Raw genomic sequence first — 57,671 nt, 5'->3', positions numbered from 1 at the left:
GCGTGGCACACAGTCCCTGGGGACGACCGCCCACTGACCTGGCCGTTTTTTGCGTCAGGACGACATCCCTGGCAGAGGGCGCCGACAATGCGTCAGGACGACATCCCTGGCAGAGGGCGCCGACAACCGGACACGGCGGCAAACCGGCCGGTCACGCGCAGCATGCCGCGGATCCATGATCCGACCCGACGGCAGAGGCGGACCGGGGCCGACACGGATCAGCCAATCGGACATCTACGACGGAGCAAGTCGGCCTCAACTCGCCAGAAGGGTCTCGCCAGGAAGCAGGGAGCACACGCAGGGAAACGAAGGCTTTTAACCCGGCCTTTAACATAGAAACGAAGAACCCCCACTCAATAATGAGTGGGGGTTTCAACGTGGCCAGAGTCGGGATCGAACCGACGACCTTCCGCTTTTCAGGCGGACGCTCGTACCAACTGAGCTACCTGGCCAGAGAAGTGTCGGCACGACAACCGAACCTCAAGCGACCCTGACGGGACTCGAACCCGCGACCTCCGCCGTGACAGGGCGGCGCGCTAACCAACTGCGCCACAGGGCCATATTCTGTTGTGCGTTTCGACCTTAGCCGATCCGCTCCGTTACACCGAATCAGGTGGTTTGGAGCTTCTCGACATCAGTCGATCTGCGTACCCCCTACGGGATTCGAACCCGCGCTACCGCCTTGAAAGGGCGGCGTCCTAGGCCGCTAGACGAAGGGGGCCGGTGCTTGTTCCCGCTGGGAGCGAAGACAACTTTATGGCACACGCTTCCGAAAACACAAATCGCCAGTTCAGAGCATGTTTTCGCAACTTCTCCCAGAAACGACCGCAGGCCACGGCACCGGGGTGCCGCGGCCTGCGTCTCACTGTGCCCCCAGCAGGGCTCGAACCTGCGACCTGCGGATTAAAAGTCCGTAGCTCTACCAACTGAGCTATAGGGGCATGCCGCTCAAATGCAGCGGTTCCACTCTACATACCCAGCATCGGCCGACGACAGCGCCCACGCCCGCGAACGGCCCCGTGACGAGCGACACAATAGACCATTCGTTCTATGTGACCTACGGTTCCATTAAGCCTGGCGCAGCCCGCCGCCCGAAGCACAGGAGATCCGATGGCACACGGCCCCAGCCGCACGTTCACGCGTGTCGGCACGTTCACCCACCGCCACGCGTGGCTCGTCGTCGGCTTCTGGATCGTCGTCGCCGCAGTGCTGAACGTGTCGGTCCCGCAGCTGGAGACCACGGTCTCACAGACGTCGGCCGACTTCCTCCCACAGTCTCTGCCGGCGAACCAGTACCTCGAGGAGATGTCGCGCGACTTCGACGCGCCCGTGTCGAACGCCGTCAGCAGCGTCGTCCTGATCAACGACGACGGGATCGGAGCCGACGATGAGGCGTACTACACACGGCTCGTCACCCGGCTCCTCGACAGCGAGGACGTCGCCTACGTGCTCGACTTCGCTGGGCACCCGATCACGCGCGAGGCTGCGGCGAGCCCCGACGGCAAGGCGCTGACCCTGCTGGTCGCGGCCGAAGGATCCGTCGGTTCCACGCGGGCGCACCATGCGACACAGGGCATTCGAGCCGAGATCGATGAGGCGGGCAAGCCAGCCGACCTGCAGACCTACTACACGGGCCCCACCGCGACACTCGCCGATCTGTTCACCGCGATCGACGTGTCGCTGCTGATCATCACGCTGGTCTCGATCGGGTTGATCACGCTGATCCTGTTCGCCGTCTACCGACGGTTCTCGACCGCAGCCGTCCCACTCATCAGCTTGGGTATCGGACTCGCCGTGGCCCGCCCGGTGATCTCGTTCCTCGGCGGCCACGAATGGCTGCCCGTCTCGAACTTCACGATCGCGATCATGACGGCTCTGGTCCTCGGTGCGGTGACCGACTATGCGATCTTCACGCTGTCGTCCTACCAAGAGGCCAGACGTCAGGGCCTGCCCGTCGGCGACGCGGTCGCGTCTGCGAGCGGCCGCACCGCCCCGATTCTGGTGGCGTCGGCGCTGACGATCGCGGCGGCCTGCACGTCGATGGCCTTCACCTCGATCGGCATGTTCCGGACCGCCGGCCCGCCGACCGCGATCGCTGTGCTCATCGCACTGGCCGTCGCATTGACCCTGCCGCCGGCTCTGCTGTCGCTCGCGGGACGACGTGGCCTCGCCGAACCCGGTCCGTCGTCGGAGAAGCGGTGGCGTCGACGTGGCGCACGCATCATCCGCCACGCGGGCGCGTACGCCGCCGTATCGCTGCTCCTGCTGCTCTCGTGCGCAGCCATCCTGTTCACCCATCAACGGAACTGGGACGAATCGTCGATGTTCGTGCACGCGAACGAGTCAACCCTCGGCTATGACGCCGTGTACAAGCATTTCGGGGCCAACGCGATCGCACCCGAGTACCTGCTCATCCGATCCGATCACGACCTCCGTAACACGGCCGACCTCGCGGCGCTCGAACTGGCGGCCGACGCAGTCTCCCGGGTCGACGGCGTCCGCACCGTCCGATCGATCACTCGACCGGACGGGAAGCCGCTCACCGAGTCGGCCGCGGGCTACGTACCGGGCCAGGTCGGCGACCAGCTCGGCGACGCGTCGAAGCAGCTCGGCGACGCACGCCCGGACCTGCAGCGTCTCGCGTCGGGCGTCGGCGAACTGACCGACGGAGCCGATGAGGCGACCGCGCGCATGCCGGAACTGGTCGACGGCACCGATCAGGTGGTGTCGATGGCGACCGGGGTCCTCGACTCGATGGAGTCGGCGGAACGTTTCGTCGACGCCGCGACGGGAGGGAAGTCCGATCTCGCGGGTGCAGCCGACGAGCTGCGGACCGGACTCGACCGGGTCGCACCCGTCGTCCGTGACCTGCGCAAGGCCGCCGATGCGGCGCAGCCCGCCCTCGACGGCTTCGACGAACTCTTCGGCCCGCTGCTGCAGTCACGCAGCCCCGCATCGTGTTCGGCCGACCCGGCATGTGCCACCGCGCGCGCCGCGTTCGACCAGTTGAACAAGGCGACCGGAGGCAAGGCCCGCCGCACGCTCAACGGTCTCCGCGACGCGGCGGGCGTGCCTGCGCAGGCGTCGCGGCGAGTGGAGGCCTCCATGGCTCCGCTGAGGGAACTGCTCGGATCACTGCAGAGCCTGCTCGGACAGCTCGACGGGCGCTCCCCCGACGAGATCCGCTCCGACCTCGCACGGTTGAAGGCAGGCGTCGGCGAGCTGTCGACCGGAATGACGCGACTGTCCGACGGCCTCCATCAGGTACAGGACGGCACCGAGCAGCTGACGACGCTGACGGACAAACTGCACGACGGCCTGCGCCTGGCGACCGACTATCTCTCGGACATGAGCGCGGCGACGTCGTCGGGCGCCGGGCGCGGCTTCTACCTTCCGCCCGAGGCGATGGAGAACCCGCGATTCGTCGAAGGCGCCCGACTGCTGATCTCGCCGGACGGCACGACCGCGCGGATGATGGTGACGTGGGGTGTCAACCCGTACGGGCCCGAGGCACTCGACCGGGTTCGCGACCTCGCGCCCGCCGCGAAGGCCGCGCTCGCCGAGACGGGATTGAAAGATGCCGAGGTCACGAACACCGGTCTCGCGTCGTTGTCCGCCGACATGGACGACCAACTGGTCCGGGACCTGCTCGTCTTCGGCCTCGTCGCGATCGCCGCGGTGACGGTGGTTCTCGCGGTCCTGCTGCGGAGCATCGTCGCACCGCTCGTGCTGGTCGTGACCGTGATCCTCTCGTTCGCCGCGGTCCTCGGGCTGAGCACCCTCGTGTGGCAGCACATCATCGGGATTCCGCTCGACTGGTCGGTGGCGCCGGTGTCGTTCATGGCGTTGATCGCTGTGGGCGCCGACTACAGCATGCTGTTCGCGTCCCGGATCCGGGAGGAGTCGACCGGGCGCGGGATGATGTCCGGGATGATCCGCGGCTTCGGCAGCACGGGCAGCGTCATCACGACCGCAGGCGTCGTCTTCGCGATCACCATGTTCGCGCTGATGAGCGGAACGACCCTGAACCTCGTCCAGATCGGTTTCACGATCGGGCTCGGTCTCCTGCTGGACATCCTGGTGGTCCGATCGTTCCTCGTGCCTGCGACGATGGTTCTGCTCGGCGACGCGATGTGGTGGCCGAACCGAAAGCCTCGCCACGCGTCAGTGGACTGATTCGGCTCCGACCGCTGACTCGACGGCCTCGACGAGGGGCGGGATGAAGTCTTCCGCGCCGAGCACACAGCAGGCGTGGCCGCCGTCGACCTCGAACCGTCGCGCGCCGGGGATGCCGTCGACGAGCAGCTGTTGGCGTTCGGGTTGGACGATCTTGTCGCGGGTGGACACCACGACCGACGTCGGCACGTCGATCTCACCGAGCCACGGACGTGAATCGAATCGGGCCATCCCTGCTGCGAACACGCCTTGATCGCCGAGCTTGGTGGACGACATCTGCGCGATCCCCCACCGGATGTGATTGCCCCGCCAGTTGTCGAGCCGTTCGTCGGTCGGCGTCGGCAGGATTCTGTCGGCGTACCTGAGCATCCGCCCGATCCGCTCCTCCGCCGCGAGTTTGACGGGGTCGATGCTCGAGAAGTACGGGCCCGTCGAACAGAGGACGAGGCCGCCGACACGGTCGGGATGCCTCCGCCACGCGAGCTGCCCGATGCCGCCGCCCATCGAGAAGCCTGCGACGGTGAATCGGTCGATGCCGAGCTGGTCGGCGACCGCGACGACATCGTCGGCGCAGTCGTCCAGAGAGAACTCGGCGGAGCGGATGCCGCGGCCGTGCCATCGGTGGTCGATGGTGACGACATGGAAGTCTTTGTTGAGCGCGGGAATCGACGGATACCAGCAGAGGATCCCCGACGTGCTGACTCCGTGGAGCAGGAACACGGTCGGCGCGTCGGCGGGCCCGGATTCGGTGATGTACGTGGTGCCGCGGCCGGGGAGTTCGAGTCTCCGGCCGTCGGGAAGGCCGCGGACCGGGTACGGCTTCACCGTGTGGCGCACTGCCCGCTGCGCGGTTCCGAGACCGTTGACGGTGGCGTCCCAGAAGCGGGTGCTGGTGCCGTCGGTGGTCTGTGCACTGCGTTCGGTCATGCGACCGAAACTACACCCGCCACCTTGGACGTTTCTGTGAATCCGTATCAATCTCGGCGTGATCTGACATACTTTGCCGTCGTGATCCCTATCGACCGCCCGAAACTCGAAGGCTCCATCGCTGTCGGCGACAAGCGCCGTCGACGCATCGGCTTCTCCGAGTTCGGCTCCCCCGACGGCCCGACGATCGTCTGGCTCCACGGCACTCCCGGCGCACGCCGCCAGATCCCGATGGAGGCGCGCGAGTACGCGGAGGAGCGCGGCTTCCGCCTGATCGGTTTGGATCGGCCGGGCGTCGGCTCGTCGACGGCGCATTCGTACTCGTCGATCGCCGACTTCGCGCACGACTTCCAGACGGTGCTGAACACCTTGGGCGCCGACAAGTTCTCGGTGATCGGGTTGTCGGGCGGCGGCCCGTACTCGCTCGCCGTCTCGCATGTGTTGGCCGACCGGGTGGTGTCGACGGGCATCGTCGGCGGCGTGGCTCCGGTGAGCGGCCCCGAAGCGGTCGGGGGCGGCGCACTGGCGTTCGCGAAGCGGTCGGTTCCGTTGATCGGCGTCGCGGGACGCCCGATCGGAAAGGCGTTGAGCACAGCTCTCTCGGTTGCGCGCCCGATCGCCGATCCCGCGATCAGCCTGTACGCCCGATTCTCCCCCGCGGCCGACCGGGAGCTGTTGGGGCGTCCCGAGTTCCGCGCGATGTTCTTGGACGATCTGCTGCACGGCGGCAGCCGCCGCATGGATGCGCCGTTCGCCGACCTGCAGCTGTTCGTCCGCGACTGGGGATTCCAGGTCGGCGACGTCCAGGCGCAGATCGAGTGGTGGCACGGCGACGCCGACAACATCGTCCCCTATGCCCACGGCCTCCACATGGTGTCGCTGCTCCCCCATGCCACCCTGCACACCCTCCCCGGCCAGAGCCATCTCAGCGGCCTCAACTGGTCCATCGACATCATCGACACGCTCTTGGAGGCGTGGGACTGACTTCTAAACGAACTTCGGCACTTTCTTTCGGCCACACGCCGAAAGAAAGTGCCGAAGTCGTTTCAGGGTGTCCCGGTCGTCGCCAATCCTGCGGCCAGACCGAGCACCACGGTCAGCAGCACGACTTCGATTCCGGCGTTGCGGATGGAAGTCGCCTCGTCGACGCCGTGCCGTCGGGCCTTCGCGAGCCACGTGGTGCGATGCCATCGAGCGAGGGCGGCGGCAGCGATGAGCAGGATGAGTTTGGCGACGAGGATGCGGCCGTAACCGGTGTCCCACCAGTGGGTACCGACGCCGATCCGCGCGACGGCGGCGATGATTCCGGTCCCGGTCAGGACCGCGACCACGCCGAATGCGCGTTCGGAGAATGCGGGCAGCGATCGCGCCCAGCCGCCGCGCCCACGGACGGTGACGACGAGGGCGCCGAGCGTGCCGACCCACCATGCTGCGGCGAGGGCGTGCGCACCGACGACGACGGGCACCCACGACGACTGTCCGGCGTGCCCGGTGATGGACGTGACGAGGATGCCGACGCCGGCGATCGCGGCGACGACGTACGCGTTGGCGGGCGCGGTGCCCCGCGCCGTCCACCACGACCAGGCGAGGACCGCGAGGGATCCGAGCACGCACACGATGACGGGGAGTCCGGCGTCGACGCCGGTGGTGACGTCGCGGAGCGTGACGTCGAACGCTCCGACCCCGACGCGTTGCGCCACTTGCAGCCAGGCCGCGACGAGCGATGTCGCACCCCAGACTGCGGCGACGACGGCGACCGCGACCGGTGCGGGTTCGGCGGCGACGAGGTTCAGCATCCCGAGCCCGAACAGCAGGCTGACGGCGGTGAGCGCGAGCCCGTCGGCCCACGCGGACGGCTCGGGTCCGTCTGGTCGGGCCAGTGCCCAGGTGATGGCCACGCCGACGAGTACGGCGAGCGTCGCTGCTGCGGCGACGGTGACGCGGCGACGGGTCATCCGGGGATCAGCTGCGGCGACGCACCAGCACGAACGCGATGCCCGCACCGATCAGCAGGACGATCACGACCACCGGAACGACGATGTACCAGGCTTTGATCCCGCCTTCGCTCTCCGACGGGGCCTCGTAGTCGGCTGGCACGGCCGGACCGGCCACGCCGTTGCCCGCCTCGGTGAGGGTGAACGTCGTCTGTCCTTGGACGGGGTGCCCGTCCGCGGACGTCACGCGATAGTTGACCTTGTATTCGCCTGCGGGTCCGAGCCCGTCGATCGCGATTGAGATGTCGCGCCCGTCGATGGTCGGTTCGCCCTTCTGCCAGAAGTGGTTGTCCGGGCCGACCACTTTGAGTGTCGCGTACGCCTCCTGCAGGTCTTCGTTGAAGGTCAGCGTCACCCGGTCGGGTGCGGTCGAGAGCGACGCCCCGTCCTCCGGGGCCGCTCCGGTCCGCGACGAGTGCGCCGACGCCGGGCCCGCGACAACCCCGCCGAGCAGCGCGACGATCGCGATGACGACGGCCACGACCGTCGAACGTGTGAACAACCGGAACATCACAAACTCCCACGACTCGGACTGACTGGAGACGGGTCCATCGTTGCATGACCACTAGCCTGTAGGTGTGTCGGTCTACTCACATGGTTTCGCCCGCATCGCGGCCGCCGTCCCGCCCGTCGCTCTCGCCGACCCGGTGGAGAACGCGGCCCGCACCGTCGAACTCGTCGCGCGCGCTCACGACGAGGGCGCGGCGCTCGTCACATTCCCCGAACTGGGGTTGTGCGGGTACAGCGTCGACGATCTCGTCCAACAGGACGCGTTGCTCGACGACGTGATGGACGCGTTGATGAGCATCGTCGACGCGACGCGACGCTATTCTCCGGTGGTTCTCGTCGGTGCACCGCTGCGCATCGACGACGCCCTCTACAACTGCGCGGTGGTGGTCCACGACGGCCAGGTGCTCGGTGTCGCCCCGAAGTCGTACCTACCGAACTATCGCGAGTTCTACGAGCAACGGTATTTCGCGGCGGCCCGGGACGCCGTCGTCGACACGATCACGGTGGGCGACCACGAGGTCCCGTTCGGCGCCGACCTCGTCTTCGACGCCGTCGACCTCCCCGGCCTGCGTTTTCACGCCGAAGTGTGCGAGGACGGCTGGGTTCCGATCCCGCCGAGCACGTGGGCTGCTCTCGCGGGCGCCACATTGCTGATCAACCTGTCGGGCAGCCCGGTGACGGTCGGCAAGGAGGAGTATCGGCGGACTCTCGCCGTGAGCCATTCGGCGCGCAACGTCGCCGCGCACCTATACGTGGCGTCGGGGTTCGGCGAGTCGACGACCGACCTCGCGTGGGACGGCGATGCACTGATCACCGAGAACGGGACGGTTCTCGCCAGGTCGGAGACGTTCTCGATGACAGCGCAGCTCGTCGTCGCCGACATCGATCTGGACCGGATCAGGCAGGAACGGTCCCGTCTGATCAGCATGCGCGACCAGGTCGGCGACTTCGCCGATCGGGCCCGCGACATCCGCCGCGTCCCGTTCGAGCTCGACCCCGCCGACGCCCCAGCAGGCGATCTGCGTCGGCCGGTCGCACGGTTCCCGTTCGTGCCGTCCGGGGTCGCCGACCGCGACGAGCGGTGCCGTGAAGTCCTCGACATCCAGGTGCAGGGGCTCGTCGGACGGTTGAACGCGACCGGGATCGGCAAGATCATCATCGGTGTCTCGGGCGGGCTCGACTCCACACTCGCCCTGCTGGTCGCCGTGCAGGCGTTCGACCTGCTCGGGCTCCCGCGCGCCGACATCCACGCGTACACGATGCCCGGGTTCGCGACGGGCGGCGCCAGCCTCGCCCGCAGTCACGTTCTGATGGACTCTCTCGGCGTCACCGGGAACGAACTGGACATCCGGCCGTCGTGCACGCAGATGCTCGCCGATCTCGGGCACCCGTTCGCCGACGGCGAGCCCGTGTACGACGTGACGTTCGAGAATGTGCAGGCGGGTGAGCGGACCTCGCACCTGTTCCGGCTCGCGAACTACCTGGGCGGCATCGTGTTGGGCACCGGCGACCTGTCGGAACTCGCCCTCGGCTGGTGCACGTACGGCGTCGGCGATCAGATGTCGCACTACAACGTGAACGGTTCGGTCCCGAAGACGTTGATCCAACATCTGATCCGGTGGAAGATCGCGACCGCCGGCTATCCGGAGGCGACGATCGGCGCGCTGCGCGAGATCGTCGACGACGTCATATCCCCCGAGCTCGTGCCCGCGGACGCCGAGGGCAACATCCAGAGCACCGAGGACTCGGTGGGGCCGTACGAGCTGCACGACTTCTTCCTCTACCACCTGACCCGCTTCGGCTACCGGCCGTCGAAGGTCGCGTATCTGGCCGGTCAGGCGTGGGGCGACAAGACGCGCGGCGCCTGGTCGGACATGATGACCGAAGACCAACGCAACGAGTACGACGACGAGACCATCGCCGCGTGGCTCGAGGTGTTCTTGAAGCGGTTCATGGCGAACCAGTTCAAGCGGACCGCGATGCCCAACGGCCCGAAGATCGGTTCCGGCGGTTCGCTCTCGCCGCGCGGGGACTGGCGTTCCCCGTCCGACGCCCCGTCCACCGCGTGGCTCCGCGAACTGCATAGTCGAGATTGACGCGGCACCGAGATTCCATGGTCGACCGACTCGCCTCGGGTCGCTGGGCTATGTGAGGACGCCGAGGCCGACATTGCCGGCGAACGTTTCGATCGCCGCTCGCAAGCCGAGGTGGCTGAGGGGTTCGTGAAAGACCGGACGGTCTGGGAGTGCGTCCGCTCCGCGTTCCCAAAGTGCGATCGCCCGGTTGGCGGGCTTGTTCGAACTGCCGTAGATCAACCCATCAACGGCGTCTGCCCCGGTGTAGTGCTCATAGATCGCGGTAGCCCACACTCGGGCGCTATGGCGAGGTCCGCTCGGGATCGCGGCGTTTCCTCCGGCGGCAGTGATCCAATCACTGTCCGTAAGATCCAGGAGCCGTAGCGGGCGGACCGGATTGAACAGCACGAAGTGAGGAAGTCCGTGGCGCAGGTCTATGTCTCCAGCATCGCGGAAGCATTCGACGAGCGCGGTTTGTAGGACGTTGTTCGGTCGTCCACAGGCGTCCAGAATCGCTGCCCCGAGGTACATGATGGCCCGATCCGCGTGCACACCGGCGGGCTGCCGATAATGATCGAATCGGGAGTTGGTCGGGCCGAACCACCGGAACCCGTCCCACGTTGTGGGGAAGTCGCCGCCCGCGAAGTAGATCCGGCCCACTCGCACACCGACGTCGACGGTGCGTACGTGGCCTTCCTCTAGGTCGGGGAAGCGGGACGGGTCGGGTGGCGGTAGGTATTCGGTCACGACGCGTGGACGACAAACGCGGTATGGATCATGCTCACCACGTACTCGGGGTCGCCGCCACCGATCAGCCAGTCGGTTGGCGGGAGTGCTTCCCCGACGACAGTCAAGTCTGGGTGTGCGGTGTGCATGAACCTGGCGATCGACACCGGGTGCACGGAACTCGGCACTGCCGGTGCAATGCGGTCCCAGCCGGGCAGTTCGCCGTCCTCGGTGAACTGGAAACCCGGGAGACGGTGCGCGGAACCGACTTTCACGCCCAGCAGCGTCTTCGCTCCGAGTCGCTGCCGAATACGTCCCGATGTCACCCCGAGCCGTTCGGCCGCCTCGTCGGCGGTGAGAGCGGTGGCGATCATATCCACGATGCGCTGCGCGGTCCGCGTGGAGGCTCGTTGCTCAACAGGAGGCATCTCGTCGATGAACGACCCCGCCGATCGCAGGACCGCTTCCTGCTCGGCTGTCAGAATCTGCGACGCCGCCGAGACCGGTGCGGGCGTCTCGGTGGCGGTCAACGCATCGAGGACGTCGGTCGTGGCCGCGCCGGTCACCATCTCGAGCTTGTGGAGCCGTGACAGGATGGCTGTGAGTTCGTCGTTCTTACCCGGTTTGTAGCCGGATGCGGTCACGAGCTCGTCGAGCTGCTGCATTCCACGACTTGCTCCGCCGCGCGCATGCGACCGCCGTCTGGTTGGACTGCTCATAGCACCCTCCTAACGACTGCAGTTCAATGCTAACACTCGTTAGTGAGCGCGCACCCTCACCGATGATCGAACCCGTCAGTAGATCGACACCAGCAGGTCGAGCCGGTCCGCCTGGCACAGGCGGTGGATGTTCAGCACGTCGGCGAAGGCTGCGCGCAACCAGTCGGCGGGTTCGTCGGCCCACGTCTCGGGATACACCTCGGCGGCGGTGAACGCCGGGAAGTCGACGGCGTGCAGGAGTGCGTCGAGGTCGACTGACTCGAGCGCGCCGATGATGCGCGACAGTTCGTCGTGCGGTGTGACGCCGACGAGCTCGTCGCTCTCGAACGCGTACACGCCGACGACCGCTTCGCTCAGTGCGTCGTCTTCGATCGGGTCGGTCGCGGTGCGCCCGGTGAGCAGGTAGTGCAGCCCGTCCCACGCCTTGTCGATGTCGACCGACGGTGCACCCGATTCCAGGACGCTCTCCACGTATTCGACGGCGTCGTCGGGGTCGACGTCGGCCAGCCGGTCGACGACGCCGGTGGGCACGCCTGCATAGACGGCGAGGAGCCCCACGTCAGGCGTCCGCCCCGAGAGTTTCGCCTCGGTCGACGGCGTCGAGGAGCAGGGCGAGCTGATCGTGGAACGCCGACGCCAGCGCCGAGATATCGTTGGCGAGGTCGTTGCAGGTCAACAGCCCGACGTTGAGTTCGCCTGCGGCCGAGAACACGGTCATGTTGAGTCCGAGCCCGTGGAAGATCGGCGCGAGCGGATACACCGATTCGACGCGGCCGCCGAGGAGGTACATGTCCGACGCCGGTCCGGCGACGTTGGAGACGATCGCGTTGAAGATCGGCGGGTGCAGTGCGGCGACGCGTCGATCGCCGTACAGACGCATGAGGGCGGCCATCGAGTTCCCGGGCGCGAACTCGGCGAACGACCGGAGCATGTTGTCGTCGATCTCCTGCAGGTGCGCCTTCGACAGGTTCGCGTACTCGCGGGCCACCCGGATGCGTTCGACCGGGTCGGCGACGTTCGATGGCAGTCGCGTGAACATGCCGGTCACCTTGTTGGTGCCGGACACGACGAGGTCCTTCTCCTCGGCGCCGCGCACCGATACGGGCACGAGGCCGACGAGCGGTGCGTCGGGGAGCTCGTCGTGCGCCTCGAGGTATTCGCGGAGGGCGCCCCCGGCGATGGCGAGGACGACGTCGTTCACTTTGACGCCGAAGTGCTCTTTCACGCGTTTGACGTCAGCGAGCGGGAGTTGGGTGAGCGCGATGGAGCGCCGCGCCGTGAGCGGCCCGTTGAACCTGGTGTGCGGCGCGAGGAACGGGGCAGGCATCCCCTGCCCGCTGCGGACGCGACGGAACCATTCGAACGGGACGGGCACCGTCTTCGGGATCAGTCTCAGGGCGGCGACGGGGCGCTGCAGGAAGACGTTGATCGCGCCGCCGACCGCGAGGTCGCGCCGCGACGCCGAGCCCGCGCTCATCGCGACCTTCCCGGGGTCGACCATCGGCGGTTCGGGGGTCGACGTGGCGAGTTCGCCGAGGAGGTCGGCGACGGTGGCGCCGTCGACGCACGCGTGGTGCATGCGCAGCATGATCGCGATCTTGCCGTCTTCCATGCCTTCGAGGATCCACATGTCCCACAACGGTTTCTTGCGGTCGAGGACTTGGCCGATCAGGTGGCTGCACGTCTGCGAGAGTTCTTCGACGCGGCCGGGCGACGGCACCGCGATCCGGTGGACGTGGCGTTCGATGCGGAAGTCGTCGTCTTCGATCCACACCGGGTGGTCGACGTTGGTGAGCGAGTCGGCGAGTCTGCGTCGCAGCGACGGGAGTGCGGTGACGCGTCGTGCCATCTCGGCGCGCATCGTGGTGAACGTGTATCCGCCGGGGACGGTCGTCGGATCGAGTTGCAGGATCGCGGCGACGTTCATCACCTGCGACGGCGTCTCCAGATACAGGAACGACGCGTCCAGTCCGCTGAGTCTTTCCATGCCGCAACCTCTGTTCTCACACGCCGTCTACCCGTTTCCACTGGTCGAGGGGGCCGTGCGACGGCCGAGCGTCTCGGCTGGTCGAACGGAGCCGAGACCCCTGACACATGCTTCACAGTAGCCCTGTGGCGAACCCGCGCGGACGGAGGTCGCGAACTCGCTCTCCCCCACGACGAAAGCGCTCCTCACCCGCCGGCGAGCGGGTGAGGAGCGCTTGCGACGAGCGGTGCGAAACCGAGGTTCCGGCACGCTCGTCCGACACCCCCGGGTCAGGCGCTGGCCTTCTCCTTCTTGGCGGCTTCGCGCGCCAGGAAACGGTCGCGTTGTTCTTCGAATCGCTTCGCGTCGACTTCGGTCTTGTCCAGCCATGCGGCGAGCTCTTCGCGGGCTTGTTCGCCGCGTCCGCTGAAGTCGTCGCGTTCGAAGATCCTCCACTTGCGCAGCACCGGCCAGACGACGTCGTCGAGGTGCTGGCGAATATCGTAGATGCCGTGCTTGGCCATCATCAGGCTCATCTTGCGGAAGTTCGGCATGCCGATGCCGGGCATGTCGAAGTTGGTGACGACGCCGGTGATCGCTTCCATCGCCTGGTCGGGCGCCAGGTCGAGCGCGGCGCCGCAGATGTTGCGGTAGAACACCATGTGCAGATTCTCGTCGGCGGCGATGCGTTGCAGCATCCGGTCGGCGACCGGGTCGTTGCATGCTTTGCCGGTGTTCTTGTGGCTGACGCGCGTGCCGAGTTCCTGGACAGCGACATAGGCGACGCCGCGCAGCAGGCCGTGCAGGTCGTCGGAGTGGGCGCCCTTCGTCATGTTCGCCATGCGGTCGTTCTCGAGGGCGACGGGGTCGACGCCGCGGGTGACGACGAGGTAGTCGCGCATCACGATGGCGTGCCGGTTCTCTTCGGCCGTCCAGCGGCCCACCCAGGTGCCCCACGCGCCGTCGGGCGAGAAGTATTCACTGATCTCGCGGTGGTACGACGGCAGATTGTCCTCGGTCAGAAGGTTGAGGGTCATCGCGGCTTTCGCGACGGGGCTGAGCTGGGACTGGTCGGGATCCCAGTCGTCGCCGCCCATCGCCGCGAAGTTGCGGCCCTCGTCCCAGGGGACGTAGTCGTGCGGATGCCACTCACGGGACAGTGAGAGGTGTCGGTTCAGTTCGGCTTCTGCGGCCGGCTCGAGTTCGGTGAGAAGCTGGACTTGGGTGAGGTCGGGCACGGGCTGTTGCCTCCTGAAATTAGTAGGCCTGTGACTCACCGCACACTAGGCGGATTGCCAGGCTGTTGCAACTCTCACGTGCGGCGATTGGTGATCGAGGCGTCGCCGCGGCTCGGCGGCTGCGAAAGTCCCGATCAGGCGTAGAGCGGGACGGTCACCACTTCGACGTTCTCGATCTTGTTGGCGATGAGGAGCCCGCGGGCCGCGTCGGCGGAGCGACCCTCGGCGAACACCATGCGGATCGGCTTGTCGCCTGCGGCTTCTCGTGCGTCGCGCGCCTGCGACAGCAACTGTTCGGCGCCCGCCCACGCCGGGTCGAATCCGCCGTTCGACGCGAGATGCGCGTCGTAACCCGGCCCGTGGACGAGGAGCAGGGTGCCGTCCTTTTCGCGGCCGTCGAAGGCGAAGTCGCCGACTCGGTATACGTAGCCGGAGGAGACGAGCGCGATCTGCCGGTTGAAGCGTCGCGCTTCCTCGGTGGCCTTGGGAGCGGTCATCGTCCAGCCCTTCGATGCGGCGCTGACGTCGATGCCTGCCTGGACGGCGGCGGCTAGGGCGGCCGGGTCGAGTTCGCCGTTCAGGGTGAGGGTCATCCGGGACGACGAATTGACGTCCGCGTTCTGCGCGAACGGCACCGAGCAGGTCACGCGGCCACGGCCGTTGACGGGCATGTTGCCGTTGCCGTCACAGGAGCCGATGTCGCGACCGTTCGACTTGAGCGATGTATGCAGGGCGATCGCGACGGCTCCGCGGTCGAGTCCCGGCGTGGTGTTCCGGAGGTCGTAGGTGATGACGCAGCGCGCTCCGCTGCAGTCCAGTCCGCCGTCTGGATCAGGGACGACGATCTCGCGCGACCCGATCTTGGCGCCGGTGACGGATGTCTTCGCGCTCGAGTAGAACTCGCGCATGCCTGCGTCGTCGAGGGGCGCGACCTTGAGGTCGGCTTCCACTTTGACGGTGTCGCCGCCGTAGCCCTTGCCGAGCGGGCCGCGTAGCGCGGTGGCGACGCCGTCGTCGTCGACGCCGACAGTCATCGAGGTGGCCTGGTAGCGCCGCACCCCGTCGACACCGCCGTCGGCGTCTTCGACCTCCGTTTCGGAGACTCCGGTGGAGTCGACGCTGTCGGTGACGCGGAGGTCCGGCGTCTTGTCGCCGCGCGCGAGTGGGGTCCCTTTCACTTCGGTGCCGCCGAGGCTGGTGTCCTGCTGTCGGAGGGCCGCGCCCAAGCGTGCCGGCCGCAGGGCGTCACGAAGGTCGATACCGAGGGTCGCTTCTTCGGTGGACACCCATTGGTCGTCCGGCGTACTTGCGATGAAAACGCCTGCGGGCTGCTTCTTGTCGGGCCGCTTCTGCCAGAACTCCTTGTTGCCTTTCGCGAGGGTCTTGCCCGCGATCTGCAACCATTCCGCGGAGCCGTTCCCCTCCTGCTTCACGGTGCCGTGCACGTCGCCCGCCGCAGTGACGGTCAGGTCGGTGACGGTGAGAGTGAGACTTCCGCTCTCCAGCGTCGACGTGATCGTCCCGTTGTATTTGACTGCCGGCGCGTCGGCGAGCGAGGTCGACGCGTGCACGAGGCCTTTCAGCGCCTGCATCTCTTCGTCGGGCACCGCCGTCCCGTCCGACGATGGAGTCAGTACGCCGGACAGCGTTACGGCCAGCACCGCGATCACCGCTGCTGCGGCTCCGCCTGCGGCCAGAAGGTTCGTACGCACGGATCGGTTCTCCCCACCTGATCAGGAATGCGGTCAGCTCCGACAAATCTTCGCACGGCGCCCCGACGGACCGCGCATTCTGCTCATTCGGGTGGCGGACCGCGTCGACCCGAGGCGACGAGGAGCTCGAACATTGCGCGTCGTGCCGCTGCGTCGCGGCGGTAGCCTCGAACGCAGACCGGCTTGCGCGTACCTCGGGAGGATTCAAGCGATGACCAGTGGGGGTCAGATCGACGGGGCGACTCCGGAGACTGCGTCGGTCGACACGCCGACACAGATGGCCGATCGCGACAACCGGCGACGGCTCGCTGAGGACATCTCGCGCAACGAAGCCATTCGCGACCAGTCCCGATCCGAGTTCGACGAGTTGACGAGGCAGACGCAGCGCGGCGACCGCGGAGCGAAGACGCGACGCCGGATGCGCGAGGCGGCCTCACGGCTGCAGTCGGCCGAGGCTCAGCTCGAGGAGCTGCACCCGATCGGTAAAGCGCTCGACGGCCCGACCCGACCAAAGTTCCTGATGCTGTACGAGCCGGACGGCCACCGGCAGATGCACGCGGTCGTCTCCGTCGGCGACCCCGACTCGGCGGACACCGTCTCAGTGACGATTCCGGGCGTCGACACCGACTCCCGCTCGCTGCCCGGCATGGTGTTTGAAGCGGTCCAGCTTCACAAGGCCGTCAAGGAGATCCTGACGTCGGAGGGCCGCCCGGCCAGGACGGCGACGATCGCGTGGCTCGGCTACGACCCGCCGCTCGACGCGGTGGAGACACGTCGCATCATCGATGCCTGGAACATGGCGACGACACGGCGCGCTCGTGAAGCGGCGCCGAACCTCGCCGAGTTCCTCAGTGGTATCCGCCGGAACAATCCGACAGGCCGGTTGTCACTACTCGGTCATTCCTATGGATCGCTGGCGGCGTCGTTGGCGTTGCAGAAACTGAAATCACAGATGACCGACGGCTCGCCGCAGGTTGTGACCAGCGCCGTATTCTATGGATCCCCCGGGTTGGTGATAGACCGCGTCGACGAGCTGGGTCTTCCGGCCAATTCTGCGTACATCATGCGCACGAGCGACGATGCCACCGTCAACTATTTCGCAGCCCACACCAAATTGCACTTCTGGGGGACTAATCCGTACAAGATAGACGGCATAGAAGAATTGTCTACCAAAGAAGGCGAAGACCCCAGAGGGGTACACCATCGAGCCGCGAGCGGGCATGCCGGATACCCGAGGCTCGTGAAGGGGAAAGACGGAAAGGACGTGCTGTCCACGGCGGGTTACAACATTGCCGCGATCGTCGCCGGGTTTCCGGAGCTGGCGATACGGTAGGGCTGCCGGACTCCAGCGCATTCCGTCACATCGCGCGTGGCAGTATTCCCAGCGCGGTGATGAACCCACTCAATCCAACGGAATGCCGTTCGCGAATTCCAGCAACTGGTCTTTAGTTGCACCATTCGCACCGATTCCGATCCACACGTTCTCGTGGTTGTCCGGACGGAGATGCATGACGTGCTCGGCGCCGTCGAAGTATCCCGTACCGAATCGCCATTTGACAGCCTCGATCCCGGGCCGCTTCGACGCGTTCACGAATATCGCATCAGTGGCCGACTTCGAGTCGAGCCAGGCCACCGAGACCGCAACATCGGGTCCGTCGCACGCTATACGAGCACGGGACAGGGCGTTCCCGCTGCCGTCGACGGCGGCACCGGTCTCGCCTTTGAACCCGCTGAGCATCCAGTAGCATTCGATGCTCTTCCAACCGGACAGGTCGGGCGTCTGCGGCAACAATTCGGGGAACTGCCTCACGAACGTCGTATAGGCGCCCCAACTGGAACCGACGGTCGTCTCGCTCGCAGTACTAGACGCCGACACGACATCGTCCGACACCGCGCGCACTGTGTACCTGTGTTTTCCGGTCGCCGCCTGATCGTCGACGTATGTCGTCGCGGCGCCGTCGTAGACGACCACCGAGTCGTCACGAACCAATTGATACCGGTCGGCTCCTGAAACGCCGGTCCACGCGGCCTTCACCCCTGCCTCGTCGACCGATGTGGTCAGACCCGACGGGGTATCGACCGCGCCGGAGCCGCCGACTGCAAAACGAACTCCGAACAGGCAGGCGACGAGAACCACGACGGCTGCCGCGATGATCCACCACGTGCGACGAACCCCATCCGACTGCTCGCGGCCGGGCATGGCGCCCGGATGATGAACTGTCATCAGAACGGCAACCTTCCCAGCAGGTCGCGAGCTTGCTTGGTCTTCTTCGGTCCCGGATAGGCGACTTCCACGAACGTCCTACTCCGAGGTTCATCGTCGCGGCTGAAGATGAAAACCGACCGTGACTCTCCGCCCTTCTCCCCCGTCTGGATGCTGCCCTTCGCGTTCTGCGGAGACTTGACGTTGTACTCGTCCTCGTTGTCGATCGGCGTCTCACCGTATGCAGCCGAACTCGCAGTGTCCGCGTCCGTGTAAACACCGATCCGGACCACGAACTCAGTCTGGTCTGCGCTGTCGATCTTCGAGCATGTGATCAGCGACCCCGGCTTGTAGTCGGACGTCTTCGGGCCTTCCGCACGGCATTTCATACCGCCGAATCCGTTGGTGCTGACCGGCGTCGCAGGCAGCAATTCCGGATACATGGCGGCGACATCACCAAGCACACCCCAGGTCAGGTAGACGTCGACCGGGTCGGACGACGTGAAGTCAGACCCCTTCTTCGTCGTGCTGCGCGCGGCGACCGAGTACGTGTGCTCGCCGGGAAACGGACTCGTATAGGTGAACGACGTACCGCTCACCGTCCGGATCACTTTGTCGTCCTCTTTGACGAGGTACTCGCTGGCACCGGGGACGTCGTCCCATGACATCTCGACGCCCTTCGGAGATGCTTTGGCCTCGACACCCGACGGGGCCGACAACCCGTTGCCCGACGCCCACGCGAAACCGCTGCCAATGCCGATAGCCGCCGCAACCGCGACCACGATCGTCGCCACGACGGGGGTTCGGCGATACCAGGGCGGCGGCGCGTTCTCGTGCGGCCCGTTCGGGTTCGACACCATGCCGGTGTGGATGACGTTCGGCGCGTAAGCGCCGGGCGCGATGTTGCGGACCGGCGCACCCGGCGTGTTCGCGAAAGACGGCGGGACCACCGGGCCGCGGCCCTCGAAGAGTGCGACGCGCAGGGCATGCGCGAACGCCAGGCACGACGGCTGACGCTGCGCCGGGTCCTTGGCGAGTCCGACGGCGAAGACTGCGTCGACGGCAGGCGACAGGCTCCGGTTGCGTTCGCTCGCCCGGGGCGGCTCAGCGAACATGTGCGCCGTCATCAACCCGTGGATGCTCGTCGAATCGTACGGCGAACTGCCCGTCAACAACTCGAACGCTGTGGCGGCGAGAGAATAGAGGTCGGCGCGGCCGTCGACGCCCCGGCCGTCGATCTGTTCGGGCGAGCAGTACCGCATGGTTCCGACCGTGGTCCCGGTACTGGTGAGTTCAGCGCCCGCGTCACCGAGCGCCTGCGCGATGCCGAAGTCCGTCACTTTCACCGCGTCCGGGAGGATCGGATCCTGACCGGGCGTGATCAGGATGTTCGCCGGCTTCACATCGCGGTGCAGAATGCCGTGTCGATGCGCGACGTCGAGCGCCGCCGCCACACCGTCGACGATGTTGGCGACCAGCCGAGCGTCCAAACCGCCCGGCGACTGCTTCACGATCTTCGACGCATCCGTGCCCGGGACCAACTCCATGGCGATCCAGAGGACGTCGTTCAAGACGCCGCGGTCGTACACCCGCACCAAATTGGGGTGCACGAGCGGCGCAACCAGGTCCGCTTCCCGCTCGAACCGGGCGCGCACCACCGGGTCGCCCGTGTGCGCCAACCTCAACACCTTCAGCGCGTCGCTGCGCGGGAGCCGGGGATGCCGGACGCGATAGACCTCACCCATGCCGCCCGCCCCGAGCACAGCTTCGATGCGGTACCCCGCGACCTCGTCTCCGACTTCGAACATGCGCCGCATGTTACCGGCAGTAGTGGTCAATGCCCCGAATCGACGCAGGTCGGGTGAATGACCCGAACGCCGAACTGGCAAGTCCGCGACCGACATTCCGAACTCGCTGCGCCGCTCGCACCGACTCCCTTACGATCAGCGAACATGACCGAAACGTTCAGTGCAGAAGAACTCGACGCCGCATTCACCCAGTTCCAGAAGACCGTCGCCGACGTCGCCGACCACCGTGACTGGGACGTGTGGGCCGACCAGTTCACCGAAGACGCCGACTACGTCGAGCATGCGTACGGCACCATGCACGGGCGCGACGAGATCCGCGTCTGGATCAACAAGACGATGAACGAGTTCCCGGGCAGCCACATGACCGGATACCCGTCGCTGTGGCACGTGACCGACCCGTCGACGGGGCGCGTGATCTGCGAGGTCGACAACCCGATGCGCGATCCGGGCGACGGCTCGCAGTTCGCCGCCACCAACATCACCATCCTCACCTACGCCGGCGACGGCCTGTGGAGCTGTGAAGAAGACGTCTACAACCCGATGAAGTTCGGTCTCATGGCCCGCAAGTGGTGCGACCGCGCCGCCGAACTCGGCACCCTCGACGCGCCCGCCCGCCAGTGGTTGGAGACAACCGGCGCGATGTTCGGACGACGGAAGTAGCAAACGCTGCAACCTCGGCATTTGCGCCGAAAGAGAATTGTCGGACCCTCCTGTTAGTGTCATGTCAAAGCTTCAAAAGGGCTATGAACTGCACGAACATGTTTCTCCCAGGAGGTGAATCCGATGACCGAACCGACCGACAGCGGCCCCGCTCTCCCGGATTCACCGGCCGAGCTCGTGAAGCACATCGACGCGGCCGTCGCCAAGCTCGCCGGTACGTCGTTCGCGTCGCTGTCGGGCGAAGACCTTCTGGCTGTGGCCGAGGTCAACGAGCAGACACGCGCCCGCACGGAAGCGGCGACGACGTCGCTGATGATCGAGATCAACAACCAGTTCGCGTTCCACGCGGCCGGATTTCAAACCGTGCAGAAGTACATGACCACCGGCCTGCGTCTCGGCGCACCGGAAGCAAGCACCCGGATGAAGCTGATGTACGCGACCGGTGAGTTCATCGGCATCGGCGGCGATCCGCTCCCACCGCAACACCCCGCCACCGCGCAAGCGCTGCGCGACGGCGCAATCAACCGCGCGCACGTCCGCGACATTGCCGATGTCATGGACAGGGTTCCTGCCGCAATCGACGCCGAAACGGTTGCATCTGCCGAACAGCAGCTCGCGGACGCCGCTCGAACCCTGACGCCGGAGGGCGTCCGGAAAGTTGGAGCTCGTCTGCTCGGCCATCTCGACCCAGACGGCGAGCTGACGGACGACCTGGATCGCAAGCGGACGCGAGGGTTCACCCTCGCTCCGCAAGATGCGCGGCTAATGTCCAAGCTGCAAGGCTCGTTGACGCCAGCCGTCCGCGCCAAGCTCGACGTCCTACTCACCGCGTGGGCAGCGCCCGGGATGAACAATCCCGCCGACGACCAATCCCCCTCCGGTGCCGTCGACCAAGCCGAACTCGACGAAGGCGCCCTCACCGCCGCAGCCGAACGCGACACCCGCACGACGGCCCAGCGCAACCACGACGCGCTCGCCGCGATGCTCGACTTCGTTCTCGGCCACAACGCCCTCGGCAGGCCCGAACGGATCCCGGCCGAACTCGTAATCACCATCACCGATGCAGAGTTGGCCGCGCAATCCGGCGTCGCGCTGACCGCCACCGGGGCGCGCGTCCCCATGAAAGACCTCGTGGAGATCGCCGCCCACGCGACCCCACACCTTGCGATCTTCAAAGGCCACACCAGCGAAGTGCTGCACCTCGGACGAGGCAAACGCTTCGCTTCCAAAGCCCAACGGCTCGCCATGTTCGCCCGCGACCGCGGGTGCACAGCCCCCGAATGCGACGTCCCGTTCGCCCGCACCGAAGCCCACCACGTCATCCGTTGGGAAGACGGCGGCGAAACCGACATCGTCAACCTCGCCGGGGCATGCGGCAAGCACAACCGATCTGAAGGCAAAGGCCCAGGCAAATGGGAGACGCGGGTCGTCCCGAACGGCCCCAACAAGGGCCGGATCGGTTGGCGGCCACACGGATCCGCCCGCCGACTGCAGGTGAATCAGATTCACCACGTCGGGCAGGAGCCCGAATACCTGCCGCACAGCCCGCCCAGCGGATCCGGTTCGGCACTTGAATCCTGGCTTGCAGCACACCTGCAAGCCGCCTGAACTGTGCCCACGAAGCGTTGCCCGTCATGACTGCAACATCGGCCGACCGGTCCGAAGCACGACGCAAGCCGACGAGGAAGGAAGCCGACCGGGCGACGCACCCGCGTCTGGGACAACTCGCGAAAGCACAGCCAGGTAGTCGCGGACTTCGTCGCCGGCACAACCGCTCGACCCGTCGACTGGCCGCTCTGGACGCCCGCACCGCTGCGGGGCGTTGACCGATTGACGCTCCGAACTCCGCTCGACCTCCGGAAACCTACGGTTGAGTAACAACGCGGCCGCGCGAGACGACAAACACGTAGGCCACAGACTTGGGGCCACTGCCCAACTGACGTAGCCTGGACGTGATAAGTGCACGTCGACCGGAAGCGGGCCGACACACGCCCGAACATGCCGCATGCAGAACCGACCGGAGGATTTTCACCGATGGCACGCGAATTGACTCAGATAGAACTCCTCCGGGAGCTCGAAACGGTCGCCGAGGACAACGTCAACCGACACCTCAAGACCGCCCGCGACTGGAACCCGCACGACTACGTGCCGTGGGACGACGGCCAGAACTTCGCAGCGCTCGGCGGCGTCGACTACGACCCCGAGCAGTCGAAGCTCGACGAGGTCGCCAAAGCCGCGATGATCACCAACCTGCTCACCGAGGACAACCTGCCCTCGTACCACCGCGTGATCGCCGACAACTTCTCGATGGACTCCGCGTGGGGCCACTGGGTCGGCCGTTGGACCGCCGAAGAGAACCGCCACGGCATCGCCATGCGCGACTACCTCGTCGTCACCCGCGGCGTCGACCCCAACGCGCTCGAAGAAGCGCGCATGATCCACATGACCAACGGGTACGACCCGATCCTCGCCGCCGCCGACCGCGCCGACGAGATGCTCGCCAACGGCGAAGAGATCGGTCTCCTGCACTCGGTCGCCTACGTGACCTTCCAGGAACTCGCGACGCGGGTCAGCCACCGCAACACCGGCAAGGCGTGCAACGACCCCATCGCCGACCGGATGCTGCAGCGCATCGCAGCCGACGAGAACCTGCACATGATCTTCTACCGCAACATCTGCGGTGCGGGCATGGACATCTCGCCCGACCAGACGCTGCGCGCCGTCACCGACATCGTCACCAACTTCCAGATGCCCGGCGCAGGCATGCCGAACTTCCGTCGCCACGGCGTCCTCATGGCCAAGCACGGCATCTACGATCTGCGCCAGCACCTCGAAGAAGTGATCCAGCCGGTCCTGCGCAAATGGAACGTCTTCGAACGCAACGACTTCTCCCCCGCAGGCGAGAAGACGCGCGAAGAACTCGCCACGTTCCTCGACCAACTCGACAAGGACGCCACACGCTTCGAAGAGATGCGCGACCGCGCCCTGGCCCGAGAGGCCGCCAAGCGCGAGAAGAAGGCGTCCTGAACACCGCAACACTCGACGCGACAGACTCCCGACCGGACTTCCTGACCGGTCGGGATCCGTTGCGTATCGGCCCGATCGAACTCGCCAGCCCCGTCGTCCTCGCGCCGATGGCAGGCGTCACCAACGTCGCATTCCGCGTCCTGTGCCGTGAACTCGAAGCCCAACGCACCGGCACGGTGTCCGGGCTGTACGTCTGCGAGATGGTGACGGCACGCGCCCTCGTCGAGCGGCACCCCGTCACCATGCACATGACGACGTTCGACCCGAGCGAGACGCCCCGGTCGATGCAGCTGTACACGGTCGACCCCGAATACACGTACCAGGCCGCCAAGATGATCGTCGACGAGAACCTCGCCGACCACATCGACATGAACTTCGGCTGCCCGGTCCCCAAAGTGACCAAACGCGGCGGCGGCTCGGCCATCCCCTACAAGCGCCGACTGTTCCGCAACATCGTCGCCGCCGCGGTGAAAGCCACCGAAGGCACTGACATCCCGGTGACCGTCAAATTCCGCATCGGCATCGACGACGAACACCACACCCATCTCGACGCCGGACGGATCGCCGCCGACGAAGGCGCGCAAGCCGTCGCACTCCACGCGCGGACCGCGTCCCAGCGGTACTCCGGTACCGCAGTCTGGGACGAGATCGCCCGCCTGAAAGAACACGTGACCACGGTGCCCGTCCTCGGCAACGGCGACATCTTCGAAGCCGACGACGCCGTCGCCATGATGGAGCAGACCGGGTGCGACGGCGTCGTCATCGGCCGCGGCTGCCTCGGCCGCCCGTGGTTGTTCGCCGAACTGTCGGCGCGTCTCCGCGGCGTCGACGCCCCCGAGCCACCGAATCTCGGCGAAGTGGGCGAGATCATGTTCCGCCACGGTTCACTCCTCGCCGCACACCACGGTGAGGACAAGGGCATGCGCGAGATCCGCAAGCACATCGCCTGGTACCTGCGCGGGTTCCCGGCAGGCTCCGACCTCCGTTCCCAGCTGTCGCTCGTCAAGACACTCGACGACCTGCGACGACTCATCGACGGACTGCCCACCGACACGCCGTTCCCGGACGACGCCCACGGCCCGCGCGGCCGCCAGGGATCGCCGGCCTCGGTCGCCCTCCCGGAGGGATGGCTCGACGACCCCGAAGAAGACATCGTGCCCGAAGGCGCCGAGATCATGCATTCGGGCGGCTGAACGAGCCGTCGCAGGCTCGTCATTATTGAACTTTCAGGTCGGGCCTCTATCATGTTCGAAGCCCCTGACCAGTGAGGTTCCTCTGTGAGTTCAGACCGCCCCGGCGACGACGAGCCGGACGTCCAGCCGACACCGCCCCGGCGGTCTCGTCGCGCCGGACGATCGTCTGACTCCTTCGACTTCCGTGACCGTTTCGGCGACACCGGATCGCTGCCACGCGCCGAAGGCCTCCGCGAGCCGTCCGACCGCGACGAATACGTCCGCCCGCGCGGCCGTCTCACCGTCCGGCAGCTCATGGAGCAGATGGGCGTCGACGACGCCGCAGCACAGACGCCGCAGCCCCCAGCCGATCCCCCGCGCCCCGAACCGTCTCGTCGGCCCGGACGTCCGAACCGCCAGCCTTCTAACCGTCCGACACCGCCCCCGCCGCGCCGCCCCGGGCCTCCGCAACAGAACGCACCCCAGCGCGGTCCCGTGCCCCCTGCCCGCCCGCAGGCCCCGGGTCCCCGAACCTCAGGGCCCCAGACTTCCGGCCCCGAAACTTCAGGTCCCGCCAAACCTGAACCGACACAGTCGATCCCGCCCGTCGCCGGATACGAGTGGGAGCCCGTCGACCTGTCCGACGAGGTGACCGCCGCTCGAGCGAGCAGCGAGTCGCGCGGCCAGTCGCCGACATCGCGCACAGGCGAACCGACGTCCCCCGAGCCCGACGCGCCCGAGACCGAACGGATCCCCGCGGCCACGCCGAGCGCTACCGAGACGGATCCGCCCGAGACAGCAGCCGTCGAGGACGAGCGACCTCGGCGCCGCCCGCTCGAACCGACTCCCGACCTGACCGCGGCCATCAAGCGGATCCGGCCGCAGAAACGGGCCATCACCGCCAAGGCCCGCGCACGCAGGACCGCGACCAACACCGGTCGTGTCCTCCTCGCACTCGTCTGCACCCTCGCGCTCGTCGGCACCGGCTACGTCTGGAACCTGAACCGGACGCTCAACGGCGCCTGGAACGTCGTCAACGCGCTCGATCCCGACGACGAGAACATCCGCAACAAGGAGGGTCAGCACGGCGACGAGACCTATTTGATCGTCGGCACCGACACTCGCAACGGCAAGAACGCCGACGTCGGCGCGGGCGAGGCCGGCACCGTCGAAGGCGCCCGCGCCGACACCATCCTCCTGGTCAACGTGCCCGCCGACCGCAGCCGCGTCGTCGCGGTGTCGTGGCCGCGCGACCTCGCCGTCGATCGCCCCGAATGCGATCAGTGGGATTTCGGCACCAAGGAGTACGGCGAGCCGCTCCCCGCGGCGAACGACGTCAAGATCAACAGCGTTTTCGGCGACGGCGGGCCGTCGTGCCTGGTCAAGACCGTCACCCAGATGAGTGGGCTCAACATCAACCACTTCATCGCCATGGACTTCGCCGGTTTCGAACACGTCGTCCGCGCCATCGGCGGCGTCGAGGTGTGCTCCAAGGTGCCGCTGTTCGACGACCAGATCGGCTATATCGTGAAAACGACGGGCCGCAACATCAAACTGACGCCCAAGCAGGCGCTCAACTATGTGCGCGCACGCCACATCGCGGTGGAGGGCAACGGCGACTACGGCCGCATCAAGCGGCAGCAGCTGTTCTTGTCCTCTCTCCTGCGGTCCACCCTGTCGAGCGACGTCATCACCAATCCGAGCAAGCTCAACAGCATCGTCTCCACGTTCACCGAGTACAGCTATGTCGACAACGTCGACACGGACGCTCTGATCAATCTCGCCGAATCTATGCAGGGGATGGACGCGGGCGCCGTCACGTTCCTGACGGTCCCGACGGCAGGCACGTCCACCGACGGCCAGAACAACGAGATCCCGCGCACCGAAGACATCGACGCCATCTTCAACGCCATCATCGACGACGAGCCGCTGCCCGGCGAGAAGAAGAGGCAGCCGAAGAAGGATGCGCCCGCGACCACCACCAGCAAGGCGCCCGAGGCCAAAGAGATGACCGCCCAGTACGCGGGCAACATGATGGTGCGCGTCCTCAACGGCACCGAGCAGTCCGGGCTCGCCGACACGGTGATGAACGAGCTCATTCGCCAAGGCGTCGAGGTCTCGGGCATCGGCGACGCCTCCGTCAACGTCGACTCGACCGTCGTCCGTTACGGCCCCGGCGAACGAGACTCGGCCGCCACCGTCGCCGCGCTGTTCCCCGGCGCGAAGATCCAACTCGACAAGACCGTGAAGACCGGCGTCCAGGTGATCATCGGCGGCGACTTCACCGGTGTCGAGTCGATGGGTATGCTCCCCGACTCCGGGTCGACTCTCACCGTCGGCCAACTCCCGGAGAACACGTCGCACGGGGACCTGCCCAACGACCTGTCCGTCACGAACGCCGGCGACACCACATGCAGCTGACATGCCTCCCAGAGTTCACGTCGGATTCACTCCGGCCTGCACATTCGTTCCCCCGACGATCAGTACACTCGGTCTATGCGTGACGCGTACCAGGAGCAGATGGCTGCCCTGAACACTGTTCTCGGCCAGATGATCGACGAGGTCGGTCGTGAGATGGAATTGGCCACCCAGGCGCTCCTCGAAGCCGACCTGGAGCTCGCCGAGCAAGTGATCTCCGACCACGACACGGTCACCGAGAAGTCTGTCGAAGCCGAAGACCTCGCCTTCCAACTGATGGCGCTGCAGGCGCCCGTCGCGGGCGATCTCCGGTCCATCGTCTCCGGATTCCAGCTCGTCTCCGAGATCGACCGGATGGGCGCTCTTGCGCTCCACGTCGCGAAAGTCGCGCGCCGCCGCCACCCCGCGAACGTTCTCCCCGACGAAGTCGCAGGCTACTTCGAGGAGATGGGCAGGCTCGCCGTCGAACTCGCCGGAAACGCGCGCCGGATCGTCGAGAGCCAGGACTACCACGACGCGCTCGCACTCATCGACGATGACGACGCGATGGACGACCTCCACCGCCACCTGTTCACTGTCATGATGGACCGCGAATGGGGGCACGGTGTCTCCGCGGCCGTCGACGTGACGCTCCTCGGTCGCTACTACGAGCGGTACGCCGATCACGCGGTACTGATCGCTCGACGGGTCGTCTTCCAGGCCACCGGCAAGACGCCGGAACAACTGCTCGAAGCGTCGTAGACGTTCGCGACGCGGACGAGTACAGATGAGATCAGTCCGCTCATCGCGCCGCGAGGGCACATTGCCGCCGACGACCGATGAGCGGACTGATCTCATTCCCACAGACTTTTTGATAACGTTCGTTATCAGACCCGTGGTGTTACGCGTTCGGCCCCCAATCCGATCGCCGAGCGTCTGTAATCGAAGAGACCCACCCTCCTCATAGAACGGCGGACTACATGCCTGACCTCAACCAGTTCTACATCGACGGCCAGTGGGTCGCGCCCGCGAGCGGCGCAGGCGCCCTGGACGTCATCAACCCGGCGACCGAGAAGGCCGCCGGAACGGTCGCGATCGGCGGATCGGCCGATGTCGACGCTGCCGTCGCCGCAGCACGACGCGCATTCGACTCGTGGTCGCAGACCACCGTCGACGAGCGGGTCGCCGTCCTCGGCGCCGTCATCGCCGAATACCAGAGGCGTGCGGACGATCTCGCCGCCGCGGTCACCGAAGAGATGGGCGCGCCCGCCGGACTGGCCGCCGCCGCCCACGTGCCGCTCGGCATCGCCCACCTGGCGACCGCGGCCGAAGCACTCAAGACGTTCTCGTTCGCGGAAGATCGCGGGACCTCGCGCATCGTCAAGGAGCCGATCGGCGTGTGCGGCTTCATCACGCCGTGGAACTGGCCGCTCAACCAGGTGATGTGCAAGGTGGCTCCGGCACTCGCGACCGGTTGCACCATGGTCCTGAAGCCGAGCGAGGTCGCACCGTTCTCGTCGGCGATCGTCGCCGAGATCTTCGACGCGGCAGGCGTCCCCGCAGGCGTGTTCAACCTGGTGAACGGCGACGGCCCGGGCGTCGGCACCGCTCTCGCCTCGCATCCGGACATCGATCTGATCTCGTTCACCGGTTCGACCCGTGCCGGCATCGAGGTCGCCAAGAACGCGGCGCCCACGGTCAAGCGGGTCGCCCAGGAACTCGGCGGCAAGAGCCCCAACATCCTCCTCGACGACGCGTCGCTCGCCGCCAACGTCGCTGCGGGTGTGTCGACGATGATGTTGAATTCGGGGCAGTCGTGCAACGCGCCGAGCCGCATGATCGTGCCCGCCGCGCGTCTCGACGAGGTACAGGCCGCCATCGAGCAGGCGGCGGCCGCGATCACCGTCGGCGACCCCAACACCAAGGTTCAGTTGGGTCCGGTCGTCTCCGAAGTCCAGTTCGACAAGATCCAGGGCCTCATCGAACGCGCGGTCGGCGACGGTGCGACCCCCGTCGTCGGCGGCCCCGGCCGTCCCGACGGACTCGACACCGGCTACTACGTGAAGCCGACCGTCTTCACCGGCGTCACCAACGACATGGAGATCGCCCAGACGGAGGTCTTCGGTCCGGTCCTCGTGGTCATCGGTTACGACGACGTCGACGAGGCCGTCGCCATCGGCAACGACACCGAGTACGGGTTGGCCGGGTACGTCTCCGGCGAGGACGTCGACGAAGTCCGCCGCATCGGATCCAAGCTGCGCGCCGGCTCGATCTCGCTCAACTCGGCGTCTCCCGACCCGTCCGCGCCGTTCGGCGGCTACAAGCGCAGCGGCAACGGCCGCGAATGGAGCGACTACGCCTTCGACGAGTTCCTCGAAGTGAAGTCGCTGCTCGGCTTCGCCTGACCAACCACTCGGCTCGGCCGGCGGCGGGGCTCGCCCCGCCGCCCGGCAGTGCCTACCCGAAGCGGCCGGAGATGTAGTCTTCGGTCTCTTTCAGGTCCGGGTTGGAGAACAACTTGGACGTGTCACCGACCTCGACGAGCTGACCGGGCTTGCCGGTCGCCTTCAGGTTGAAGAACGCCGTCTGGTCGCTGACTCGGGCCGCCTGCTGCATGTTGTGGGTGACGATCACGATCGTGTACTCGCTCTTCAACTCGGCGATCAAGTCCTCGATCGCGAGCGTCGAGATCGGGTCGAGCGCCGAACACGGCTCGTCCATCAACAGCACCTGCGGCGAGACGGCGATCGCGCGGGCGATGCACAGACGCTGCTGCTGTCCGCCGGACAGCCCGCCGCCCGGCTTGTCCAGGCGATCCTTCACCTCATTCCAGAGGTTCGCTCCGCGCAGACTCGCCTCGGCGACCTCATCGAGCTTCGCTTTGTCGCGGACCCCGCCGAGCTTCAACCCGGCGACGACGTTGTCGCGGATCGACATGGTCGGGAACGGGTTCGCGCGCTGAAACACCATGCCGACGGTGGTGCGGACCCCGACCGGGTCGACGTTCCTGCCGTACAGGTCGAGGTCGTCGAGCTTCACCGACCCCGTCGTGTACGCGCCGGGCGTCACCTCGTGCATGCGGTTCAACGTGCGCAGCACCGTCGACTTGCCGCACCCCGACGGTCCGATGAACGCGGTCACCGACTTCGGGCGGATCTTCACCGAGACGTCCTGGACGGCGTGGAAGTCGCCGTAGTAGACGTTCAGGTCTTCGATGGTCAGGCTTTTCGCCATGGTCAACGTCCTTGTCTCATGGGGCCGGTGAACTGCGAGATCAATCGGGCGATGAGGTAGACGATCGCGACCGCGATCACCAGCGTCAACGCCGCACCCCACACCGTCTCGTAGCCGCCTGGGCCCTTGTTGTACTCCTGCAGCATCATCAGCGGCAGTGACTGCTGGTTTCCGTCGAACGGATTGACGTTCATCGCGCGCGTGGCGCCCACCAGGATCAGGACCGGCGCCGACTCACCCATCACGCGGGCGACGGCCAGCATGACGCCGGTGATGATCCCGGACATCGCGGTCGGCAGGACGACGCGCAGAATGGTCTTCCACTTCGGTACGCCGAGGGCGTACGACGCCTCCCGCAGATCCTGCGAGACGATCTTCAGCATCTCCTCGGTGGCGCGTACCACGAGCGGCACCATCAACAGGACCAGCGCGAGCGCCACGACGAGGCCTGACCGCGGCAGGCCGAGCGTCGTACGCCAGACGGCGTAGACGAACAGCGCTGCGACGATCGACGGCACACCTGACAGCACGTCGACCATGAATGTGGTGACCCGTGTCAGCACGCTCTTCCGAGACCCGTATTCGACGAGGTAGATCGCGACGAGCACGCCGAGCGGCACGGCGACGAGCGCCGCGATCGCCGTCTGGATCAGGGTGCCGACGATCGCGTTGGCCGCACCGCCGAACCGCTCGGACTGCAGCCACCAGTCGGGGTCCAGGACCGGGCCGATCCCGCGTGACACGAGCGTCCACAAGAGCCAGCCGAGCGGCAGGACCGCCAGTACGACGGCCAGTGTCACGCCGACGCGCGCCGTGGTGTCGGTCAGCTTCCGCCGGGTCGACATAGTCGAGAGTTCCATGCTCACGCCTTCCTGGCGATCACCGCGCGCGCGGCCGCGTTGACGATGAAGGTGAGGGCGAACAGCACCAGGCCCGCCGAGATGTAGGCGCCCGTCTTCAGCGGGTCGTCGAACTCGGCGGCGTTGTTGGCGATGATCGTCGCGAACGTCTCGCCGCTCTCCATCAGGTTGAAGTTGATCGGGCCGGCCGTCGAGATGATGAGCATCAGCGCCATCGTCTCGCCGAGTGCGCGACCGAGGCCGAGCATCGAACCCGAGATGTAGCCGGAGAAGCCGAACGGCAGGACCGCGTACCGAATCACCTCCCACTGGCTGGCGCCGAGCGCGAGCGCAGCCTCCCGGTGGCCGTGCGGGGTCTGCGCGAACACTTCTCGCGTCACCGCGGTGATCACCGGAAGGATCATCACGGCGAGCACGATGCCCGCCGTCAAGACGGTGCCGCCGGTCGACATGTTGGCGGCGTTGTCCGGTTCGCTGAAGAACGGTAGGAATCCGAGGTTGCCGACGAGCCAGGTGTTGACCCCGACCATCGCCGGGCCGAGCACCAGGATGCCCCACAGTCCGTAGACGATCGACGGGATGGCGGCGAGCAGGTCGACGATGTAGGCGATCGGCGTCGCGACCCGTTTCGGCGCGTACTCGGTGACGAACAGGGCGATGCCCAGCGCGACCGGCATCGCGATGATCAATGCGATCACCGATACGAGGACCGTCGCGTAGAACTGGCGCGGGATGCCGAACGCGAGATCGCCCGACGTGGCCCACGGGCCCTGATAGGTGAAGAAGTTCTGTGTGTTGCCCGCGAGCGCGGGCACTGCCTGGATCAGCAGGAAGATCGCGATCAGACCGATCACGACGGAGACGAGCAGGCCGGAACCGGTCGACAGCGTGCGCATCACGCGGTCGCCTGTCCGCGACACGGCCGAGTCCGTCAGGCGCGACGAACCCCGACGGCCCGAAGGCGGGGCGGGCTGCTCAGTTGCAGCTCGCCCCGCCTCGGGAGCCGTCGATGCGCTGCTGTCCACGGGATCCTCGACAGTCGTGTGCGGAATGGTCACAGCGCGTCGATCGTGCCGCGCAGAGTCTGTTTGAACGCCTCGGGCAGCGGCACATAGCCGGCTTCGGCGAGTCCGTCCTGGCCGTTGTCGACGATGGTGCTGAACGCGGTCTTGAGATTGCCGGACACCTGGCCGTCTTCATAGCCGGTGGAGCAGACGATCTCGTACGTCGTGAGGACCAGCGGGTAGGCGCCCGGCTCCTTCATCTTGTACAGCGCATCGGTGTCGACGACGAGGTCTTTGCTGCCCGGGGTGACGAACTCGGCCGCGTCGAGGGCCTTGCCTGCGGTCTCAGCGGTCAGCGGCGTCGCTCCGGCGCCGAAGTCGACCTGCGAGACGCCGAGGTCGTTCTCGGTGGCGAAGCCCCACTCGACGTAGGCGATCGAGCCTGCCGTCTTCTTGACGGTGTCGCCGACTCCGGTCGACTTGGCTGCGGCCGAACCGCCGTGGCCCGTCCACTCCTTGCCCGGCTCGTACGGCCAGTCCTGCGGGGCTGCGGCGTGCAGGTATTTGGTGAAGTTGTCGGTGGTGCCGGAGCTGTCGCTGCGGTGGACCGGGATGATCTCGGTCGACGGCAGGTCGACGCCCGGGTTGAGGGCGGCGATCGCCGGGTCGTTCCACCGCGTGATCTTCGAGTCGAAGATCTTCGCGAGAGTCGGCGCGTTCAGGGTGAGCTTGTCGACGCCGTCGAGGTTGTAGGCGAGCGCGACCGGGCCCGCGACGAGAGGCAGGTGCCAGGCGTCGTTGCCACCGCACCGTTCCCGAGCCTTGGCGACCTCGTCGTCTTTCAGCGGCGAGTCGGAGCCCGCGAAGTCGACGTCGCCCGCGATGAACTTCTTGATGCCGTCGCCGGACCCGGATCCGGTGTAGTCGAGGTTGACGGCGCCGTCGTCGGTGAGCACGTCGGCGAACAGCTCCATCGCCTTCTGCTGAGCGGTGGAGCCCTCACCGGTGATGGAGCCCTCGCCGGAGGAACTGCACGCGGACAGGACGAGGGTGGCTGCCATTGCGGTGGCAGCTGCGGCACCGGCGCTGCGAACGAGCTTGGGGTTGACGCTCATGGGAGTCCATGGCCTTTCGGTCTGCTTCGGGGGGATTCGAAGCGAACCTATCCACGCCTGGTTAGGCGGAGTCGACGCGTCGGTGGCCGGCCGACGAACAATCGGGTCGACTAGGCGAACAGCAGGTGTCGGGCGGAAGAATCACCTGCTGCCGGCTCACGGCCTTCGATATGTGATGTCGGCGCGGTACCGCGTGAACCCGAGTCGTTCGTAGGTGTGCAGGGCCGCAGTGTTGTCGCCCTCGACGTACAGTTCCACCTCGGCCAGGCCTCGTCCAGCCAGGTAGTGCAGGCCTGCGAGTGTCAACAGGTTGCCGAGACCGCGGCCCTGCGCTGCCGGGTCGACGCCGACGACGTACACCTCACCGAGTCCGGGTTTGTCGACCTTCGTCCAGTGGAAGCCGAGAAGTGTGTCCGGGTCGGCCGCGTCGAACGCGAGGAAGACGCCTGCCGGATCGAACCACGACGACCCGGTCCGCTCGTCGACCTCCTGCGGTGTCCACCCGCCCTGTTCGGGGTGCCAGTCGAAGGCCGCGTTGTTGACGCGCAGGATCTCGTCGTCGTCGCCGGGCCGGTATGTGCGGACCACGACGTCGTCACGCTCCGGCAGCTCCGGCAGCGGCTCGGTCAGCGGGCGACGCAGTTGCAGCAGTTCCCGATGGCGGTCCAACCCGAGCGCGGCGGCGACGCGGCGTGCGGCGGGCAGATCGCCGTGCGCCCACACCTGCGGACGGTCGCCGAGTTCGGCTCCCGCGTCGAGCACCGCGCCGACCAGCACCCGCCCCTCCCCGGCGCCCCGGTGGTCCGGGTGGACGACGGCTTCGGCCATCGGAGCCTCCCCGTCGCGCGGTTCGAGGACGTTCGCGTAGCCGTGCTCGGTGACGACGTGCAACGCCCCGCCGTTCCGAACCGCCAGACGATGCTGTTCGCTCAGTGCTTCGACCCCGTCCGCGGCCTCGGCCGCATCGAGCGCTGCCAGCGCGTGGTCGACGTCGGCCGCGGTCAACGCACCGCGCACGATCCTGATCGGGAACGAGTTGCTCATAGCCTCCGAGGGTAGTGGGTCGGGCCATCGACTCGATCCGGCCGACAGTCTGTCCCTAGTCGGGTTCGCCTGCCCCCGACTCGTCGGCGGCACGGCCGACGGACGGTTTCACCGCTTTGTAGCCGACATTGCGCACCGTGCCGATCAACGATTCGTGGTCCGAACCCAACTTGGCGCGCAGACGTCGCACATGGACGTCGACGGTGCGGGTGCCGCCGAAGAAGTCGTAGCCCCACACCTCGTGCAACAGCTGGGCGCGGGTGAACACTCGACCGGCATTCTGTGCGAGATACTTGAGGAGTTCGAACTCCTTGTACGTCAGGTCGATCGGCTTTCCACGCAGGCGGGCCGTGTACGTGCTCTCGTCGATGACGAGTTCGCCCAGCGTCACCTTGTCCGACAGCTCGGGTTCGGTTGCGGTGCCTCGCGCCAACGTCAACCGGAGACGGGCGTCCAGTTCTGCGGGGGCGGTGCCGGGCAGGAGGAAGTCGTCTATCCCCCAGTCCTGGTTCACCGCGACCAGCGAGCCCTCGCCGACGACGGCGACCACACGGGAACCGGTCGATTCCAGCAGGCGGCACAGACTGCGCGCATTGGCCAGATCGGTGCGGGCATCGACCAGCACCAGTTCTGATTCGGACGCGTTCACCAGCGACGATGTGTCGACCGGAGCCAAGGTCACATCGTGCGGTAGCAGCGTTAAGGATTCCAGTACAGAGTCCGGCGACGACTCCGACGTCAACAGCAACAGGTCCACTCACCACTCCGCTCTCGTCGTGGCCTCTTGGCTGAACTGTCGATCGACGCTGGTCGCAGCTCGTGAAGATGTGATGACAGAATAGACCCGATGTCCACCTCCGCCCGAATCCGACCCTCGCGCCGTGCCGCACAGATCGCGGCCATCGGCGCCGTCGTCGTCGTGATTATGCTGGTCATCGCGTTTCTGGCAGACAATTTGGCGGCGTCGCGCGCCGAGCACCGCGTCGCGGTCGCCATCGAAGAATCCGGCCGCGTCGACTTCGAACCCGAGGTGAACCTCGGCGGCCTCGGATTCCTCACACGGGCGGGCGACGGGCGGTTCCCGTCGATGCTCGTCAGCGCGCGAGGAGTAACGATCACCGGGTGCGGCGACCGCGGCGCCTGCACGGCCACCGTCGACGCCCGACTCGACGACGTCACGACCGGCGATGTCTGGGACGTCGACGCGACGACCCCGATCCGCGCGGCCGCGATCACCGCCGAGACCCGCATCGACTCAGTGAACCTCGGCAGGCTGATGGGGATCACCGACCTGTACATCAACACGCCTGCCCCCGAGGGGAAGGCGGGCGGCGGCGGTCCCGGCGACGGGCTCCTCGAACGGACCGACGGCATCATGCTCAGCGGGACCGTCCCCTACCCGGGATCGCCCGAGTACGAGGACGGTCTTCCGCCGTCCGCGTCCGGGTACACGGCGCCGAAGGTGCAGATCAGCGTCAGCGCGAAGGTCTTCGTCGTCGACGGCCGCGTGCACGTCGAAGCGACCGGACTGTACGACGGCCCCGAAGACCACTACTCCGCGGACGTCCCGCCAGAATTTCGCGCACACGTTCTCGAGCGCTTCTCAGCGACCCTGCCGACGCTCCCGATGGCGTGGAACATCGCCGCGAGCAACGCTCTGAGCAGGGGAAGTGACCTCATCGTCGCCGGGAACAACGATGAGCGAATTGTCAAGCCGATCGACTACTGAACGCTCGGCGCGACGTCCCAGCAGGCCTTCGGTGTTGTACCGTCTTCGACGTCTCCACCCTTACTGCGTCACGCCCAAGGGTGACAGCGCTCGTATCCCCTCGAAAGGAACACACATGGCACGCTCCGATGTCCTGGTCAGCGCCGATTGGGCTGAGCAGAATCTCAACACCGACAAGGTCGTCTTCGTCGAGGTCGACGAGGACACCTCGATCTACGACCTCAACCACATCCCGGGCGCCATCCGCCTGGACTGGCGCAAGGACCTGCAGGACGGTGTCCGCCGCGACTTCCTCGACGCCGACCGCTTCTCCGCACTGCTGAGCGAGCGTGGCATCGCCAACGACGACACCGTCGTCCTCTACGGCGGCAACAACAACTGGTTCGCCGCCTACGCGTACTGGTACTTCAAGATCTACGGCCACAAGGACGTCCGCCTCCTCGACGGCGGCCGCAAGAAGTGGGAGCTCGACGGTCGTGAGCTGAGCAGTGACGCCGTCACCCGCGAACCCACCAAGTACGTCGCACAGGCAGCAGACACCTCGATCCGCGCGTTCCGCGACGAGGTCATCGACTCCATCGGCTCCAAGAACCTCGTCGACGTCCGCAGCCCCGACGAGTTCACCGGCAAGATCGCCGCACCCGCCCACCTCCCGCAGGAGCAGGCACAGCAGCGCGGTCACGTCCCGGGCGCGATCAACATCCCGTGGTCGTCGACCGCGAACGAAGACGGCACCTTCAAGTCGGAGGACGATCTCACCGCGCTGTATGCGGAGAAGGGTTTCGACGACGCCAAGGAGACCATCGCCTACTGCCGCATCGGTGAGCGCTCGAGCCACACCTGGTTCGTGCTGCAGGAACTGCTCGGCAAGAAGAACGTGAAGAACTACGACGGCAGCTGGGTCGAATACGGCTCCCTCGTCGGCGCACCGGTCGAGCTCTAGAGCTCCGACTTCATCTGAGAGGAATACCCACATGTGTGCAGCACCCAAGCAGGGTCAGTCCCTGCCGGCAGGCGTTGACGTCGAGAAGGAGACCGTCCTGACCGGTCAGGTCGTGGACGGCTCGGGCAACCCGGTCGCGGGCGCATTCGTGCGTCTGCTCGACGGCACCGGCGAGTTCACCGCCGAGGTCGTCGCGTCGGCCACCGGCGACTTCCGCTTCTTCGCCGCCCCCGGTACCTGGACGCTCCGTGCGCTCAGTTCGCAGGGCAACGGCGACGTCACCGTCTCGCCTGAGGGCCCCGGCGTCTACAACCAGGACGTCACCGTCTCGAAGTAGGTACATTCCGCACGCTCACGATGCCCCGGCCGCAACACGCGGCCGGGGCATCGTCGTCCGTCCAGAACTACCAGCACGTATGCGGTATTCACTCGGCCGAATTCGACGATTTCAGCGGCGTACGTGCTGGTAATTCTCGATGGCGACCGAAACGGACCCCGACGAGTCCCCCGCAGTGCACAATTGCGGCATGGAGACGGGGGTCTACCGGCGGCATCCTGTCGTGCGCGTCGGCACTGCGCTTTCACGGCGTGTGGGTGCCTCCGACGGACCGCGTCCACATCCGAGGGAACAGCAGCACGACGCGGGACCATCCGAACTGGTGTCGACGGTTCGGCAGGCAACCCGCCGAGAATGACGCGGTCGACGACCTTCCGACTGCCCTCGCGCACGCCGCACGCTGCCTTCCCGCCGAGGACCTGGTGGTGGTCTGCGACTCGATTCTGAACAAGCGACTGCTGACCCCCACCGACGTCGACGACATACTTCGGCACGCGCCACGACCCGTCCGGGCCGCACTCGATCGGGTCGACGGACGCGCGGAGTCCGGCACCGAGACCATGGTGCGATTACGGCTCGCGGCGCCGAACCTGCAGATCCGACCGCAGGTTCAGATCCCCGACGTCGGCCGCGTGGACCTTCTCATCGGCCGCTCGCTCATTGTCGAAGTGGACGGCGAGGAGTATCACTCGTCGTCGGCCGCCTTCGAGAACGACCGGATGCGCGACCTGCGAGCCCAGGCTCTCGGCTATCGCGTGGTCCGGTTGAGCTACCGGCAGGTGATGTATTGCTGGCCGGACGTCCGCGCACTCATCAACGAACTCGTCCACCGCAACGAGCACCGCAGGCGGTTGACGGCCCCGGCAGCATGATCCGCGACGGCGTGTGACATATCCGGCACTCACCGACCACCGTTATCGGGTCGCGCCAGTGCGCGGTAGAATCCGATACGTGGTCCTCTTCTTCGAAATCCTGCTTGGTCTCGCGTCCGTGCTCATCGTGTGGTTCGCGCTGTACACCGTTTACCGCCTGGTCAACGACGAGTCATGACTCGGTCGGGCAACGAGGCGATCTCCGACGCTGAGCTCCGCGCTCAGGAGACCGCCGGCAAGAACGTGCCGGCGATCGGCGATCTTCCGCTCCCGATCGACACTGCGAACCTCCGCGAGGGTCCGGACCTGAGTCCGGCGCTTCTCGCACTGCTGCCGCTGGTCGGTGTCTGGGAGGGCGAAGGCGAAGGCCACAACCCGATAACCGGCGACGACTACCAGTTCGGTCAGCAGATCGTCATCAGCCACGACGGCGGCGACTACCTCGTGTGGCAGTCGCGCTCGTGGGTGCTCGACGACGACGGCGCATACGTGCGCCCCGACCTCCGTGAGTCCGGCTTCTGGCGGATCAGCGAGAGCGACGACATCGAACTGCTTCTCACACATGCCGAAGGCGTGATCGAACTCTTCTACGGACGACCGCTCAACCAGACGTCGTGGAATCTGACGACCGACGTCACTCTCCGCACTGAGACCGGCGTCCACACCGGCGGCGCCAAGCGCCTGTACGGGCTCGTGCCCGACGGCGATCTCGCCTACGTCGAAGAACGCGTCGACGCCGACGGAGAACTCACGCCCCGGCTGTCCGCGAAACTGCACAGAGTCATCGGATAGACCCGGACAAACAAAGCGAGTCGAAGCCCCAGACGGGTTTCGACTCGCTTCGTTCTCGGTGCGGGAAGACGTGGTACCGAGTGTCGCTAGATGTTGCTCGAGGCAAGTTCCGCATCGATGCGGAGGACGCCGGAGCCATCGCCGTCGACGATGCGGAGCCGGCCCAGGATCTCGGAGACCGTCGCTTCCTCTTCCACCTGCTCGGAGATGAACCAGTCGATGGTGGGACGCGAGTCGAGGTCGCGCTCGTCCTCGGCCTGGCGGTACAGGTCGCGAACGCCTTCGGAGACGGCACGCTCGGCGTCGAGCGCGATCTCGAAGACGTCCTCGATCTTCTCGACCTTGATCGACGGGATGGTGATGTCACCGATCACCGGATGGTTGTCGCGGTCGGTGAGGTGGGTGATGAGACGGTCCGCGTGCGTCAGCTCCTCCGCCGACTGTGCACGCAGCCACGACGCCATGCCCGGCAGGTCGCGGACTTCCATCTCGATGGCGAGCTGACGGTACAGGAAAGACGACTCGTACTCGCGGTTGATCTGCTTGATGAATTGGGCTTCGAGTTCTTCGCTCATCTTCATGGCGGCTTCCTAACGTTCAAAGAGAGAATTCGGGGTCTTCCGCATTCTTTCGGACACACTCCAGAATAGCCACGAATTCAGATCCGTCCAGCCAGGTACGGCATACCTTATTTGCAGGTCAAGGCGATATTTCCGCGAATTCACTTTAGGCTTTCCTACCTTATTAAAGGCAAGGCTAAATAGCGTTGAAACCTTCAGCTGCAGGTCAGTCGATTTTGATTACCGGCACACCGTCGACGTCCGACGACTGATGCGTGATAACCACCACGGTCCGGTCCGGGCCGAACAGATCCGTGCGATCACAGATCCGTCGCAGGAGACCCGGCGCGTCGTCGCGATCGAGGTGCTCGGTCGGTTCGTCGAGCACGACGACCGGCGCCGTGTGCAGCAGCGCTCGCGCCAACAGGATCCGCCGACGTTGGCCGCCGCTCACCGACGCCGCACCCGCGAGCTCGGTGTCGAGCCCGTCCGGCAGACCCGCCAGCCAGCGACCGAGACCGACATCGGTCAGCGCGTCGACGATCTCGCCGTCGGTCGCGTCGCCGCGGGCGACGCGCAGATTCTCCCGGACCGACGTCGAGAACAGGTGCGCCTCCTCCGCGAAGTACGCGGCCGCGCATCGCAGGTCGGCGGGATCGCTCGTCACCGAACCGTCGAGCGGTTCGAGCAGCCCGGCCAACGTCATCCCCAACGTCGACTTGCCCGCCCCGCTACGACCGGTGACGAGGAGACGGTCGCCGGGGCGCAGGTCGAGGTCCACGCCGTCCGCGGGGCCGAGCGGGACGTCGTAACCCCACTGCAGGCCGCGGACGGTCACCGTCGCCGGGCGGGGGTCGAACACCGGGTCCGCGGCGACCCGCGGCGGGCCCGCCGCGTCGACCAGCGCCATGACGCGCGCCGCACTCTGCCGTCCGCGCTCCCACGCGATCGCGGCGTCGGTCAAGGGTCCGGTCGACTCGAACGACGACAACGGGAGGAGCACCAGGACACCGAACAGCATCGGCGTCACGGCGCCGTCGGTGGACGACACGTCCATCAACGAACCGGACACGCGCGAGGCGAGGTCGACGGCGATCACCGCGGCGGCGACGACACTGACGAGCATCGCAACCGGAGTCAGCGACGCGGCACCCGCCTGCCGTGCGGCGGCAGCGTCGACGGCCCGAGCATGGTCGGCGTCAGCGTCGCGCAGCCGTGCCAGCGCGGACTCCCGTCGCCGTGCGACGGTCAGTTCGCCCGCATGCCAGAGAAGCCCGGTGACGTCGGCTCCGACGCGTTCACGGGCGTGCGCCCCGTCGGCGACGATCCGCGTCGACGCGCGGGCCGCCGACCATGGTGCGATGACGCCGCTGATCACCAGTGCACCCGCGAGGACCACGGCGGACAGCGGAGAGACGACGGCCATGATCGCGACCGCGGCGACCGACGTGACCGCACCGACAGCCATCGGGACCAGGCCGCGGACCACGGCGTCGCCGATCTCGTCGACGTCGTCGGCGGTGCGCGCCAGAAGCGCGGAACGGTCGGATCGGACGGTCGCCGCCGGGTCGCCGCCGGCGAGCGCACGGTACAGGCGTGCTCTCGCGGTCGCCATCGCGCGGAGAGCGACATCGTGTGTGGCGAGGCGTTCGAGGTAGCGGAACAGGGCGCGGGAGATGCCCAGCGCCCGGACCGCGGTGACCGCGACCGACAGGTAGAGGACGGGCGGCATCTGCCAGGCCCTGGTGATGAGCCACGCCGACAACGCGGCGAGTCCGAGCGCGGACAGCGCGCCTGCGGCGCCGAGCCCTATCGCGACGAGCGGGGTGTGTCGCCGCACGCCGGCGAAGTCGAGTGCTCGCAGCAGCGGATCATCGCGTCGCATCGACGACCTCCCGGCGGATGTCGACGACGGTGTCGGCGATCCGGAGTGCCGCTGCCCGGTGCGAGACGACGACGACGGTCGCGCCGTCGGCGGCGCGGTCGGAGATCGCGTCGAGAACGCGCTCGGCGGTGTCGTCGTCGAGGTGGGCCGTCGGTTCGTCGAGGAGGACCAGCGGCGCGTCGGACGCGAGGACCCGGACGAGGGCGAGCCGCTGCCGCTGCCCCGCCGACAGTCCCGATCCGTCGGAGCCGAGCGGGGTGGCCGCACCGTTCGGCAAGTCGGCCAGGGCCTCGTCGAAGGCGACCGCGTGTGCGGCTCGCGCGGTCGGGGCGTCTGCGAGCGTGCCGAACACTGCGAGGTTGTCCGCGACGGTCCCCGCGATGATCACCGGATGCTGCGGCAGCCACGCGACCTGTGCGTGGTATTCGTCCGGGGCGAGCTCGTGCACGTCGACGCCGCCGATCCGGACGGTCCCCTCGTCGGGCGTCTCCAACCCGAGGATCGTCGACAGCAGCGTCGACTTGCCCGATCCGTTCGGGCCCGCGACGACGGTGACCCGCCCGGGCGAACAACACGCGGTGACGCCGCGCGGTGTCCACCCGTCGCGGGTCTGCACGCCCACCTCGCTGAGGTCGATCGGCGCTCCGGCGACATCGACGGTCCGGGCACCGACCGGTCTGCCGGTGCGCGCGCAGACGTCGAGCACTTCGCGGGAAGCCTCCATGCCGTCCTGCGCCGCATGGAACGCCGACCCGATCCGCCGCAGCGGCAGGTACGCCTCCGGCGCGAGAACGAGGGCGAGGACGCCTGCGTACAGGCTCATGTCGCCGAACACCAGACGCAGTCCGATACCGACCGCGACGAGCGCGACGCTCAACGTCGCGAGCAGTTCCAACGCGGCCCCGGACAGGAACGCGATTCGCAACGACGACATCGTCGTCCGGCCGAACTCGCGCCCGAGCTCGTCGACCCGCCTGGTCGGGCCGACGGCGCGACCGATGGCGCGCAGCGTCGGCAGCCCGGTCAGCAGGTCGAGGAGCTGCGAGCTCTGGTTGCTCATCGCGTCGAGCCGGCGACGCGTGCGGTCGCGGGTGAGTAGGCCGATCAACACCATGAAGAGCGGGATCAACGGGATCGTCACGATGATGATGACGGCGGACGGCCAGTCGGCCCAGCCGATGACGATCACCACCAGCGGGGTGATGACGGCAGTCGACAACAGTGCGGGCACATAGTCGGCGAGGTAGTCGACGAGGGCGTCGAGACCGCGCAGCAGCACCGTCGACCACCGGTCGCGGTCGGCGGCGAGGACGTGCGGCGACGTCCGCCTCGCATCGGTCAGCGCGTCGACCGCCGCCGAACGCAGTTCGGCGATGGTCGCCAACGCGGCTCGGTGTGCGTACCTCTCCTGCAGGTACGTCATGAGGGCGCGGGCCGCGAACGCCGCCGCGACCACCGACAGGTGCACGGATTGAGCGCCGAACGTGCGCGACGCCGGGTCCGTGACGAGTTCGCCGAGCAGACCGGCCAGCGCCACCGCACCCGCGATCACCGCGATCACGGTGCCGACGGAGAACGCCGCGATCGCTACCGCGTACCGACGCGCAGACGGCGAGTAGCGCAGGAGCCGCGGGTCGAACGGGGGTGTGCGGTCGCCGTCTCGGCTCCGTTCGACCGGCAGCGCACGGGCGCTAGGTTCGTCCGGCACGCGATGCTTCCTCGCGCAGCGGAAGCCCGCCGTGCTCAGGGATGCGCTCTACCGCGAGCCGCTGACGGAACACCCAGTACGTCCACCCCTGGTACAGCAGCACGATGGGCGTCATGATCACGGCCGCCCACGTCATGATGACGAGCGTGTAGTGGCTCGACGACGTGTTCGCCACAGTCAGATTGAACGCTGAATCGGTGGTCGACGGGAGCACATTCGGGAACAGCACGCAGAACAGGAGTCCCACGGTGGCCGCGATGGCGACGCAGGTCGCGCCGAACGCGAGCCCTTCGCGGCGCAGATACGCGCCTGCGACCATCACGACCGCGGCGACGACGGCGATCGCGACGACCACCCACGTCCAACCCTTGCCGTATTCGAGCTGAGTCCACAGCAGGAACGCCGCGGCGACAGCAGCGGTCGGGATCGCCAGACGCAGGGCGACGCTCTGCGCATCGTGGCGCAGGTCACCGGTCGTCTTCAACGCCAGGAACACGGCGCCGTGCGTGATGAACACCAGCACCATGGTCAGCCCGCCGAGCAACGCGTACGGGTTCAGCAGGTTGAAGAAACCGCCCGTGTACTGGGCGTCGGCGCCGATCGGGATGCCGCGCACGACGTTCGCGAACGCCACGCCCCACAGGATCGCGGGCAGCCACGAGCCGAGCCCGATCCCGACGTCGCACCACATGCGCCACTTCCGGTCGTTGATCTTGCCGCGCCACTCGATGGCGACGACGCGGACGATCAACCCGACCAGGATCAACAACAGCGGAAGGTAGAACGCCGAGAACATGGTGGCGTACCACCCGCCGAACGCCGCGAACAGCGCACCGCCGCCGGTGATCAGCCACACCTCGTTGCCGTCCCAGACCGGTCCGATGGCCGTGAGCAGCACCCGCCGACGTTTGTCGCCGTCGGGCTCGCTGTGGCGGCCGAGAAACGGCAGCAGCATGCCGACGCCGAAGTCGAACCCTTCGAGGACGAAGTACATGACGAACAGGACCGCGACGAGCGCGAACCAGAATGTTTCCAAACTCATCGGTGCACTCCTTAGTACGAGAACGACAGTGGTTTGTCGGAGTCCGAATCGGCTCCGACGTCGGGGGCGATCGCATCCTTCTCGCCGGGACCCTCGATCACATACCGTCTCTGCAGGTAGAACCAGACGACGCCCAGCGCGCCGTACAGCACGGTGAAGCCGATCAACGACGTCCACACGATCGGTGGCGTGTGGTTGGAGACGCCGTCCTGCACCAGCATGTGGATGCGGAGCGGGTCACCGTCCGCATCGGCCCAGTTGGGGACGACGACCCACGGTTGACGGCCCATCTCGGTGAAGATCCAGCCGGACGCGTTGGCCAGGAACGGGGTCGGCAGCATCCAGAGCATCACCGTGCCGACCTTGCGCGGTATTTCACTGCGCCCGCGCCGCAGGAACCAGAGGCCGCCGATGGCGACGACCACCGAGCCGAGCGCCCACGTGATCATGGCGCGAAAGCCCCAGTAGGTGACGAACAGGTTGGGCGCGAAGTTCTGGTTCGGCATGTTCAACGCCTGCTGATACTGGGCCTGCAGTTCGTTGACGCCTTGGACGGTGCTGTCGAAGGAGTGATCGGACAGGAACGACAGCATGTTGGGGATCTGAATGACGTGTTCGATGTTGTCGCAGTTGTTCTGGCGGCCGATGCTCAATACTGAGAAGCTCGCACCGGTCTCGGTCTCACACAGCGATTCGGCGGCGGCCATCTTCATCGGCTGCTGTTTGAACATGAGCCGGGCCTGCTGGTCGCCGGTGATGAACAGCGCGATGCCGGACGCGATCACCACCCAGAGCCCCAGGAGGGCGACGGGTCTCCACAGGGTCACGTTGTCGTGGCGGAGACGCTCGGGGGTGGCATCGATCTGACTGGGCGACGTCGTGGCAGGGACGTGGGTGTCGTCGCCCGAGAGCGACGCCTGTTCGAGTTTGCGGGCACGGTAGCCGTTGCGCGCCATCCACCAGAGGCAGATGACGGCCACGAACGTCGACGCGGTGAGGAACGCGCCCGCGATCACGTGCGGGAACGCGACGAGCGTCGTGTTGTTGGTGATGACGGCCAGGAAGTTGTTCATGCGAGGCCGCATCCGGACGTCGTCCCAGACGACGCCGACCGGATGCTGCATGAACGAGTTGGCGGCGATGATGAAGTACGCGGACGCGTTGACGCCGATGGCGACGAGCCAGATGCAGGCCAGGTGCACGCGCCGCGGGAGTCTGCCCCAGCCGAAGATCCAGAGACCGATGAACGTCGACTCGAGGAAGAAGGCGACGAGGCCTTCCATCGCGAGAGGCGCACCGAACACGTCGGCGACGTACCGACTGTATTCACTCCAGTTCATCCCGAACTGGAACTCCTGCACGATGCCGGTCGCGACGCCGAGCGCGAAGTTGATGAGGAACAACTTGGAGAAGAACTTGGTGGCGCGCAACCATTGTTCGTTTCCGGTGCGATGCCAGACGGTCTGCATCACCGCGATCAGTGGCGCCAGACCGATGGTCAGCGGCACCAGGATGAAGTGATAAACAGTCGTGATTCCGAACTGCCATCTGGATATGTCAACGACGTCCACGCTCGCCTCACAATCGTCAGTTCCAAGAGCACGTCAATTCCGAGTGCGCTACTACGTAGCGTAGTAGCGATGGGCTGGAATACAAGCTCATCGTGACCCAGGCGACGAAGGGCCCACACTTACCTGGACCTACATCACTGTGTCCGCGATCACATCATGGCGTGGAAATAGCCTCAATGGTCAGCTTTTCGACATCAAAGGCATTTTTCGGTTGTTCGGGCAACACGTGGCGGTCCACTTGCCGGACGCGCGCAGCGAGAGTCAACGCCGAGAGCAGCCACACCCCCTCCGCGGCGACCAGGTCAGCGGGAGTCATCCGCCGGTACCGCACGGCAAGTCCGTGCCGGGCCGCGACATCGAACACCGCGGCCTGCGTGGTGCCCGCGAGGACGCCGTCACCGGTGGGCGTCGCCGTCAGCGCACCGTCGACGACGGCGACGACGTTCGCGCGTGGACTCTCCAGAACAGTGCCGGCCGACGACACATAGATCGCGTCGTCGAATCCGCGGCCACGCGCATACCGGAGCGCGGCCGTGCTCCGCGCGTAACTCAACGCCTTCGCGCCCGACAGTTCCCACGGTGCGGCGACGTCCGGGTCGTGCGCCTTCGACAGCAGCGTCACGCGCACACCGTCGCGGCGGGCGCGCACGGACCGCTCGGGGACCGGCGACACCGTCACGTACGACGTCGGGACGCCCGGATCGGACTCGCGGCCACGCGTGTGGACCACACGCAGCGCGCCGTCCACCGAATGGGAACTCGTCGTCCACTCGACCTCCGCGAGCGCGACAGCGCGCCGCAGCCCGTCGACATCCGGTGCGGGGAGGTCGAGGCGGGCGGCGCCGTCGACCAGCCGCGCGAGGTGTGCGTCGACGAGCCGAGTTCGCCCGCCGCGCACCAGCATCGTCTCGAAGACCCCGTCGCCGTGCAGGACGCCGAGGTCGTCCGCGAAGAGGAGCGGTTGAGCCTCGCTGAGGAGTCGTCCATCACCATCGACCACGATCACGTCGTCCACCGTAGACTGACGGCATGTCCGCGGATTCAGTTCAGCCCGCCCGCTCTCCCATCCTCTCCTCGACGTCCGGAGCCGTTCCGACGCCCGACGGCGATCCGAGTCCCGGCGTCGCGTGGCATTACGGTGATCCGCTCGGTGAGCAACGTGCCGCGTCCCGGACAGCTGCGGTCGTCGACCGCAGCGATCGCGGCGTGATCGAACTCGCCGGCCCCGAGCGGCTCACGTGGCTGCACACGATCTCCTCGCAGCACGTGTCGGACCTCCCGGACCGCCGCAGCGCGGAGAACCTGTCGCTGGATCTGAACGGTCGCGTCGAAGACCACTTCGTCCTGACCGACGTCGACGAGGTCACGTGGCTCGACACCGGAGCCGAACGCAGCGTCCCGCTGCACGATTTCCTGGCGAAGATGGTGTTCTGGGCGCAGGTCACACCGGCCCTGCGCACCGATATGACAGTACTGACCCTGGTCGGACCGCAGGTGCGGTCCGGAGCGATCGCCGAACTCCTCGACATCCCGGCCGACGCCGACGTCTACACGGCCGGGAATCTGCCCGAACTCCACCACGACGACGAACCGCTCGGCTTCTGGCGCGTGATGCCGCCGATCGGCGAGGGGCGCACGACGCCCGTCGTCGACCTGGTCGTCCCGCGCGACGACATCCCCCGCTGGTGGAAGGAACTGACGACCGCGGGCGCTCACCCCGCAGGCGCGTGGGCCTTCGAAGCACTGCGCGTCGCTGCCGGCCGGGCCCGACTCCACCTCGACACCGACGAACGCACCATCCCTCACGAGGCCGAGTGGATCGGCGGCCCACAGGAGCAGGGAGCGGTCCACCTCGACAAGGGCTGCTACCGCGGACAGGAGACCGTGTCGCGGGTGGCGAACATCGGCCGGGCGCCTCGACGGCTGGTCCTCCTCCACCTCGACGGCAGTTCCGACGCACGGCCGGCGACCGGCGACCCCGTGTCGGCAGGCGGGCGGACCGTCGGTCGCGTCGGCACCGTCGTCGACCACTTCGAGCTCGGCCCCATCGCGCTGGCCCTGGTGAAACGCTCCGTCCCGGCCGACGCAGACCTGCTCGCCGGCGACCCCGCATCCGGGACGGCCGCTCGGATCGACGGCGATCGGTACATCTCAGACGACACGGTCCCTGCCGGGCGGGCCGCTCAGGATCGGCTTCGAGGGCGCTCCTGACCTTGTGAGACACGTCATGTGATGCCTCTCGCGGCGTTCTCGGCCCGACGCGAGGAGACTTAATTGCGTCCGCGCGCTAGACTGTCAGTACGAGAACTACTAACGAATAGAACGGGGCCGCCACCACGATGGCCGCCCCGTCATTGTGCGAGGGGGTCCCGAATGGGCCGCGGCCGGGCTAAGGCAAAGCAGACGAAGGTTGCACGTCAGCTGAAGTACTCCACCCAAAACACCGACTTCGACAGCTTGCAGCGTGAGTTGTCCGGTGGTAGCGGTGAACACACGTTCACCGACACCTGGTCGGATGAGGACAGCCGGGACTCTGAAGACGAGTGGCGACACGCCTGACGCGCTACGGCGAACGACCTCGGAACGCATGAGCTGACGAGGTCCCACCACTCGCTGCGCTGACTGAGTTCCCACTCAACGAACAAAGTCCGCCGATCTGTGCCACCATCTGGCACGGATCGGCGGACTTGTTGTCGTCAGAAGCGCGCGTGGTCTCCGACGAGACGCGCGGATCCGGGTCCGGCGTCGTCTGCGCGTTTGACCGAACCGAGGACCCAGTTGTCGACGTGGCGGGCGGTGAGGATCGCCTGCGCGCGGTCGGTGTCTTCGGGAGCGACGATCGCGACCATGCCAACCCCCATGTTGAAGGTGCGCTCCATCTCGGCGCGCTCGACGCGACCGCGCTGAGCGATCATCGAGAAGATCGGGGCAGGCGTCCACGAGCTGCGTTCGAGGACCGCTTCGAGACCGGCCGGGAGGACACGTCCCAGGTTGTCGGCGAGACCGCCGCCGGTGACGTGCGCAAAGGTCCGGACCTCGGTCTCGGCGGCGAGCGCCAGACAGTCCTTGGCGTAGATGCGGGTCGGTTCGAGGAGTTCCTCCCCGAGCGTGCGATCGAACTCTTCGACGTGGCCGCCGAGGTCCAGGTGCCCCCACTCCAGGAGCACCTTGCGTGCCAGCGAGTACCCGTTCGAGTGCAGGCCCGACGACCCCATCGCGATCGCGACGTCGCCCGGACGGACGCGGTCGGGCCCGAGGATCGAATCGGCTTCGACGACGCCGACACCGGTCGCCGAGATGTCGTAGTGGGTGTCTTCCATGACGCCCGGATGCTCCGCGGTCTCGCCGCCCAGCAGCGCACAGCCCGCGTCGACGCAGCCGTCCGCGATGCCCTTCACGATGTCGGCGACCATTTCGGGGATCACCTTGCCGACCGCGATGTAGTCCTGCAGGAACAACGGCTGCGCGCCGCAGACCACCAGGTCGTCGACGACCATCGCGACCAGGTCGCGACCGACCGTGTCGTGCACGCCCATCGCCTGGGCGACAGCGAGCTTCGTGCCGACGCCGTCGCTCGACGCGGCGAGGACCGGCTCACGGTAGTCACCCTTCAGGGAGAACAGGCCCGCGAAACCGCCGAGCCCGCCCATGACCTCCGGGCGCGTCGCCCGTTTTGCGTGCGGCGCGAACAACTGCACTGCGCGTTCGCCCGCGTCGATGTCCACACCGGCCGCTGCGTACGACGCACCGCCCGCTGCATTCCCGGATGCCTGGTCGGCAGCCCCGTCCGTCATGGTGGTGCTTCTCCTACACACTCGCTAAGGCGTGGTCGAGCACCGACCGTCGCCATGGTCAACGCACTCACGCTACCTGAGTGCGAGGTTAAATCTCTCTCCGCGATCGGTGGTCAGGGGCGCATTACCGCGCTGACGTTGTCGTTCTTCGCGATCAACGAGTCGGGGGCTGTGCCCTGCGACGTCGACATCATGGTCTCGAGCACCGCTTTGCCCATCGCCGTCTCGGTCGGCAGCTCGATCGGGTAGGTGCCGTCGAAGCATGCCGCGCACAGGTCCGACGACTTCTCTCCGGTCGCCTCGACCATGCCTTCGACACTGATGTAGCCGAGGCTGTCGGCGCCGATCGCCTGGCGCACACCGTCGACCATGTTCTCCTCGGACTCCATGCCGTTGGCGATCAGTTCGGCGGGCGAAGCGAAGTCGATGCCGTAGAAGCACGGCCAGCGGACCGGCGACGACGCGATACGGACGTGCACTTCGACGGCTCCGGCTTCCCGCAGCATCCGAATGAGGGCGCGCTGGGTGTTGCCACGGACGATCGAGTCGTCGACCACGACGAGCTTCTTGCCGCGGATCACCTCGCGGAGCGGATTCAACTTGAGGCGGATGCCGAGCTGACGGATGGTCTGCGACGGCTGGATGAACGTGCGGCCGACGTAGGCGTTCTTCATCAGGCCCTGGCCGTACGGGATCCCCGATTCCTGCGCGAAGCCGACGGCCGCAGGCGTACCCGATTCGGGCACCGGGATCACGAGGTCGCCTTCGGCGGGCTGTTCGCGGGCCAGACTGCGGCCGATGTCGACACGCGTCGAATGCACCGAGCGTCCGTGGATCACACTGTCCGGGCGTGCCAGGTAGACGTGCTCGAAGATGCACAGCTTCGGCTTCGGCTCGGCGAACCGGGTGCTGCGGACGCCGTTGCTGTCGATGGCGAGGAGCTCACCGGGCTCGATGTCGCGGACGAACGACGCGCCGACGATGTCGAACGCCGCGGTCTCCGAGGCGACGACCCACCCGCGGTCGAGTCGGCCGAGCGAGAGCGGACGGATACCGTGCGGGTCACGCGCCGCGTACAGCGTGCTCTCGTCCTGGAAGGTGAGGCAGAACGCGCCCTTGAGGGTCGGCAGCAGGTCGACGGCCGCCTGCTCGAGCGTCTTGTCCGCGGCGCCGTGCGCGAGGAGCGCCCCGACGACGTCGGAGTCGGAGGTGGCCGTGGTGCGCGGTCCGTACACGCCGAGCTCGCGAGCGCGAGACGCGAGTTCCGCGGTGTTGACGAGGTTGCCGTTGTGACCGAGCGCCACCCCGCTGCCCGCGTCGGTGTGCCGGAAGATCGGCTGCGAGTTCTCCCACGTCGTCGATCCGGTCGTCGAATAGCGGCAGTGTCCGACCGCGACGTGTCCGACCATCGAGGCGAGGGTCTGCTCGTCGAACACCTGGCTGACGAGGCCGAGGTCCTTGAACACGAGGACCTGCGCGCCGTCGCCGACGGCGATGCCCGCGGCTTCCTGCCCGCGATGCTGCAACGCGTACAAGCCGTAATAGGTGAGCTTGGCGACGTCCTCGCCCGGCGCCCACACGCCGAAGACGCCGCACTCCTCGCGCGGCTCGTTCTCGACTTCGTCTGGTTGCTGGGCTGCGAGCAGATTGCGGGAGTTGATCGACAGATCAGTCACGAGGCGACGCTCCAAGTCGTGGGCTGGACGGGCGTACCCCAAGGGTACTTACCGAGGGGCGACTTGGGAAAACCTTCCGGCTCCGACGTGTGCAGACTAACGATCCACGTGTGATCGACGACATAGGGGTATGCGGCCCTGCAGATGCCGCGGCCGCAACACCATTGGGAGGGGACCACTGATGAAATCACGATCCGCGATATTGGCGATCACGGCGGTCGGAGTCGGCGTCGTCGTCGCACCGGCCGTCGGCGCCGGTCAGGCGTCCGCGACGCCTGCGACCACCTGCACGATGGCCTACCTGAACCCCAACGTCACGCCGCTGCCTCTCCAAGCGAACTCGGTCTTCGAGGCGAGCGCGGGCGGCAACGGGAAGATGACGATGAAGGTGCGGACCGATGCGGTATCCGTCGTCGGCTACCGGCAGCACGTCTCATTCACCTGGGCGAATCTCGACACCGGCCGCAACGGCGGCGAGCAGTGGTCGAAGCGGGTCGTCGGCCCCACCAACACCGTCACGTTCCCGGGCGTGAAGACCGGTGTCGGCCGAATCACCTTCCAGGCGAGCGTCTCCAACACCAGCGCATGGGATGCCAGGCGCGTGACCACCGGCCAGTGCGGCACCGAGATGAAGGCGTACTGACCGCCCCTGCTTCCGGCTCACCGCCGAAGCGGGACCACCGGGAGGTGGGCGGCGACGTCGCCGGCCCGGTATCCGGACACGCTGACGCGGTGCGCGTCGACGGCATCGTCGAACGATTCGAGGCCGGTCGCCAAGAGCAGCCACTGCCGTGGCGTCGTCTCGACGACGTTCGGCGGTGTCCCGCGTGTGTGGCGAACGCCCTCGATGCACTGGACGGCGACGAACGGCGGGACGCGCAGTTCCACGGAGTTGCCTGGTGCATCCTGCCCGACCGTGCGCGCCGTCGTCCGGACCGCTGCGGCGAGTGCCTGCCGCGGCGGCGGCGGATGAGTCTCGTCGCGCAGCCAGTCGGCGACGGCGAGGACCGCCGCACGCGTCTGAGCGGGGTCGACCTTGTCGTTGGGCGCCATCGCTCTATCCGACGAACGGCGCGGTGGCGCCCCGCTCGATGATCTGTTCGACGACGTCGTCGTCGGTCCGCTCCTGGCCGATGCGCAGCGTCTTGTTGCCGCCGTGATAGTCGCTCGCCCCGGTCTGGAGCAGGTCGAGGTCGGTCGCGATCCCGACGAGTTCCGCACGGGCGGCGTCGTCGTGGTCGGGGTGACGGACTTCGAGTCCGGCGAGTCCGGCTTCGACGAGCGATTCGAGGACGGGTCCAGTGAGGATCGCTGCCGCGCCCCTCGCGCGCGGGTGGGCGATCACGGGAACGCCGCCCGCCGCGACGATCATCTCGATGCCCCCGATCAGCGACGTCGACCGCAGCGAGACGTGGTGCGGTCCGCCGTCTTCCAAGAGTCCGTCGAACGCCTCCCCGACAGTGCCGATGACACCTGCGTCGATCAAGGCGCGAGCGATGTGCGGTCGCCCGATGTTGCCGCGGCCCGCCTTCTCGCGGACGTCATCGATGTTGATCGGGTACCCGGCGTCCACCAGGCTCTCGACGATCCGCGCTCCGCGACTGGTGCGCTCGTCGACGATCCGCTGCCATTCGGCGGTGATCCGAGGATGCTGGCGGTCGAACAGGTAGCCGAGCAGGTGGACCGAGACCAGGGCTCCGTCCGGTCCCGGGTGCTTGGTGGAGAACTCCGCCCCCGGCAGCACGCGCATTCCGGCCGGGACGTGTTCGGCGGCCTGATCCCATCCGGCGGCCGTGTCGTGATCGGTCAGCCCGACCGTCGTCAGCCCGGCTCCCCGTGCCGCGGTCAGCAACTCCTCCGGCGTGTCAGTCCCGTCCGAGAAACGAGTGTGCGTGTGGAGGTCGGCGGTCAGCATGGGTCGATTGTAGTGAGCCGTGACCTCAGATTCCCCGTGAGGGATCACCGTCGGCGGTACGGACGATGTCGGCGCTGCGCGGGGAATCTGACGTCACGCACCCTCCTCAATGCCCGGAAGGAACGACCGAAGGTGCGCACCCGCACGGATTGCGGTGAGGATTCTCGCGTTCGTCCTGTCCCAGTCGAACACGATGTCGTCGTAGGTGAACCGCAGCGGGTAGTAGCCCAATTCGTGGGCGATCGCATCGCGGGTCCGATCCTTCTGGAACTGGCGCCTATCGCTGTGCCACTCCCAACCGTCGATCTCGATGATCAGGTACTTGCCGACCAGCATGTCGACCCTGCCGAGCCCGTCGATCTTCACTTGAATACGCAGTTTGATGTTCTGGCGCCGCAGCCGGAGTCGCGCCATCGTCTCCGGCCCCGAGTCGGCCGCGCCGTCGCACTTGGCGAGCCGGCCGTGCATGTACTCCGGCGCATCGCGGAACTGGTACTGCAGTTCGTCCCACGACATGAGCTGTTTGTTGAGGATCGAGTCGAACACGACAACGGTGCCCTCGTCATCGAGACATCGCGCGGCATGACGGACCGCGATGTCGAGGTCGTCGACGGCCGCAGGACCTTCCGGCGACGGGCGACGAAACTCGCGACAGAACGGCCCCGGCCGGGTCCGGACCGCCGACGAGTTCCCGCGCACATGCAGGTCGTGGTGGTCGGGCACCCACACACCGTGTCGGCGAAGTGCGCTCACGCAGCTGAGGACGCCGCCGCGCCGCACCGCTTCGACTTCGTCGCGACGCCCCGTGCCGACCTCGTACCAGCCGAAGCGGAGCAGACGGGCGTCACCGGATGTCAGCATCGCTCGAAGCCCGGTGCGACCGACCAGATCTGCCAGTTGCCGAGTCCGGTACACGCCGGACGGAATCGTGATCATGCCGGTCAGCGTCACCGACGGGCGAGGTCGGTGTCCCCGCTTGACCGCCGATCACCGCGATCTGTGGATGAACTCCCCGGTATCCACAGTGGCGGGGATCTGCGGTTGCACCTATCCGATGAACTCGTTCGGCATTCTCAGGCACCATGAACCCATGGGCGCTGAAGTGAGCCAACAGAAGTTCAGCGGATCCGATCGCGTCCGGTTCCGGTCGCAGGTGTCGCGAGGCACCGACGCGATCGCCCGGATGCTGACGGATGGACTGTTCACCGACCACGGCCGACCGCCTGAACCGCTTCTCGGGATGGAAGTCGAACTCAATCTCATCGGCGCCGACGCCGAACCCGCGATGGCGAACACCACGGTGCTCGAAGCGATCGCCGACCCCGACTTCCAGACTGAACTCGGCCAGTTCAACGTCGAGATCAACGTGTCGCCACGACCGTTCGTCGGCGGGGACACGGTGAGTCTCGAGCAGACGCTGAGGACGTCACTGAATCGGGCGGAGGCGCGTGCGGCGTCGACCGGGAACCACCTGGTGATGATCGGCATGCTGCCGACGCTGGGGCGCGAACACTTCACGCACCAGTGGATCTCGACGAACCCGCGCTACAGCGTCCTCAACGAGCAGATCTTCGCGGCGCGCGGCGAGGACCTCGAACTCGACATCTCCGGTGTCCCGCTGTCGGCGCGGACGTCACCGGAACGCCTGGCGACGACGTCGGACTCCATCCTCCCGGAAGCCGCGTGCACATCATTGCAACTGCACCTGCGCGTCGCGCCCGAAGACTTCGCCGCCCATTGGAACGCTGCCCAGTCGATCGCCGGAGTCCAGGTCGCGTTGGCCGGAAACTCGCCGTTCCTCGCCGAACGAGCACTCTGGCATGAGACGCGGATCCCCGTGTTCGAGCAGGCGACCGACACTCGACCGCTCGAGTTGCGCAATCAGGGAGTCCGACCACGCGTCTGGTTCGGCGAACGGTGGATCACCACGATCTTCGATCTCTTCGAGGAGAACACCCGCTACTTCCCCGCCCTGCTGCCCGTGTCGACCGACGTCGATCCGCTCGCCGAACTCGACGCGGGCCGGACTCCGGAACTCACCGAGTTGCGCCTGCACAACGGAACCGTCTACCGCTGGAATCGGCCCGTGTACGACGTCGTCGACGGCCACGCACATCTCCGGGTGGAGAACCGTGTGCTGCCCGCCGGGCCGACGGTCGTCGACGTGATGGCGAACGCCGCCTTCTACTACGGGGTGGTGCGCGGCCTCGTCGAGGCCGATCGTCCCCTGTGGTCGCAGATGTCGTTCGACGCGGCGCGCGAGAACCTCGCGGCGGGCGCCCAGTGGGGTTTCGACGCGCAGCTGTACTGGCCGAACATCGGTTGGGTGAGCCCCGACGAACTCGCCCTTCGGCGGTTGCTTCCGCTCGCCGAGAAGGGGCTGACATCGTTCGGGGTGTCGGAGCAGGCTCGGCGCCGCTACCTCGGCGTCATCGAAGGACGATGCGCCACCAGGCAGACCGGATCGGTGTGGCAGCGGCGCGCTGTGAAGGCCCGCGAGGACGCTGGCGAGAGCCGCAGGCAGGCACTGCACGGGATGCTCGCCGATTACACGACCCTCATGCACGAGGGCGAGCCCGTCCACAGCTGGCCGCTGTGAGCCGCAACCGCATCAGTCGTCGTCGCGCCGTGAACTCCGCTACCGCGTCACCAGGCCGCGCCCGGTGACCAGCGGCAGATCGAGGGCGGTGACGAGGCCCGGCTCGGCGTCGACGACGGCGGGCACCGCGTTCACGAGCCGCTGCGCGGTGACGATCATGCCCGACACATTGTGGTCGCCGTCGCGGCCGTGATGCGTCATCTCCACGCGCATGAACGGTTCCCCGTGGATCTCGATGCGATACGAGCCGTCACCGGAGTCGGGCCGCGGCCAGTCCGGGCACTGGTCGGCGCTGGTACGCGTGTAGTGCTCAAGGACGACGCGGTCGACACCGTCGACCTGTCCGACCACCTCGAAATGGAGAGCGGCGAGCGTCCCCTCGGGAATCTTCACAGACACTGTGTCGATATCGCGGTCGGCGGCGACCTTCTCGACGCGTTCGACGAGCGGCTCGTCGAGCGTGATGTCCAGTCCCTTCGCGATCTGCCGCACGACGCTGCCCCACCCCATCGACAGGACGCCCGGTGTCAGAAGCATCGACTGATGGTCCATCGGTTTGCCGAAACCGAACAGGTCGCCCATCACGACGGGCTGATAGTAGGTCGAGTAGTCGGCGATCTCCATGCACCGCACCTCGTCGATCTGCTGCGACAGGCTGGTCATAGACAACGGCAGGACGTCGTTCGCGAAGCCCGGATCGATGCCGTTCACGTGCAGGCTCGCGCCGCCCCTGCGGGCAGCGTCCTCGATCGGCCCGATCATCGCGTCAGGCATCACGCCGTACGGGAACTGCAGCAGGACAGGCCCGGACGAGACCACGTTGATCCCGGCCTCGACGAACGACGTGAGGTCGGCGATCGCCTCGACGATCCGGTCGTCTGTCATCGCAGTGTGCACGATCGCGTCGGGTGTCAACGCCAGCAGCGCGTCGCGGTCGTTCGTTGCCAGGACACCGAGGTCACGGTCGAGTCCGGCGAGGCGTCCCGCGTCCTTCCCGACCTTCGCCGGATCGGACACCCACACCCCGACGAGTTCGAGATCCGGGTGAGCGTCGATTCCGACGATCGCGTGCCGTCCGACAGTTCCGGTGGACCATTCCACTACGCGTAGAGTCATGCCCCCAGGCTAAAGGCCATCAGCGAGTCTCGTGGTCAATTGACTGGACAGGTGTCCGATCGCGGTGCGAACCAGGCTGGTCGACGCGTGGTTAGATTCCATCCATGAGTTTCCCGATGGGCCCGAGCGTGGCGCCTCCCCTGGTCGTGATCAACGACATCCAAGTGACGCAGACGCAGATCATCACTCCGGCCGGGATCTTCCCCGTCCAAGGCGCGCAGTGGAGCCTGCAGGACACGACGTACACGAAGCAGGAGATCCCCCAGTGGGCGATCATCTGCGCGATCCTCGGGTTCTTCCTGGTGTGCGCGCTGAGCCTGCTGTTTCTTCTCGCGAAGGAAGAGCGCACCACCGGCAGCGTCCAGGTGACGGTCAACACCGCCGCAGGCAGCTACACGACGATGATCCCGGCTGGATCTCGGGCCGTCGTGATGGATTTGACCAACCGCGTGAATTACGCGCGGACGCTCAGCGCAGGCGCGTACTGACCTACCGCACGACGCGGCGGGACACCGATCAGGTGTCGTACGTGTACGTCGTATTCGGCGAGGGATCGCTGTTGACC

51 protein-coding genes and 4 tRNA genes (1 of these 55 running past the window's edge) are annotated in these 57,671 nt (G+C 66.9%); 21 read left to right on the top strand and 34 right to left on the bottom strand.

The window, feature by feature from the left end; all coding sequences use genetic code 11:
- Nucleotides 1-378: 378 nt before the first annotated feature.
- The 4 genes from L5G28_RS05915 to L5G28_RS05900 form a co-directional block, all read right to left on the bottom strand.
- Nucleotides 379-452 (bottom strand) — tRNA-Phe (locus L5G28_RS05915).
- A 33-nt stretch (nucleotides 453-485) separates the two neighbouring features.
- Nucleotides 486-559, bottom strand: a tRNA-Asp gene (locus L5G28_RS05910).
- Nucleotides 560-648: 89 nt separating this feature from the next.
- Nucleotides 649-721: transfer RNA gene (locus tag L5G28_RS05905), tRNA-Glu, on the bottom strand.
- 147 nt (nucleotides 722-868) lie between these two features.
- Nucleotides 869-941 (bottom strand) — tRNA-Lys (locus L5G28_RS05900).
- Between the two features lie 169 nt (nucleotides 942-1,110).
- On the opposite strand from L5G28_RS05900, the gene L5G28_RS05895 reads away from it, so the two are divergent.
- Nucleotides 1,111-4,176: an MMPL family transporter gene (locus L5G28_RS05895; RefSeq protein WP_237000722.1), complete on the top strand. Its 3,066-nt coding sequence runs from the start codon at nucleotides 1,111-1,113 to the stop codon at nucleotides 4,174-4,176.
- Here L5G28_RS05895 and L5G28_RS05890 read toward each other — a convergent pair.
- Entirely contained in the window at nucleotides 4,165-5,103 is a 939-nt protein-coding gene (locus L5G28_RS05890; protein ID WP_237000721.1) for an alpha/beta fold hydrolase, read from the bottom strand. The two genes, L5G28_RS05895 and L5G28_RS05890, sit on opposite strands and share 12 nt — an antisense overlap.
- A gap of 81 nt (nucleotides 5,104-5,184) precedes the next feature.
- Between L5G28_RS05890 and L5G28_RS05885 the strand changes: the two genes are divergently transcribed.
- Nucleotides 5,185-6,087, top strand: a complete 903-nt coding sequence (locus L5G28_RS05885) for an alpha/beta fold hydrolase (protein ID WP_237000720.1) — start codon at nucleotides 5,185-5,187, stop codon at nucleotides 6,085-6,087.
- 62 nt (nucleotides 6,088-6,149) lie between these two features.
- On the opposite strand, the gene L5G28_RS05880 is transcribed toward L5G28_RS05885, so the two are convergent.
- Both L5G28_RS05880 and L5G28_RS05875 read right to left on the bottom strand, forming a co-directional pair.
- Nucleotides 6,150-7,058 (bottom strand): CopD family protein, encoded by a 909-nt coding sequence (locus tag L5G28_RS05880; RefSeq protein WP_237000719.1) that lies wholly within the window; start codon nucleotides 7,056-7,058, stop codon nucleotides 6,150-6,152.
- A 7-nt stretch (nucleotides 7,059-7,065) separates the two neighbouring features.
- A complete protein-coding gene (locus L5G28_RS05875; protein ID WP_237000718.1) occupies nucleotides 7,066-7,608 on the bottom strand; it encodes a copper resistance CopC family protein in 543 nt (180 codons plus the stop codon).
- Nucleotides 7,609-7,675: 67 nt separating this feature from the next.
- Here L5G28_RS05875 and L5G28_RS05870 point away from each other — a divergent pair, with 67 nt between their 5' ends.
- Complete coding sequence (locus tag L5G28_RS05870; protein WP_237000717.1) at nucleotides 7,676-9,703, top strand: NAD(+) synthase; 2,028 nt, start codon at nucleotides 7,676-7,678, stop codon at nucleotides 9,701-9,703.
- A gap of 48 nt (nucleotides 9,704-9,751) precedes the next feature.
- Here the strand turns inward: L5G28_RS05870 and L5G28_RS05865 are convergent, their stop codons facing one another.
- The 6 genes from L5G28_RS05865 to L5G28_RS05840 form a co-directional block, all read right to left on the bottom strand.
- Nucleotides 9,752-10,429, bottom strand: coding sequence for an RES family NAD+ phosphorylase (locus tag L5G28_RS05865; RefSeq protein WP_237000716.1), 678 nt, complete (start codon nucleotides 10,427-10,429; stop codon nucleotides 9,752-9,754).
- Complete coding sequence (locus L5G28_RS05860; RefSeq protein ID WP_237000715.1) at nucleotides 10,426-11,127, bottom strand: hypothetical protein; 702 nt, start codon at nucleotides 11,125-11,127, stop codon at nucleotides 10,426-10,428. The genes L5G28_RS05865 and L5G28_RS05860 overlap by 4 nt, the downstream gene beginning before the upstream one ends.
- A gap of 75 nt (nucleotides 11,128-11,202) precedes the next feature.
- The gene (locus L5G28_RS05855) at nucleotides 11,203-11,685 is read right to left on the bottom strand and encodes a DUF1877 family protein (protein ID WP_237000714.1); all 483 of its coding nucleotides are present in this window, start codon (nucleotides 11,683-11,685) and stop codon (nucleotides 11,203-11,205) included.
- 1 nt (nucleotide 11,686) lies between these two features.
- Nucleotides 11,687-13,114 (bottom strand): WS/DGAT/MGAT family O-acyltransferase, encoded by a 1,428-nt coding sequence (locus tag L5G28_RS05850; protein ID WP_237000713.1) that lies wholly within the window; start codon nucleotides 13,112-13,114, stop codon nucleotides 11,687-11,689.
- 269 nt (nucleotides 13,115-13,383) lie between these two features.
- Entirely contained in the window at nucleotides 13,384-14,331 is a 948-nt protein-coding gene (locus L5G28_RS05845; protein WP_237000712.1) for an acyl-ACP desaturase, read from the bottom strand.
- Between the two features lie 134 nt (nucleotides 14,332-14,465).
- Nucleotides 14,466-16,043, bottom strand: coding sequence for a hypothetical protein (locus L5G28_RS05840; RefSeq protein WP_237000711.1), 1,578 nt, complete (start codon nucleotides 16,041-16,043; stop codon nucleotides 14,466-14,468).
- Between the two features lie 277 nt (nucleotides 16,044-16,320).
- On the opposite strand from L5G28_RS05840, the gene L5G28_RS05835 reads away from it, so the two are divergent.
- A complete protein-coding gene (locus L5G28_RS05835) occupies nucleotides 16,321-17,376 on the top strand; it encodes an alpha/beta hydrolase (RefSeq protein ID WP_237000710.1) in 1,056 nt (351 codons plus the stop codon).
- Nucleotides 17,377-17,445: 69 nt separating this feature from the next.
- Here L5G28_RS05835 and L5G28_RS05830 read toward each other — a convergent pair whose 3' ends face one another.
- Nucleotides 17,446-18,267: a hypothetical protein gene (locus L5G28_RS05830; RefSeq protein WP_237000709.1), complete on the bottom strand. Its 822-nt coding sequence runs from the start codon at nucleotides 18,265-18,267 to the stop codon at nucleotides 17,446-17,448.
- Nucleotides 18,267-20,054, bottom strand: a complete 1,788-nt coding sequence (locus tag L5G28_RS05825) for a serine/threonine-protein kinase (protein ID WP_237000708.1) — start codon at nucleotides 20,052-20,054, stop codon at nucleotides 18,267-18,269. Before L5G28_RS05825 ends, L5G28_RS05830 begins: the two co-directional genes overlap by 1 nt.
- Nucleotides 20,055-20,198: 144 nt before the next feature.
- Between L5G28_RS05825 and L5G28_RS05820 the strand changes: the two genes are divergently transcribed.
- The 7 genes from L5G28_RS05820 to L5G28_RS05790 all read left to right on the top strand — a co-directional run bounded on the left by L5G28_RS05820 (nucleotide 20,199) and on the right by L5G28_RS05790 (nucleotide 29,715).
- Nucleotides 20,199-20,714 (top strand): nuclear transport factor 2 family protein, encoded by a 516-nt coding sequence (locus L5G28_RS05820; protein WP_237000707.1) that lies wholly within the window; start codon nucleotides 20,199-20,201, stop codon nucleotides 20,712-20,714.
- Between the two features lie 123 nt (nucleotides 20,715-20,837).
- The gene (locus L5G28_RS05815; RefSeq protein WP_237000706.1) at nucleotides 20,838-22,322 is read left to right on the top strand and encodes an HNH endonuclease signature motif containing protein; all 1,485 of its coding nucleotides are present in this window, start codon (nucleotides 20,838-20,840) and stop codon (nucleotides 22,320-22,322) included.
- 426 nt (nucleotides 22,323-22,748) lie between these two features.
- Entirely contained in the window at nucleotides 22,749-23,741 is a 993-nt protein-coding gene (locus tag L5G28_RS05810; protein ID WP_236997677.1) for an acyl-ACP desaturase, read from the top strand.
- Nucleotides 23,742-23,782: 41 nt separating this feature from the next.
- The gene (gene dusB / locus L5G28_RS05805) at nucleotides 23,783-24,934 is read left to right on the top strand and encodes a tRNA dihydrouridine synthase DusB (RefSeq protein WP_308191961.1); all 1,152 of its coding nucleotides are present in this window, start codon (nucleotides 23,783-23,785) and stop codon (nucleotides 24,932-24,934) included.
- 84 nt (nucleotides 24,935-25,018) lie between these two features.
- On the top strand, nucleotides 25,019-27,334 hold the full coding sequence (locus L5G28_RS05800) for an LCP family protein (RefSeq protein WP_237000705.1): 2,316 nt from the start codon (nucleotides 25,019-25,021) through the stop codon (nucleotides 27,332-27,334).
- A 75-nt stretch (nucleotides 27,335-27,409) separates the two neighbouring features.
- Nucleotides 27,410-28,072, top strand: coding sequence for a phosphate signaling complex protein PhoU (gene phoU, locus L5G28_RS05795; protein ID WP_236997679.1), 663 nt, complete (start codon nucleotides 27,410-27,412; stop codon nucleotides 28,070-28,072).
- Nucleotides 28,073-28,290: 218 nt separating this feature from the next.
- Nucleotides 28,291-29,715 (top strand): aldehyde dehydrogenase family protein, encoded by a 1,425-nt coding sequence (locus tag L5G28_RS05790; protein ID WP_237000704.1) that lies wholly within the window; start codon nucleotides 28,291-28,293, stop codon nucleotides 29,713-29,715.
- 52 nt (nucleotides 29,716-29,767) lie between these two features.
- Here the strand turns inward: L5G28_RS05790 and pstB are convergent, their stop codons facing one another.
- The 6 genes from pstB to L5G28_RS05760 form a co-directional block, all read right to left on the bottom strand.
- A complete protein-coding gene (pstB, locus tag L5G28_RS05785) occupies nucleotides 29,768-30,544 on the bottom strand; it encodes a phosphate ABC transporter ATP-binding protein PstB (RefSeq protein ID WP_237000703.1) in 777 nt (258 codons plus the stop codon).
- Nucleotides 30,545-30,546: 2 nt separating this feature from the next.
- Nucleotides 30,547-31,404, bottom strand: a complete 858-nt coding sequence (gene pstA, locus L5G28_RS05780; RefSeq protein ID WP_236997682.1) for a phosphate ABC transporter permease PstA — start codon at nucleotides 31,402-31,404, stop codon at nucleotides 30,547-30,549.
- A 2-nt stretch (nucleotides 31,405-31,406) separates the two neighbouring features.
- Nucleotides 31,407-32,429, bottom strand: coding sequence for a phosphate ABC transporter permease subunit PstC (gene pstC / locus L5G28_RS05775; RefSeq protein WP_237000702.1), 1,023 nt, complete (start codon nucleotides 32,427-32,429; stop codon nucleotides 31,407-31,409).
- Between the two features lie 29 nt (nucleotides 32,430-32,458).
- Nucleotides 32,459-33,523 carry a phosphate ABC transporter substrate-binding protein PstS gene (gene pstS, locus L5G28_RS05770; RefSeq protein WP_237000701.1) on the bottom strand — a complete coding sequence of 355 codons (1,065 nt, stop codon included), beginning with the start codon at nucleotides 33,521-33,523 and terminating at the stop codon, nucleotides 32,459-32,461.
- Nucleotides 33,524-33,679: 156 nt separating this feature from the next.
- Entirely contained in the window at nucleotides 33,680-34,567 is an 888-nt protein-coding gene (gene mshD / locus L5G28_RS05765) for a mycothiol synthase (RefSeq protein WP_237000700.1), read from the bottom strand.
- A 55-nt stretch (nucleotides 34,568-34,622) separates the two neighbouring features.
- Nucleotides 34,623-35,324 carry a winged helix-turn-helix transcriptional regulator gene (locus L5G28_RS05760; protein WP_236997686.1) on the bottom strand — a complete coding sequence of 234 codons (702 nt, stop codon included), beginning with the start codon at nucleotides 35,322-35,324 and terminating at the stop codon, nucleotides 34,623-34,625.
- Nucleotides 35,325-35,414: 90 nt separating this feature from the next.
- On the opposite strand from L5G28_RS05760, the gene L5G28_RS05755 reads away from it, so the two are divergent.
- From L5G28_RS05755 to L5G28_RS05735, 5 genes are all read left to right on the top strand, one after another.
- Nucleotides 35,415-36,296 carry an LmeA family phospholipid-binding protein gene (locus tag L5G28_RS05755; protein WP_237000699.1) on the top strand — a complete coding sequence of 294 codons (882 nt, stop codon included), beginning with the start codon at nucleotides 35,415-35,417 and terminating at the stop codon, nucleotides 36,294-36,296.
- Nucleotides 36,297-36,411: 115 nt separating this feature from the next.
- Nucleotides 36,412-37,239, top strand: coding sequence for a sulfurtransferase (locus tag L5G28_RS05750; protein WP_236997688.1), 828 nt, complete (start codon nucleotides 36,412-36,414; stop codon nucleotides 37,237-37,239).
- 31 nt (nucleotides 37,240-37,270) lie between these two features.
- Complete coding sequence (locus tag L5G28_RS05745) at nucleotides 37,271-37,576, top strand: DUF1416 domain-containing protein (protein WP_236997689.1); 306 nt, start codon at nucleotides 37,271-37,273, stop codon at nucleotides 37,574-37,576.
- Nucleotides 37,577-37,833: 257 nt separating this feature from the next.
- Nucleotides 37,834-38,448 (top strand): endonuclease domain-containing protein, encoded by a 615-nt coding sequence (locus tag L5G28_RS05740; RefSeq protein WP_237000698.1) that lies wholly within the window; start codon nucleotides 37,834-37,836, stop codon nucleotides 38,446-38,448.
- 174 nt (nucleotides 38,449-38,622) lie between these two features.
- Nucleotides 38,623-39,240 carry a heme-binding beta-barrel domain-containing protein gene (locus L5G28_RS05735; RefSeq protein WP_236997691.1) on the top strand — a complete coding sequence of 206 codons (618 nt, stop codon included), beginning with the start codon at nucleotides 38,623-38,625 and terminating at the stop codon, nucleotides 39,238-39,240.
- 86 nt (nucleotides 39,241-39,326) lie between these two features.
- On the opposite strand, the gene L5G28_RS05730 is transcribed toward L5G28_RS05735, so the two are convergent.
- The 6 genes from L5G28_RS05730 to L5G28_RS05705 form a co-directional block, all read right to left on the bottom strand.
- The gene (locus L5G28_RS05730; protein WP_237000697.1) at nucleotides 39,327-39,821 is read right to left on the bottom strand and encodes a ferritin; all 495 of its coding nucleotides are present in this window, start codon (nucleotides 39,819-39,821) and stop codon (nucleotides 39,327-39,329) included.
- Between the two features lie 205 nt (nucleotides 39,822-40,026).
- Nucleotides 40,027-41,685, bottom strand: a complete 1,659-nt coding sequence (cydC, locus tag L5G28_RS05725) for a thiol reductant ABC exporter subunit CydC (RefSeq protein WP_237000696.1) — start codon at nucleotides 41,683-41,685, stop codon at nucleotides 40,027-40,029.
- Nucleotides 41,672-43,393 carry a thiol reductant ABC exporter subunit CydD gene (cydD, locus tag L5G28_RS05720; protein ID WP_237000695.1) on the bottom strand — a complete coding sequence of 574 codons (1,722 nt, stop codon included), beginning with the start codon at nucleotides 43,391-43,393 and terminating at the stop codon, nucleotides 41,672-41,674. Before cydD ends, cydC begins: the two co-directional genes overlap by 14 nt.
- A complete protein-coding gene (cydB, locus tag L5G28_RS05715; RefSeq protein ID WP_237000694.1) occupies nucleotides 43,377-44,435 on the bottom strand; it encodes a cytochrome d ubiquinol oxidase subunit II in 1,059 nt (352 codons plus the stop codon). Before cydB ends, cydD begins: the two co-directional genes overlap by 17 nt.
- A gap of 11 nt (nucleotides 44,436-44,446) precedes the next feature.
- Nucleotides 44,447-46,006, bottom strand: a complete 1,560-nt coding sequence (locus tag L5G28_RS05710) for a cytochrome ubiquinol oxidase subunit I (RefSeq protein ID WP_237000693.1) — start codon at nucleotides 46,004-46,006, stop codon at nucleotides 44,447-44,449.
- Between the two features lie 154 nt (nucleotides 46,007-46,160).
- Complete coding sequence (locus L5G28_RS05705) at nucleotides 46,161-47,012, bottom strand: aminodeoxychorismate lyase (protein WP_308191948.1); 852 nt, start codon at nucleotides 47,010-47,012, stop codon at nucleotides 46,161-46,163.
- Nucleotides 47,013-47,035: 23 nt separating this feature from the next.
- Between L5G28_RS05705 and ygfZ the strand changes: the two genes are divergently transcribed.
- Both ygfZ and L5G28_RS05695 read left to right on the top strand, forming a co-directional pair.
- Nucleotides 47,036-48,217 (top strand): CAF17-like 4Fe-4S cluster assembly/insertion protein YgfZ, encoded by a 1,182-nt coding sequence (gene ygfZ / locus L5G28_RS05700; RefSeq protein WP_237000691.1) that lies wholly within the window; start codon nucleotides 47,036-47,038, stop codon nucleotides 48,215-48,217.
- Nucleotides 48,218-48,379: 162 nt separating this feature from the next.
- Entirely contained in the window at nucleotides 48,380-48,565 is a 186-nt protein-coding gene (locus L5G28_RS05695) for a DUF3073 domain-containing protein (RefSeq protein WP_236997699.1), read from the top strand.
- A gap of 137 nt (nucleotides 48,566-48,702) precedes the next feature.
- Here L5G28_RS05695 and purM read toward each other — a convergent pair whose 3' ends face one another.
- Both purM and purF read right to left on the bottom strand, forming a co-directional pair.
- The gene (gene purM, locus L5G28_RS05690; protein WP_236997700.1) at nucleotides 48,703-49,800 is read right to left on the bottom strand and encodes a phosphoribosylformylglycinamidine cyclo-ligase; all 1,098 of its coding nucleotides are present in this window, start codon (nucleotides 49,798-49,800) and stop codon (nucleotides 48,703-48,705) included.
- A 113-nt stretch (nucleotides 49,801-49,913) separates the two neighbouring features.
- Nucleotides 49,914-51,476: an amidophosphoribosyltransferase gene (purF, locus tag L5G28_RS05685; RefSeq protein WP_237000690.1), complete on the bottom strand. Its 1,563-nt coding sequence runs from the start codon at nucleotides 51,474-51,476 to the stop codon at nucleotides 49,914-49,916.
- Nucleotides 51,477-51,657: 181 nt separating this feature from the next.
- Here purF and L5G28_RS05680 point away from each other — a divergent pair, with 181 nt between their 5' ends.
- Entirely contained in the window at nucleotides 51,658-52,119 is a 462-nt protein-coding gene (locus L5G28_RS05680; protein WP_237000689.1) for a hypothetical protein, read from the top strand.
- Between the two features lie 17 nt (nucleotides 52,120-52,136).
- Here the strand turns inward: L5G28_RS05680 and L5G28_RS05675 are convergent, their stop codons facing one another.
- The 3 genes from L5G28_RS05675 to L5G28_RS05665 all read right to left on the bottom strand — a co-directional run bounded on the left by L5G28_RS05675 (nucleotide 52,137) and on the right by L5G28_RS05665 (nucleotide 54,327).
- Nucleotides 52,137-52,529 carry a sterol carrier family protein gene (locus L5G28_RS05675; protein ID WP_237000688.1) on the bottom strand — a complete coding sequence of 131 codons (393 nt, stop codon included), beginning with the start codon at nucleotides 52,527-52,529 and terminating at the stop codon, nucleotides 52,137-52,139.
- 4 nt (nucleotides 52,530-52,533) lie between these two features.
- A complete protein-coding gene (locus L5G28_RS05670; RefSeq protein WP_237000687.1) occupies nucleotides 52,534-53,391 on the bottom strand; it encodes a PHP domain-containing protein in 858 nt (285 codons plus the stop codon).
- A 93-nt stretch (nucleotides 53,392-53,484) separates the two neighbouring features.
- A complete protein-coding gene (locus L5G28_RS05665) occupies nucleotides 53,485-54,327 on the bottom strand; it encodes an endonuclease domain-containing protein (protein ID WP_237000686.1) in 843 nt (280 codons plus the stop codon).
- 154 nt (nucleotides 54,328-54,481) lie between these two features.
- Between L5G28_RS05665 and L5G28_RS05660 the strand changes: the two genes are divergently transcribed.
- On the top strand, nucleotides 54,482-55,990 hold the full coding sequence (locus L5G28_RS05660; protein ID WP_237000685.1) for a glutamate-cysteine ligase family protein: 1,509 nt from the start codon (nucleotides 54,482-54,484) through the stop codon (nucleotides 55,988-55,990).
- Nucleotides 55,991-56,029: 39 nt separating this feature from the next.
- Here L5G28_RS05660 and L5G28_RS05655 read toward each other — a convergent pair whose 3' ends face one another.
- Nucleotides 56,030-57,106, bottom strand: a complete 1,077-nt coding sequence (locus L5G28_RS05655) for an NAD(P)H-dependent amine dehydrogenase family protein (protein ID WP_237000684.1) — start codon at nucleotides 57,104-57,106, stop codon at nucleotides 56,030-56,032.
- Nucleotides 57,107-57,210: 104 nt separating this feature from the next.
- Between L5G28_RS05655 and L5G28_RS05650 the strand changes: the two genes are divergently transcribed.
- Nucleotides 57,211-57,594, top strand: a complete 384-nt coding sequence (locus L5G28_RS05650; RefSeq protein ID WP_237000683.1) for a hypothetical protein — start codon at nucleotides 57,211-57,213, stop codon at nucleotides 57,592-57,594.
- Nucleotides 57,595-57,622: 28 nt separating this feature from the next.
- Here the strand turns inward: L5G28_RS05650 and L5G28_RS05645 are convergent, their stop codons facing one another.
- Nucleotides 57,623-57,671 carry the 3' end of a CD225/dispanin family protein gene (locus L5G28_RS05645; RefSeq protein WP_237000682.1) on the bottom strand. It continues 641 nt past the right edge of the window, so only the last 49 of its 690 coding nucleotides appear in the window; the start codon falls outside the window, past its right edge — the gene reads right to left on this strand; the stop codon is at nucleotides 57,623-57,625.

The organism is Gordonia liuliyuniae, from assembly GCF_021739025.1.
GTDB lineage: Bacteria > Actinomycetota > Actinomycetes > Mycobacteriales > Mycobacteriaceae > Gordonia > Gordonia liuliyuniae.
Note: the sequence above shows the minus strand (reverse complement) of the source record. Positions and strands in the feature narration are given on the sequence as shown.

Excerpts from the sequence above, each read along its gene's own strand:
- L5G28_RS05730 (WP_237000697.1), bottom strand. The coding sequence starts at position 39,821 with ATGAAGATGAGCGAAGAACTCGAAGCCCAATTCATCAAGCAGATCAAC.
- L5G28_RS05650 (WP_237000683.1), top strand. The coding sequence starts at position 57,211 with ATGAGTTTCCCGATGGGCCCGAGCGTGGCGCCTCCCCTGGTCGTGATC.
- L5G28_RS05750 (WP_236997688.1), top strand. The coding sequence starts at position 36,412 with ATGGCACGCTCCGATGTCCTGGTCAGCGCCGATTGGGCTGAGCAGAAT.
- L5G28_RS05680 (WP_237000689.1), top strand. The coding sequence starts at position 51,658 with ATGAAATCACGATCCGCGATATTGGCGATCACGGCGGTCGGAGTCGGC.
- L5G28_RS05895 (WP_237000722.1), top strand. The coding sequence starts at position 1,111 with ATGGCACACGGCCCCAGCCGCACGTTCACGCGTGTCGGCACGTTCACC.
- pstB (WP_237000703.1), bottom strand. The coding sequence starts at position 30,544 with ATGGCGAAAAGCCTGACCATCGAAGACCTGAACGTCTACTACGGCGAC.
- L5G28_RS05815 (WP_237000706.1), top strand. The coding sequence starts at position 20,838 with ATGACCGAACCGACCGACAGCGGCCCCGCTCTCCCGGATTCACCGGCC.
- L5G28_RS05875 (WP_237000718.1), bottom strand. The coding sequence starts at position 7,608 with ATGTTCCGGTTGTTCACACGTTCGACGGTCGTGGCCGTCGTCATCGCG.
- L5G28_RS05825 (WP_237000708.1), bottom strand. The coding sequence starts at position 20,054 with ATGTTCGAAGTCGGAGACGAGGTCGCGGGGTACCGCATCGAAGCTGTG.
- L5G28_RS05695 (WP_236997699.1), top strand. The coding sequence starts at position 48,380 with ATGGGCCGCGGCCGGGCTAAGGCAAAGCAGACGAAGGTTGCACGTCAG.
- L5G28_RS05665 (WP_237000686.1), bottom strand. The coding sequence starts at position 54,327 with ATGATCACGATTCCGTCCGGCGTGTACCGGACTCGGCAACTGGCAGAT.
- L5G28_RS05660 (WP_237000685.1), top strand. The coding sequence starts at position 54,482 with ATGGGCGCTGAAGTGAGCCAACAGAAGTTCAGCGGATCCGATCGCGTC.
- L5G28_RS05850 (WP_237000713.1), bottom strand. The coding sequence starts at position 13,114 with ATGGAAAGACTCAGCGGACTGGACGCGTCGTTCCTGTATCTGGAGACG.
- cydB (WP_237000694.1), bottom strand. The coding sequence starts at position 44,435 with ATGAGTTTGGAAACATTCTGGTTCGCGCTCGTCGCGGTCCTGTTCGTC.
- L5G28_RS05890 (WP_237000721.1), bottom strand. The coding sequence starts at position 5,103 with ATGACCGAACGCAGTGCACAGACCACCGACGGCACCAGCACCCGCTTC.
- L5G28_RS05835 (WP_237000710.1), top strand. The coding sequence starts at position 16,321 with ATGGCCGATCGCGACAACCGGCGACGGCTCGCTGAGGACATCTCGCGC.
- mshD (WP_237000700.1), bottom strand. The coding sequence starts at position 34,567 with ATGAGCAACTCGTTCCCGATCAGGATCGTGCGCGGTGCGTTGACCGCG.
- L5G28_RS05820 (WP_237000707.1), top strand. The coding sequence starts at position 20,199 with ATGACCGAAACGTTCAGTGCAGAAGAACTCGACGCCGCATTCACCCAG.
- L5G28_RS05755 (WP_237000699.1), top strand. The coding sequence starts at position 35,415 with ATGTCCACCTCCGCCCGAATCCGACCCTCGCGCCGTGCCGCACAGATC.
- L5G28_RS05745 (WP_236997689.1), top strand. The coding sequence starts at position 37,271 with ATGTGTGCAGCACCCAAGCAGGGTCAGTCCCTGCCGGCAGGCGTTGAC.
- purM (WP_236997700.1), bottom strand. The coding sequence starts at position 49,800 with ATGACGGACGGGGCTGCCGACCAGGCATCCGGGAATGCAGCGGGCGGT.
- ygfZ (WP_237000691.1), top strand. The coding sequence starts at position 47,036 with ATGTCCGCGGATTCAGTTCAGCCCGCCCGCTCTCCCATCCTCTCCTCG.
- pstA (WP_236997682.1), bottom strand. The coding sequence starts at position 31,404 with ATGGAACTCTCGACTATGTCGACCCGGCGGAAGCTGACCGACACCACG.
- pstS (WP_237000701.1), bottom strand. The coding sequence starts at position 33,523 with ATGAGCGTCAACCCCAAGCTCGTTCGCAGCGCCGGTGCCGCAGCTGCC.
- L5G28_RS05675 (WP_237000688.1), bottom strand. The coding sequence starts at position 52,529 with ATGGCGCCCAACGACAAGGTCGACCCCGCTCAGACGCGTGCGGCGGTC.
- L5G28_RS05655 (WP_237000684.1), bottom strand. The coding sequence starts at position 57,106 with ATGACTCTACGCGTAGTGGAATGGTCCACCGGAACTGTCGGACGGCAC.
- L5G28_RS05670 (WP_237000687.1), bottom strand. The coding sequence starts at position 53,391 with ATGCTGACCGCCGACCTCCACACGCACACTCGTTTCTCGGACGGGACT.
- L5G28_RS05735 (WP_236997691.1), top strand. The coding sequence starts at position 38,623 with ATGACTCGGTCGGGCAACGAGGCGATCTCCGACGCTGAGCTCCGCGCT.
- cydC (WP_237000696.1), bottom strand. The coding sequence starts at position 41,685 with ATGCGACGCGATGATCCGCTGCTGCGAGCACTCGACTTCGCCGGCGTG.
- L5G28_RS05830 (WP_237000709.1), bottom strand. The coding sequence starts at position 18,267 with ATGACAGTTCATCATCCGGGCGCCATGCCCGGCCGCGAGCAGTCGGAT.
- L5G28_RS05860 (WP_237000715.1), bottom strand. The coding sequence starts at position 11,127 with ATGAGCAGTCCAACCAGACGGCGGTCGCATGCGCGCGGCGGAGCAAGT.
- L5G28_RS05790 (WP_237000704.1), top strand. The coding sequence starts at position 28,291 with ATGCCTGACCTCAACCAGTTCTACATCGACGGCCAGTGGGTCGCGCCC.
- phoU (WP_236997679.1), top strand. The coding sequence starts at position 27,410 with ATGCGTGACGCGTACCAGGAGCAGATGGCTGCCCTGAACACTGTTCTC.
- L5G28_RS05880 (WP_237000719.1), bottom strand. The coding sequence starts at position 7,058 with ATGACCCGTCGCCGCGTCACCGTCGCCGCAGCAGCGACGCTCGCCGTA.
- L5G28_RS05810 (WP_236997677.1), top strand. The coding sequence starts at position 22,749 with ATGGCACGCGAATTGACTCAGATAGAACTCCTCCGGGAGCTCGAAACG.